Origin of the sequence: Longispora albida DSM 44784, from assembly GCF_000379825.1 — a bacterium.
GTDB lineage: Bacteria > Actinomycetota > Actinomycetes > Mycobacteriales > Micromonosporaceae > Longispora > Longispora albida.
Genome location: NZ_KB903815.1, coordinates 1 through 55,734, shown reverse-complemented (window position 1 = coordinate 55,734; position 55,734 = coordinate 1). Strand labels below are relative to the sequence as shown.

Genomic DNA, 55,734 nt, shown 5'->3' with positions numbered 1-55,734 from the left:
AGCGCCGCAGGGCGTTCGTGAAGTCCTGTGTGGACACGTTCATCAAGGGTGACCTGCCGACCGGCGGCTGGCCGGAGAACGCGGGCGGACCCGGCGCGGCCAGGGGCGTGTTTGACGGAATCGACATCGACTGGGAGTACCCGACGGCGGTGGCGGGCGGCAACGTCGACCCGCGCCCGGAGGACCGGCGGAACGCGACGCTGCTCTTCGAGGAGTTCCGCAGGCAGCTCGACACACAGGGCAGGGCCGACAAGAAGCACTACCTGCTGACGGCGGCGCTGCCGGCCACAACCAAGTCCACCAAGTACTTCGAGCTGGCGAAGGTCTCGAAGATCCTGGACTGGGTCAACGTGATGACCTACGACTACACGGTCGGCGGCGACACGATCACCGGCCCGTCCTCGCCCTTCGGCTGGGACCCGCGCGACCCGAACTCCTCCGACCTCACATGGAACACGGTCGGCACGGTGGCCCAATACCTCACGCACGGCGTGCGGCCCGACAAGCTCGTCGTCGGCGTCCCGTTCTACGGCGTGCAGTTCCTCCGCACCAACGGCCTGTACCAGCCGCACGACAGCCGGGGCCTCGACCCGAACACGCTGCGCTGGGACTCCACACCGAACCCGGCGTACCGCGACGTCGCCAACGGCATCCCCGGCCTCACCAAGAGCCGCAACCCGCTCACCGGCGAGCCTTCGCTGTACGGGACGGCCGAGCACCAGCTCTGCGGGGCCTTCAATCCGGACGGTACGTGCAAGTCGCCCTACACCGAGGCGACCACCACGCTGATCACGTATACCGATCCGGAGTCGATCCGGTTGCGGGCCGGGCTGGTCCGGGCACTGGGCCTGCGCGGCCTGATGGCGTGGGAGCTGAGCCAGGACTCACCGGACTCCGCCCTGCTCAGCGAGATGGCGAAGATTCTCTGAACCCGGGAAGGACAGCGGCGCGCGGCCGGGAAACCGGTCGCGCGCCCTTTGTCAACGGCCGCTCACCAATTGCGCAATGGGTTCGGATAAGCGCTGGGCGGAACCCGCGAGGGTGCTCTGCTGGCGGTCAGGGCCTACGCTGGGTGTCTAGCCGCGAATGAGGAGGACACGGGTGGCCAGGGCGTTCAGGGTGGACCCGCGTGGGATCCTTGGCGCGCGCTATGCCGATCCGAGTTCCTTTTTGCCGGCCTTGCTGACGTTTGCGCTGTCCAGAAGCGCGTACCATATCCGGATTCTGCCCGCTGATCTGAATCGCGGCCGGTTCCTGTTCACGTTCAACGGCGAGACCGGCGTGCCGGACGGCACCATCACGGGCAGCGACGACGGCCCGCTCGCCGGGTTCCTGGTCAGCGACACCGTGACCGTCATCTCCGGCGCCACGCGCTGGGTCGGCCGGGTCTCGGGCATGCACAGCTCGAACGAGCACGAGGACTGCGGCGACGCGACCACGATCATGCTGCGCCGCCGGATGGACGAGAAGTTCCTCGACACCGACAGCGTGCTCAGCCTCACCCGGCGCTACGCCGAGATGATGGGCGTCACGGTCGAGGTGGTCACCAAGACCGGGGTCGAGACGGTCAACCGCACGCCGGTCTGGCAGTCGGAGGACGCGATCGAGGTCGCGGAGTTCGGCCTGGACCTGCTGGGTGCCGAGCCGCTCGACCTGCTCCCGCTCAAGGACGCCGAGGGCGAGACCTACGGCGTGGCCTACATCCTGCCCACCTCACCGCCACCCCGCGACAAGCCAGCCCACATCCTGTACCGGGAGGGGCTGCGCCTCGACGACACCGGCGAGGACCTGCTCCCCGGCTGGGCGTTCTTCGCCCGGTGCGTGCTCGACGTGGCGCGCATGCCCTCGCCGGAGGCCGTCGCGGCCAGCCTGCGGAGCTGGCTGCTCCTGCTGTCCTCCCGGCAGCCGCGCAGGCTCAACCAGTTCGTGGCGGCGCACCACCTCGCGCTGAAGGTGCAGGCTGCCCACGATCCCGAGCTGGCCCGGATCATCGTGCGCTGGCTGCCGCTGGAGACCACGGCCGGCCGCCTGACGCTGACCGAGCTGCTGAGCCGGACGCGGCACGTGCGCTACGCGGCCTCCCGCGACGTGTACCGGCAGCTGGCCCCGATCGCCGGCCGCAACGTCCCGTTCGTCAACGGCGGCCACCTGCACGACGTGAAGCTGCTGGAGATGGTCCCCTCGCTCTACGAGGGCGTGACCGTGGAGCGGGTCGATCCGGCCGACGTGCTGGACGATCTCGACGACCCGCCGCTGTCGAGCCGCGCCGCCCACGCCCGGCTGCTCGGGGTGGCCGATCTCGCGCTGGCTCCTACCGGATCCGTGACCGTGATGAAATCCTACGAACCGGCGAGTCTGCCCGTGATTTATCTGGGCGATTCAGGGACACTCTGCCTGAATTACCGCAGTCCGATCGTGCAGCATCTGGCGCGACTGACGGATCAGACCGTACTGTCACGTACTGTGCAGCTCCTCCACGCGCAGGCCCGCCTCCTCGGCCACTATCCGCTGCGCGGTGTCGACTCCGACCTGCTGAGCGGGGCCATGCTCGACCTCGTCCAGCTCGCGTCCCTCGAAGAGGATCTGTCCGGGATGGATCATGGCTGAGTGCGCGGCGTGTGCCGAGGGCACCGGCAGTGACGCCGAGCTGCTGGCCCGGTTCGCCGGCCGGGAGGACGACCCGCACGCGCTCGCCTTCCTGCTCCTGCCGTACCTGAGGGCCGGGCGGTTCGCCGAGGCCCGGCGGGCGCACCTGCGCGGGTACAAGATGCTCCGCAAGGATCCGCACCCGCCGCTCGTGGCGCAGCACCTGCTGTTCTGTGCCCTGACCGGCAACCTGGACCGCGCAGTGTCCCTTGTGGAGAAACACCTCGCCGACATGTCGGAGGAGCTGGACGCCGTCGGCGTCGTGCTGGGCCGGGCCGTGGACGCCGGGCACACCGACCGGCCGCTGCGCCTGCCCGTCGACCTCGCGCTCCAGCTCGGCGTGACCGGGCAGCCGCTGCTGTCCCGCGTCTCGGCCGCGATCGGCCACACCCGCAGCGAGCTGCGCGCCGTCCACTATGACGTGCCGCTGTCGACGCTGCCCGCGGCCCGCCCGGCCGAGCGCCCGCTGCACTTCGGCCTGCCGGTCACCGCCGACGGCTGGCTGGAGCGGTGCGACGAGCTGTCGGAGCTGCACGAGTACGAGGCCGCGTACCAGGCTGCTGGGCACGCACTGGCCCTCGACCCCGACCCGGAACTGAAAGCCGAACTGCTCGGCTACCGCGTCCGCCTGCTCAGCGAGATGGAGCGGCGCGACGAGATCCCGCCGCTGATCGCCGAGCGGGTCGCCCTGCTGCGCGACCTGGGCGAGGAGGCGTACGCTGGCTGGCTCGAACGCAGCGCGCAGCTGGCCGTGCAGCCCCTGACCGGCGACGAGGTCGCGCTGGCCGAGACGCTGGTGACGGAGTACGACCGCCCGGAGAATCCGCTGCGCGTGCGGGCCATGCCCCGCCTGCTGCTCGGCCAGGTCCTCCTGTACGCCCTGCGGGCCGAGGAGGCCGTCGCGGAGCTCAAGGCCGGCGTGGAGCACGCCCGCGCCGCCGGGGCCCACCGCGTGGCCGACAGCGCCGTCTACGCACTGGCGCACGCGCTGACCATCACCGGTGAGTACTCGGCTGCCGAGCAGGTCCTCCAGTCCACACTGGCCCGCCCGGACCTGCGCAAGGCGACCCGGCCGCGCCTCCAGCTCCTGCTCTCCCAGATCCTCGCGGTCTCCGGCAAGCTGGCCCCGGCAGCGGAGCTCGCCGCCGAGGCCACCCACAACTTCGCCGAGCTGCCCGGCTCGGCCGGCTGGGTCGGGCACGCGTCCACTCTGGAGGTCACGTACCTCGCGGAGATGGGCGACCCCGTCTCGGCTGCCGAGCGGCTCCGCTGGACGATCGACCGCACGCACCGCGCCGAGTGGGACCGCGTCGCGCACTGGTCGCTGCGGTGCAAGCTGGGCTCGCTGCTGATCGCCGCGTACCGGACGGACGAGGCCTGCGACGTGCTCCGGATGCTCACCGAGGAGCTGGGGGACGCCTTCGGCGGCTCCGACGGCGAGAGCATCGAGATCGCCGAGATCCACGGCGAGGCGTGGTACTGGCTCGGGGTGGCCATCCGCCAGCGCGGCGACCGGCGCACGGCACTGTCCTGCTGGGGCAAGGCCCTGGAGGTACTGGGCGACGCTCCGGACGCGCACGCCGAGGCCGCCAGGGTGCACTTCACGATCGCCGAGCTGTGGCACCAGGACGAGAAGTTCGAGCCGGCCATCGCCGCATACCTCGAGTCCCTGGCCCAGATCGAGCTGTCCCGCGACCCGGTCGCCACCGCCCAGGTCCGCCGCTCGCTCGGCCTGGCCCGGTGCGAGAGCGGCGACCCGGCGGGCCTGAGCGACCTGGCGGAGGCCCGCGAGGAGGCCGAGCGGGCCGGCGAGCCGATGCTGCTCGCCGAGCTGGCCGACGTGACCTCCCGGTCCCTGGCCGCCCTGCGCCGCTACTCCGACGCCGTCGCTCCGGCCTTCCAGGCCGCCGACCTGTACCGGGAGGCCGGCGACCCCGTCCGGGCCGGCCTGGCCGAGCTGCTCGCCGCCCGGATCGTCGCCAAGCAGGGCCAGACCGCCGAGGCCATCGCCCTGCTCCGCGCGGCCATCGAGACCACGATCGCCGCCGGTGCCGGAGCGCACACAGTGGACTCGTTCCTGCTGCTGGCGGAGCTGCTCGACGGCGAGGGCGAGCACGCCGAAGCCGCTGCCCTCCGCCTCGAAGCCGAAACCCGCGCGATCTAGCCGCGCTACTCCTCCACTTCGCCTTCCAGCCTGTCCGGGAACGTGAGGCTGACCTCGCGGGTCAGGTCGTGGACGAAGGGGCCGGTGCCGCCCCGCGCCACCAGCGACCTGATCAGACGGCGGGTACCCACCTCGTACTTGACGAGCTGCGGGGCGACCCGGTGCACCTCGGTGAGCTGGAGCACGGCCTGCGGATCGTTGCGCCGGGTCGCGTGCGCCCACGCCAGGGTCAGGTGCAGGTCAGCGCGGCGGCGGCGCAGCTCGGGTGCCAGCGACTGCACCCGGACCTGGTCAGCAGCGTGCGTGGCCTCGGAGAGATCCTGCAGCTCGGCCGCGACCCGGACCCGGTGCAGCGCCACCCGGGTCGGGCCGAACTCCGTCCACGCCAGGTTCAGGTCCTGGCCGACGACGTCCGCCATCCGGCTGGCCAGCCGGAGCCGCTGGTACGCGGCGCCGCGGTCGCCGCGCTTGGCCGCCATCAGCGCACCCGAGATCCACAGGCAGCCGATGACCGAGGCGAGCGAGCGGATCTGGTGGTACGGGCGGCGTTGCAGCTCCTCCGCCGTGCCGACGGCGAGCTGCTCGCCGTCCTCGATCCGGCCGAGGCGGGACAGTGCCTGCGCCACCTCGTACGTGGCGAGGCCTCGGGCGTTGTCTGACGGGATGCGGGAGGCAGCGACGGCGCACCGGTCGGCGGCGACGTAGGAGGTGTTCGTGTCGCCCAGCTTCGCGAGCATCTTGGCGGCCAGCGCGTACGCCGGGATGTAGCCGGGGCCCTGGATCCGGTCGGCCAGCCGGAGGATGCCCGGCAGCGCCGCGCACAGCTCCTCGTACTCGGCCGCCTGGTACGCCTGGTACGCGGCCCAGACGTCCTGGCGGAGCTGGAAGTAGTCCTCGTCGGTCCCCGGATACGTCTCCTGGGCGACCGCGACGCTCGTGAAGTGCTCGCGCACCCCGGCGATCGGCAGCTCGTCGTCCTCGACCAGTGCCGGGAGCATCGGCCCGTCGACGAGCTGGTCCGGCTTCACCTCCAGCTCCTTGGCGAGCGCGGTGAGCACCGTGACCTTGTCCACTGTGAACACTCCCCGCTCGACCTGGGAAACCCAGGACTCAGAGCGGCCGATCCTGGCTGCGAGGCCTGCCTGGCTGTAGCCGCGGGTGCGGCGAAGGTGCCGGACGTGGTCCCCGAACTCCTTTGCGTCCATAGTCAGAACAAGTACACAAAACAATAGAGATCAGCAAACGACCGGCGGAGTGGCCACACGGCGATCTAGCCTGAGATGGAGCTGATGGGTCCAGACAGGGGTCCCGGACATGACTGGACGGTTCTCGGGTCGACTCGCGCTGAGCGCGGCATGCGCGGCCGTCGTCCTCGGGTGGGGCTGGCAGGCAGCAGCGGAACCCAGCCCGGACCCCCTCGACCCCGTCCCCAGCGGCAGCCCGCTGACCCCGGCCGCCGTCTCCCCGGCGGAACCAGGCGAGCTGGCGCCGTCCCCGTCGCTGTCCCCGCCCGTGTCCCCGCCGACTTCCCCGTCACCCGCGGTGAGCCAGCCGTCCGAACCGGCGGATCCGGCGACGCCGTCAGCCGCGCCTTCGCCGGCACACGAGCAGGCGTCCGGCGTACCGGGGCCGCAGCCCATCGCGCCACGGCGGGCCGACGAGCCGGAGCCCGCGCCGAGGATGGACGAGCCCGTCCCGCAGGTACCGGATGAGGCTCTTGCCACCGTGGCACCAGCGGAAGGTGGCGGCGGCCTGGAGCCGGCAGACGCTGTCCAGGGCGAGACGGCGGTCGCCGACGACGAGGACCGCCTGCCCAGCCCGAGGTTGCTGATCGTGGCTGGAGCAGGCGGCCTGTTGTTCTCTAGCGTCGGCGTGATCGTGGTCTGGCACCGCCGGCGCGGCTTCTGAAACCTCTCAGGACCTCTTCGCGGTACCAGCGACGAGAGCGACGCCGATCATCGCGAGGCCGATCTGGAGCGCCCACTGGATCCAGTCGATGCCCTTGGTCTCGTCGACTCCGAAGATCCACGCGAGCAGGCTGCCGACGAACGCCGCGGCGATGCCCACCCCGATCGTCTTGGCGATCGAGATGCTCTGCTTGCCGGGCAGGAGCAGCCGGCCGAGCGCGCCGATGATGGCCCCGAAGAAGATCGCACTGACCACAATCTCCAGGAAGCGTCCCATCCTCTGTCCCCTTCCTTGCAGCATGTACCGCCATCATCGCTGATCGTTAGGCCGTAAAGGCCCGATTGCGAAGATCAAGCGAAATTGGCTGTCAGATACCCACCGCAACCGTGGACGAGAGCCGACAGCGGGCTGAATATCTTCTGGTACTACAGCGCGTGCACGAAGCACCGCCGTCACCGCACCGCACAGCACCGCCAGCACAGCACCGCCGGACGGGAGGTACAGCGTTGCCCGACCTTGCCCCCGACCGCGACCGCACCGTCTCGCTCACCCACACCGAGGCCTGCTACCTGCTGGAGATCGGCCGGATGGACGAGGCGGTCGCGATCGGCAGGCAGCTGCGCGACTGGGGCTGGCGCAGCAGGTACCCGGCCGGGCGCGGCTACGGCCTCCACATCGAAGCCCTCGCCGCCGCGGCACAGGGCCGGGCCCGCCGCGCGGCCGAGCTGCTGGACGCCGCCGTCGCCCTCACCCGTGGCCAGGACCCGTGCGGCATGCTCTCCTGGCAGCTCGCCGAGCTCGCCGCGGCCAAGGCCTCCCTCGGCGGCCACGCCGTCGACCGGCTCCTCGCCGAGTCCGAAGCCACCGAGGACCCGGTCCGCCACCCGCGCCGCGCCTCCCGCCTGCTGGCCGTCGCCTACGCGATGGCCTGCCAGGGCAAGCTGGCCGAGGCCCGCGCCCGGCTCGCAGCCCTCGCCGACGAGTGCGTGGCCAACGACGCGCCCGTCCAGCGGATCGACGCGCTGACCCTGCTCGCCCGGCTCGGCGTCTTCCCCGAGATACCGGTGGCGGCCCCCGAGCACTCACCCGTCGCCGCGGTTCGCGTCGGCCACATCCAGGCCCTGACCCGCCGCAACCCGGCTGAGCTCATGTCCGTCAGCGACCAGTACGCGGACCTGCGGCACTGGCACCTCGCGGCGGAGCTCGCCGACGCGGCGGCCGACGCGGGCTTCCGGCGCGGCGACACCGGCGGCCAGCGCGCCGCCGCCCGCCGCAACGAGCTGATGGTCGAATGCGACGCCGGCCCGCTGCCGTGGTGGTCGATCGGGAAGCCCGGCGCGGCCGGCTGCTGACGTCCATCGATCAATCGGGGCCATTTTCCGACGTTTTCCCAGCTCAGATGAACCCGCAACTTTTTGCGGGTTCGCCGGGAGCCCCCGGCACACAATCTGCGCCGTGAACCTTCCCGCATACGAACCAGACCAGCCGTCCAGCCAGCCCACCGAGCAGGAAGTCCTCGAAGGCCGGATCCAGGACCTCCGGCCCTTCGAACCCCTCAAGATCGGCATCACAGATACCCACCGGCGCGGGGGCAAGCACCGTATCGTCGGCGTCACACTGCTGGACGACCTGTCCGGCTCACACTTCGACTACTGGATGACGACCGGCGAGATCTACTACCTCGCCCACGACGGCACCGGCTGGACAGCCTCCGGTGGACCGTGGGTCGTCCCCGGCCACTCCTACTACCTCCACTATGGCGAGCGGCTGCTCCAGGCCCTCCCGACCCTGCACGGCGACGAACTCCTGCACCCGGCCTCCTCCTACCAGCTCCACGCCGATATCTCCGGCAACTGGCAGTTCTGGCAGGTCCGGCCGCTCGTGGAGACCTCGGCGCCTCCGGAGAGCATCCGGCAGGCCCTCACCGCGCTGTCGGCCCGCGACATCCCGGAGCCGGACGTGGAGGACACTGGGCAGCAACCACGACACGCCGGCTGACCACGACACGCCAGACTTTCTTCTGTCCACAGGGTGTGGACTGAGATTTGCGCAGGTCAGAGCGCCGAAATCGAGTTATCCACTGGCCAGTTCGGGCGTTGTCCACAGGCCTGTCCACAGGTTATGCACCGGAACTGGCCAGTTATCCACAGGTTATCCACAGGTTTATCCACAGGCAGATTTGGCGGCTCGGGGCTCGAATCCTAGGGTCAAGGTTTGTTCTCTTGCGGCGCGCCGGCGGGGTTCCAGGCTGCGGCAGGCGAACACTTCGGTCACGGAGCCGCAGGTGAGGGGGACGACGTGGCGATCTCGGACAATGTACGGCCGGCGGAAGCACCGCCAGCCGCTGTCAGCGAGCCGTCCGGCTTCGACCGGACGCCACCGCAGGACGTGGCAGCGGAGCAGTGCGTCCTCGGCGGCATGATGCTGAGCAAGGACGCGATCGCCGACGTCGTCGAGATCCTCCGCGTGGCCGACTTCTACAAGCCGGTACACGCGACGATCTTCGACACCATTCTCGACCTGTACGGCCGCGGCGAACCCGCCGACCCGATCACCGTCGCCGCGGCCCTCACCGACGCCGGCGAGATCGCCAGGGTCGGCGGCGTCCCGTACCTGCACACCCTCGTCAACACCGTCCCGACCGCCGCCAACGCCGGCTACTACGCCCGCATCGTCGGCGAGCGCGCCATCATGCGCCGGCTCGTCGAGGCAGGCACCCGGGTCGTCCAGCTCGGCTACGGCGCGGGCGCCGGTGCCGGGCGGGACGTGGACGACGTGGTGGACCTGGCCCAGCAGGCCATCTACGACGTGACGGAGAAGCGCGTCAGCGAGGACTACGCCGTCCTCAACGACCTCCTCCAGCCGACCCTCGACGAGATCGAGGCGATCGGCGCGGCCGGCGGGACGATGACCGGCGTCCCCACCGGCTTCACCGACCTCGACCGCCTCCTGGGCGGCCTCCACCCCGGCCAGCTGGTGATCGTGGCAGGCCGTCCTGGTCTCGGCAAGGCACTGGCGCTCGACACCCCGCTGCCCACGCCCGGCGGGTGGACGACGATGGGCGAGGTCTCGGTCGGCGACCAGCTGCTCGGCGCCGACGGCCGCCCGACCACCGTGGTGGCGGCGACCGAGGTCATGCAGGACCGGCCGTGCTACGAGGTCGAGTTCTCCGACGGCACGGTAATCGTGGCCGACGGCGAGCACCTGTGGCAGACGACCACGCGGGCAGCCCGCCGCCAGCAGCTCAAGCACGCCCTGTACTGGGACGAGCCAGCTCTCGAGTCGGCCCGCCGGGCAGCGGCCCGCGCGCTGTCCGAGCCGGACCGGCTGGTCACCTTCGCCGGGGCACTCGGCCAGGTCGGCGACCAGTTCCGGAACGTGCTGCACACGGTCGGCCGCCAGGTCGGCATCTCGGGTCGCGTGGCCGAAGGCCCGAGGCAGGTACCGGCGTACTCACAGCGGAAGCTGCTCACGGGCCTGCTCCTGCGCGCCGAGCGGCCGGTGAACGCCCACGGTGCCGCCTCCCACAGTGGGATCCACACGACGGCCGAAATCGCCCGTACCCTGCGCGTGGGCTCCGACAGCCGCCTCAACCACGCGGTCGTCAACGCCGCCCCGCTCTGCCTGCCAGAGCAGGACCTTCCGATCCCTCCGTACACGCTCGGCGCCTGGCTGGGCGACGGCCACTCGGCCGCGTCGCAGTTCACGACGGCCGACCCGGAGATGGCCGGCCACATCGAGAGCGACGGCTTCCTCCGCGAGGCCGGGGTCCTGAACAACAAGCACATCCCGGCCGGCTACCTGCGGGCATCCGAGGCGCAGCGGCGCGCTCTGCTGGCCGGTCTGCTCGACACCGACGGCGCGGTCGGCGCCACGGGGAACGTGCAGTTCACGTCCACGTCGGAGCGGCTGGCTCTGGACGTCTACGAGCTGGTCGTCAGCCTCGGCTACCGGTGCACGATCAGCGAGAAGGCGGTGCAGGGCCGGACTGCGGCCTCTTCCACCGCGTACACCCTGAACTTCACCACGGCTGACCAGGTCTTCCGGCTCGAACGCAAGTGTGCAGCCCACCGCGAACGCTGCCGTGCCACAACCTCGGCACGGACCGGGTCCCGGTACATCGTGGACGTGCGGCCTGTGGCCAGCGTGCCGGTCCGGTGTGTGCAGGTGGACAACCAGAGCCATCTCTACCTGGCTGGCCGGTCGATGGTCCCCACGCACAACTCGACCATCGCGATGGACTTCGCCCGGTCGGCCGCGCTCAAGCACAGCCTGGCGAGTGCGATCTTCAGCCTGGAAATGAGCAAGATCGAGATCGTCATGCGTCTGCTGTCGGCCGAGGCGCGGGTGCCGCTGCACGTCCTGCGGTCCGGGCAGCTGTCCGATGACGACTGGACGAAGCTGGCTCGCCGGATGGGTGAGATCAGCGAGGCTCCGCTGTTCGTGGATGACACGCCGAACATGACGCTGATGGAGGTCCGGGCCAAGGCCCGGCGGCTCAAGCAGCGGCACGACCTCAAGCTGGTCTGCGTCGACTATCTCCAGCTCATGAGCTCACCGAAGAAGACGGAGAGCCGCCAGCAGGAGGTCGCCGAGCTGTCGCGTGGCCTGAAGCTGCTAGCGAAGGAGATCCAGGCCCCGGTGATCGCGGCCTGCCAGCTGAACCGTGGCCCGGAACAACGAACAGACAAGCGGCCCCAATTGTCCGACTTGCGTGAATCTGGGTCTATTGAGCAGGATGCCGACGTTGTTATTCTTTTGCACCGTGATGACTACTACGACAAGGAGTCACCGCGCGCCGGAGAGGCCGATTTCATAGTCGCGAAGCACCGAAATGGCCCGACCGACACGATCACCGTGGCGGCGCAGCTGCACCTGTCGCAGTTCGTGGACATGGCGATCGTCTGACAGCTGGCCCGCCCCGTGAGCGGGCCAGCCGGGACGGCGGTCTACAGCCGGACGATCATCTTGCCGGTGTTGGCGCCGCTGAGCATGTCGAGGAACGCGTCGACGATCCCGTCGAAGCCGTCCACAATGGTCTGTGCCGAGTGGACGGCTCCGCTGCGCAGGTGCGGGACGAGGAAGTCCTCCAGCTCGGGCTGGGCGTCCATGTGCTCGCGGACGAGGAAGCCTTCCAGCCGCAGGGTCTTGTAGACCACCTCGTAGAGGTTGGCGGGCCCCGACCACGTGCCCGTGTTGTTGTACTGCGACACGGCCCCGCACCACACGATCCGCCCGCCCGGCTTGAGCACGTCGATCGCGGCTTCCATGTGCTCGCCGCCGACGTTGTCGAAGTAGAGGTCGATGCCGTCGGGTGCCGCCTGGGCGAGCTGGTCGCGCAGGTTGCCTGCCCGGTAGTTGATCGCGGCGTCGAAGCCGAGCCTGCTGGTGAGGTACTCGGCCTTGGTGTCGGAGCCGGCGCTGCCGATGATCCGCTTCGCGCCGAGCAGCCGGGCGATCTGGCCGGCCGCGCTGCCGACGCCGCCCGCCGCTGCCGAGATGAAGACTGTCTCGCCGGCTTCGATCCGCCCGATCCTGGTCAGGCCGACGTACGCGCTCAGGCCGGTGCCGCCGAGCAGGCCGAGGAAGGTGTCGAGCGGGACGCCGTCGTGGTGGCGGAGTTTCCGGTACTGGCCGGCGCCGACCACAGCGTGTGTCCGCCACCCGTCGCGGTGCAGGATGAGGTCGCCCTCGCTGAGCCCGGGTTCGTCGGAGCTGAGTACGCGGCCGAGGGCCCGGCCCTCCATCGGGGCGTCGAGGTCGCCATCGTTCATGACCTCACGCATGTAGGGGTCGACGGACAGGTACAGGTTCTCGACGAGTGCCTGGCCGGGGCCGGGTACCGGGTCGGGAGCGTCGACGAAGCGGAACTGGTCGGCGGTGGGCCGCCCGTGCGGCCGGGCGATCTGGTGTACGTAGCGAGCCATGCGCCCAGGCTGGGTTCCACGCTCGGAAACCAGTACAGATTAAGCTGGGCACTAAATGATCAGTTACCGCTTCCGGGCCGCAGACCTCGCGGACATGCACTTCGCGATCTCCCCGCTGACCGAGACCGTGACCAGCCTGTGGGCGCTGCGCTGGCCGGAGCGGTACGTGCTGCACCTGCCCTGGATCCGCGAGACGCGGGCCCTGCCGATCGACTGGGACCGGCTGCAGGCGCTGCTCGCTCCGTCGAACGGCTGGCTGCCGGACTTCGTCGCGCCCCGGCCCGTGTCCCCGCTGCCCGACATCGCCGACGAGCTGCGGCGGGTACGGAACACGCCGCCGGAGAAGATGGCTGCCGACTTCCGGGCGGTCGGGGCCGAGCCGGTCGATGGGGTCGCTGACCTGCTGGAGGAGTACTGGCACCTGGCCATCGAGCCGCACTGGTACCGGATGCGCGCCGTCCTGGAGTCCGACATGGTGTACCGGGCCCGGGTCCTCGCCCGCGACGGGGCCGCCGCGCTGTTCACCGGCCTCGACCCGCGGGTGGAGTGGTCGGCCGACGGCGTGCTGACGCTCTACACGGGAGCGGGGCTCGACTATCACCGTGAGGTGGCCGGGCGGGGGTTCTGGCTGGTACCGGCGCTGTTCGTCCCGCAGACCATCTCGCCGGTCGGGCCGGACGAGCCGCCGTTGATCGCCTACCGGGCCCGTGGCATCGGTACTCTCTGGGAGACCTGCCAGCCCTGCCCGCCCGGTGCTCTCGCCGAGCTGATCGGCTACCCGCGCGCCACGCTCCTGGCCGCGCTCGACGGCCCGGCGTCCACCACGGAACTCGCCCGGCGGCTCGGCGTCACCCCGAGCGCGATCTCGCAGCACCTGGCGGTTCTCCGGCGTAACGGACTGGTCAGCAAGGCTCGCTCCGGCCGCGTCGTGTTGTACGCGCGGACGCCGCTCGCGGATACCCTCATCTCATGATCGAGCTGCTGCCGGGTACCAGCCGGGCTCTTCTGCACCGGGTCGCGACTGCCCAGCGTGAGGGCCGTGCCCCGTCCGTCGTGGCTGGTGTCGTCCGCGAGGGCGCGCTGGTGTGGGCCAACGGGTGGGGTGACGTGCCGGGGCCGGTGACGGAGACCCGGTACAGGATCGGTTCTCTGACCAAGACCTTCGTCGCCGTGCTGGTCATGCGCCTGCGCAACGAGGGCCTGCTGGGTCTGGACGATCCGTGCAGCAAGCACCTGCCCGGCACCACCGACGCGTCGATCGCCGAGCTGCTCGCGCACACGGCTGGCCTGCCTGCCGAGTCCCCCGGCCCCTGGTGGGAGCGCACGCCCGGCCGCACAGGCCTGGACCAGGTCGTCTCCGAGCCGCTGCACCCGGCTGGCCGCGTCTTCCACTACTCGAATCCTGGGTACACCCTGCTCGGCGCCCTCGTGGAGAAGCTGCGCGGCGAGCCGTGGGGCGAAGCCCTTCGCAAGGAGATCCTCGAACCACTCGGCATGACCCGCACGAGCCTGCTCCCGGCCGCGCCACACGCCCAGGGCTGGGCCGTCCACCCGCACGCCGACGTGCTCCTGCCGGAAGCCGTCCAGGACGTCGGCATCATGGCTCCCGCCGGGCAGCTGTGGTCCACGGTCGGCGATCTTGGGGCCTTCGGCGCGTTCCTGCTGCGCGGTGACGACCGGGTGCTCCCGCTCGGCACGATCGCCGAGATGCGCGAGCCTGCCGCTCCCGGCGAGATCTACGGTCTCGGCTTCCAGCTGGCCCGGGTCGGCGGCCGTCTCCTGATCGGCCACACCGGCTCGATGCCAGGCTTCCTCTGCACGCTGTGGACCAGCCCTGGAGAGGACCTCGCGGCCGTGATCCTGGCCAACTGCACTTCAGGTGTACTGGTGGGAGGCACAGCAGCCGACCTCATCCGCATCGTGGCCGACGCCGAGCCGGCCATCCCGGCCCCGTGGCGACCGGCTCCGGCCACAGATCCGGCCCTCGTCGCCCTCACCGGCACCTGGTACTGGGGCACGTCGCCCTTCACCGTCCACCTGCACGCGAACTCCACACTGGATCTCGTCCCGGCGTACGGCAACGGCCGCGCCACCCAGTTCCGCAGGCAGCCCGACGGTACGTGGCTCGGCCTCAACGGCTACTACCACGGCGAGACGCTCCGGGTGGCCGCAGACCACTTCGACCTCGGTACCTTCGTCTTCACCCGCCAGCCGTACGACCCGGCGGCCCCCATCCCTGGCGGCGTCGACCCGGCCGGCTGGCGCGGTGTACAGAAAGCCGCTGATGGGGCCTGAGCGGTGCATATCCTGACCGCATGACGCTGCGCCGCCTCCTGCCGGTACTCGTTCTGCTCGCGGCCCTGGCCGTCCCGGGCTGCTCCAGCAACGGCAACGGCGGCCGCTTCGTCCCCGAGTACGGCGAGGCGAAGACCCCGGCCACCCAGGCCGAGCGGGACCTGATCCGGTCCCGCAAGCTCCTCGAGGACTTCGCCGAGGGCATGACCAGCGCGTTCCGCTTCCCGCGTGACGTCACAGTCGTCGCGGAGGAGTGCGGCGAGGCGAACGCCTTCTACGTGCCCGACGAGCACAAGATCCAGCTCTGTTACGAGCTGCTGGCCGCCGAACGCGCCCTCTTCGCCAAGACCGGCGTCCAGGGCGCGGAGCTCGACACCGAGGTCTTCAACAGCGCCGTCGGCACCCTGTACCACGAGGCGGGCCACGCCCTGATCGGCGAGCTGAGCCTCACGTTCACCGGCCGCGAGGAGGACGTGGCCGACCAGCTCGCCGCCTACGTCCTCACGAACTCCGAAGAGGACAAGGCCACCCTGCTGAGCGTCGCCAACGCCTACGCCCTGTCAGCCGAGGAAACCAAGAGCCTGGACGAGCTGCCGTTCTACGACACCCACTCGCTCGACCAGCAACGCTCGGTGAACTTCCTCTGCTACCTCTACGGCTCCGACAAGACCACCTTCGACCACCTGGTCACCGACGGCTACCTCAACCGCGACCGCGCCGACGGCTGCCAGAACGAATACCAGCAGCTGGTCAACGGCTGGAGCACGCTCCTGGCCCCCCACTGGAAATAGCACATGTCTGGCTTTTGCTTTTGATCTAACGCGAGGTGGCCCGGCGAGCGGAAATCTGACAAGCGGAAAAAGCTCCCTAGTACTGGTGTACTTGGGAGCTTTTTCCGCGCAGCTCAGATTTTCGCTCGCCGGGTCGGCACTACCTAGTCGAAGAGTTCGCCGAGGAAGCCCTTGCGGCGGTAGCGGCCGCCGTGGCGGTAGCCGTGCCCACCGTGCCCGTGCCGGTACCCGTGGCCGTGCCCGTACGCCGGCTGGCCGTAGCCGGGCTGCGGGGGCGGCGGGGGCGGGTAGCCGTAGCCGGGCTGCGGGGCGTGCGCAGGCGGGTACGCGGCCGGCGGCGGGGGCGGCGGGGGTACCGCGCCGGGCTGCGGCTGCTGCGGGCGGGCACCGGCCGGGCCCTCGTGCTGGATGATCTTCTCCAGCTCACCGCGGTCGAGGAACACGCCACGGCACTCGGTGCACTGGTCGATGACGATGCCGCTGCGCTCGTACTGCCGCATCTCGGCGTGGCATTTCGGACAGGTGATCTGCATTCCTCTACGGTACCTGGCGATCGCACGCCGCCGCTGTACGAAGGTCACTGGCGGGTACCTGATTGAGGTGGCACGAACCCGGGAGCTAAAACTTGTTCCTGCTTCGTATCGTGGTTAGCACAAGCCACCCCGACAAGGAGAGCAAGCGATGAGCGAGTTCGACACCACCGACGACCACACCATCACCGCCGACTACAGCGACGGTCACAGCGAGTCCTTCACGGACACGAACAACGACGGTTACGCCGATGTGGCCAGCTACGACCACGACGGTGACGGCAACTCCGAGGTCCAGTACACCCACCAGTACGGTGGCGGCCACGACCTCGACACCGCGACCGTGGACCGCGACGACGACGGCGACGCCGACTCGCAGTACGGCGACCGCAACCACGACGGCCGCTTCGACACCGCCTCGTTCGACCGGAACGACGACCAGCGGGTCGACGCCGTCTACGCCGACGAGAACTACGACGGCCGGGTGGACCACACCACCTTCGACCGCAACTACGATGGCGCTGCCGACTTCGACGCGAAGGACTACGACCAGGACGGTCAGGCCAACGTGACGACGACGGACTCGAACTTCGACGGCACCTACGACACGGTGCACTACGGCGACGCGGAGACCAACCCGCTGGCCGGCAAGTCCCCGAACCCGTTCGCCAGCAACTAACTCCTCACTCCTCCTAGTCAGATACAGGACACCCCATCATGAGCGAGTACGACACCAATGTTGACGCCGACGGCGACGGCACCTGGGATGAGCACACCATCGAGTCGGATGGCTCTGGTGGGTACAACATCCTGGTTGACCAGAACAACGACGGGCAGACCGACTTCATCGGCAACGACGAGGACGGCGACGGCCTGATCGACTCCGCGCAGTACGACAACGACTTCGACGGCCGGTTCGAGACCCAGACGGGTGACACGAACGGCAACGGCTGGCAGGACGTCGAGGCAGCCGACCGTAACGACGATGGCCGCACCGACCTCGCCGGGGTGGACACCAACGAGGACGGCACGTTCGACCACGTCGTGGCGGACAACAACTACAACGGCAAGGTGGACACGGTCTACGACGACCGCAACCTTGACGAGCAGTACGACTCGGTGAAGACGGACTCCGACGAGGACCGGCAGTGGAACACCACCACTGACTCGAACTACGACGGCACGTTCGACACCGTGAACTACGGCGACTCGGACCAGAACCCGTACGCCGCCGCGTAACTGCTAGTTGGCTAGCTGCCAGCAGGGCTGCTTTCCCGGAGACGGGGAGGCAGCCCTGTTTCGTTGCCGCTGCCGGCCAGGGCCTTCAGATACGGGATCCACAGGGCGTAGGCGGCCGGGTAGAGCAGGTAGCCGAAGCGGGTGGCCGGCATCAGCATCATGGCCGTGAACAGCCCGACGGCGCTGATCAGCGCGACGTCGGCCGCTGTGGACGGACGGCGCTTCCAGATCCAGGCCGCGATGCACAGCCCGGCCAGGAGGAGCAGGCCGAGGGCGAGTTCGCGGGAGACGTTCTCGGCGATCAGGTGACCGGGCAGCGGGCTGGCGGCCGGGCTCTTGACCAGGCCGTGGCCGAGCGGGAACTTGACGACGTTCTCAGCGAAGGCGTGCGGGTCGATGATCAGGGCCGGGAGCGCGGTGAGGATCGGGATACCGGCGACGGGCAGCCACTGGCGCGGGCGGGCGATCAGGAAGACGAGCGCGACGGGCCAGGCGAAGAGCTTGAGGGCCGCCGCGATGCCGATCGCGACTCCGGCCACGGTGTCGCGGCCCTGGGCCAGGAGTGACAGGCCGAGCAGGGTCAGTGCCAGTACGGGGAGGTCGTCGCCGCCGGTCGCGAGGGTGAGTGCCGCGACGGGGAGGACTGTGACGGCCTGGATGGCGAGGACGCGTCCGCGATCGGCGGCGACTCTCGCCGACAGGTACAAAACAATGATTGTGGCCAGGGCGAACCAGATGCGGGCATCGGTGAGCCAGTGGGCACCCAGCAGGCCCCTCGGAATGCCGAAGACCGCCATGCCGGGCTGGTAGGGCGTGTAGCCGAGCAGGGGGTCTGGCAGGGCTGCGATCTCTGAACGGCCGAGGAAGGGCGTGCCGGTTTCCAGCATGCGGACGCCGGAGTTCTCGACGACCAGGACTTCCTCCTGTGCACGCCCGGAATGTCCGGCTGCGCGCTGCACGGCCTCGAAAAGCAGCGGGAGCAGGCAGACGGCCCCCCAGGTCGCCAGCGTGATCGGCAGGCGGCCCTTGCCCCTGGTCAGCAGGACGGCGACGGCCGCTGTCGCGTATCCGACGGCGGCGAAGGCACCCCAGGGCCGGTGGCTCGCCAGATTCGACCCGATGGTGAGGGCTGCGAAGATCGCGGAGCCCGCGTACAGCAAGAAGTCGATGATCAGCGCCCGGTTCTTCACCTGATCACCGTAGCGGCAGAATAAAAGCATGGAGCTCACGCACGTCGACAGCACGGGTGCGGCCCGGATGGTGGATGTCTCGGCCAAGGAGGTCACGGCGCGCAGCGCTACGGCAGCCGGGCACGTGCTCACCACCCCGGAGGTCCTCGCGCTGCTGCGCCAGGACGCACTGCCGAAGGGTGACGCGCTGGCCGTCGCGCGGCTCGCCGGCATCATGGGGGCGAAGAAAACCCCTGATCTCGTACCGCTGTGCCACCCGATCGCGCTGCACGGCGTGACCGTGGACCTGACCCTGCTCGACGACCGGGTGACCATCGAGGTCACGGCGCGGACCGCCGACCGGACGGGCGTGGAGATGGAGGCGCTGACCGCTGTGGCGGCGGCTGGCCTCGCGCTCATCGACATGATCAAGGCAGTCGACCCGGCCGCTGTGCTGGATGGCGTACGTGTGCTGCGCAAGCTCGGCGGCAAGACCGGCGACTGGGTGCGCCCGTGAGGGCGGTCGTCATCGTCGCCTCGAACCGGGCCGCCTCCGGGGTGTACGCCGACCGGTCCGGCCCGCTGCTGGTCGCTGGGCTGCGCGGCTTCGGGTTCGAGGTCGGCGAGCCGGTCGTGGTGCCCGATGGCGAGCCGGTCGGGCTCGCACTGCGCGAGGCGCTGGATTCCGGTGCGGACGTCGTGCTCACGTCTGGCGGCACGGGCATCTCCCCGACCGACCGGACGCCGGAGGTCACCCGGCCGCTGCTGGACTTCGAGGTACCGGGCATCGCCGAAGCCCTCCGCTCCCGCGCAGCCGTCCCGACCGCCGCGCTGTCCCGTGGCCTGGCCGGCGTCACCGGACGCACGCTGATCGTCAACCTGCCCGGCTCGACGGGCGGAGCCAAGGACGGGCTCGCGGTACTGGAGCCGCTGCTCGGGCACGCCGTCTCGCAGCTGCGCGGCGGGGACCATGAGGGGAACACGGATGCTTAGCTGGCACGAGGCGCGCGCGGCGTGTGCCGCCGTACCGGCGCTGCCCGCCGAGGACGTCCCGCTGGCCGGAGCCGACGGCCGCGTACTCGCGGAACCGCTGGTCACACTGACCGACCTGCCGGCCTTCCCGACGTCCAGCGTGGACGGCTGGGCCGGGCGCGGCGAGCAGCCGTGGCGGATCACGGGCCGCGTGCTCGCCGGGTACGACCCGGAGCCGCTGGCCGAGGACGGCACGTGCGTCGAGATCGCGACCGGGGCGAGCGTGCCCGACGGAGTCGAAGCCATCGTGCGGGTCGAGGACTCCACTGTGGCCGACGGTCACGTGACCGGCTCACCCCGGCCCGCGCGCGACTGGCGGGACGTGGGCGAGGAGGCGGCCAAGGGCGAGGTACTGATCCCCGCCGGGAGCGTGGTCACGCCGGGTGTGATCGGGCTGGCCGCGCACTGCGGGTACACGACGCTGTCAGTCCGGGCGCGGGTACGGGTCGCCGTGCTCGTGTTCGGGGACGAGCTGCTGACCGACGGGCTGCCGGGCGCCGGGCGCGTACGGGACGCGCTGGGGCCGCAGGTGCCGGCCTGGCTGGACCGGCTGGGCGCGAGCGTCGAGTACATACACGGTCCCGTTGAGGACACCCTTGAGGCGCACGTCAGCGCGCTGGCCGCAGCCCTCGAACGGGCCGACGTCGTGTGCACGACCGGCGGCACCATGCACGGGCCCGTCGACCACCTGCACCCCGCGCTCGCGGAGCTGGGCGGGTCGTACGTGGTCAACACGGTGAAGGTCCGGCCAGGGTTCCCGATGCTCGTGGCGGCGATGCCGGGCGGGAAGTACGTCGCCGGGCTGCCCGGCAACCCGCAGTCGGCGATCGTCGCGCTGATGTCGCTCGTGCAGCCACTCCTGGCCGGGCTCAGCGGCAGGCCAGTCAGCCTGCCCAGAGTCGTGCTGGGGGCACCCGTACCGGGACGCGGCGACTACACCCACCTGGCGCTCGCCCGGCTCGGCGAGGGCGGCGCGGTCCCGCTCAGGCACGCGGGCTCCGCCATGCTGCGCGGGCTGGCCCAGGCGGACGGGTTCGCGGTCATCCCTGGCGGCGAGACGGGTACGCCCGGGCACGAAGTCGAGTTCCTGCCGTTCCCGCTGCTGCCGGGCGAAAGTACTGGGGGTCCGTCGTCATGATCTTCACGGAAGTCACCACCGAGCCGCTGGACCTGGCCGCGCACGAGAAGTTCGTGACCAACCCGGCCTCCGGGGCCGTCGTCACCTTCTGCGGTGTCGTCCGCGACCACGACCACGGGCGCGCCGTCGTCTCCCTCGACTACGAGGGCCACCCCTCGGCGGCCGAGATCCTGGCCAAGGTTGCCGCGGAGATCGCCGCCGACCCGGCCGTGTACTCCGTCGCCGTCAGCCACCGGATCGGCCCGCTGGCCATCGGGGACGTGGCCCTGGCCGCAGCCGTCTCCACGGCACACCGGGGCGCGGCGTTCGCGGCGTGCGCCCGGCTCGTGGACGAGGTCAAGGCGCAGCTGCCGATCTGGAAGCGGCAGGTGTTCGCCGACGGCACCGAGGAATGGGTCAACTGCCCGTAACCACGTGACCGCGCTCACGCCTGGCGTATGTTCGAGCCGGGTTCGGCTACCGGGAAAAGCCGGCGGGAAAAGGAATTGCGGCCCGCCACCCGATTCCCCTCGGGCTCCGGATAAGGCACAATGCAACGTCGTGGACAACAGCATCGGCGCATGGACCGGCCCGCGTCATCGGCACCCTCTCGTCGAAGCGGACCCGCAGCGCCGGCTCCTCCCCGCACTGGTCGCCACCTTCGGCTGGTACATGCTCCCGGCGTTCCTGCTGCTGCTGTGGAAGCTCTTCTTCTCCCGCGCGGCCTCCGCAGCCGTCCCGAGCCTCTCGGTCGGCCTGACCCTGCTCGCGATCGTGCTGGGCCTGCTGCTGACAGTGCCGCTGCGCCGGGTCACCTACGGCTGGCAGCCCCTGACCGTCGGCTTCGCCGCCGCCGTGATCAGCGCGGGCGCCACCTCGGTCGTCTTCGGTAGCTGACCGACCGTCCGGGTACACGACAGGTCCACAACCTTCAGGCACACGGAAAGAGCCGCCGCCCGCGAACGGGAGGCGGCTCTTTCGCCGTCTGGCAGTACTACTTGGCGGCGACCACGTTCACGGAGAACTTGGCCGTGACCTCCGAGTGCAGGCGGACCTGCACCTGGTAGTTGCCGAGCGACTTGATGGCGCTCTTCAGCTCGACCCGGCGACGGTCCAGCGACGGACCGCCGGCGGCCTTGACCGCGTCGACGATCTCGGCGGCCGTGATCGAGCCGAACAGGCGGCCGGCGTTGCCCGAGCGGGCGGCCAGGGTGTAGGAGCGGGACTCCAGGGCACCCTTGACCTCGTTGGCCTGGCCGAGGTCGCGGATCTCACGGGCGGCACGCGCCCGCTTGATGTCGACGACCTGCTTCTCGGCGCCCTTGGTCCACGCGATGGCGTAGCCCTGGGGCAGCAGGAAGTTCCGGCCGTAGCCGTCCTTCACCTCGACGACGTCGCCGGGGGCACCGAGCTTGGATACTTCCTGAGTCAGGATGATCTTCATGTCGGACCTCCTTAGCGGGTCTGGCTGGTGTAGGGCAGCAGGGCCATCTCGCGGGCGTTCTTGATCGCCCGGGCCACCTGCCGCTGCTGCTGCGAGCTCACCCCGGTGACCCGGCGGGCACGGATCTTGCCCCGGTCGGAGATGAACTTGCGCAGGAGCGCGGTGTCCTTGTAGTCGATGTAGGTGATCCCCTCCTTGTCGAGCGGGTTCACCTTCTTCTTGGGCTTGCGGGTGGACGGCGGCTTGGCCATGTCCTTAACTCCTCTTAGAACGGGGGCTCATCGCTGAACGAAGATCCCGATCCCTGCCCCTGGCCGCCACCGGAAGGAGTGGCCGACGCCCACGGGTCGTCAGCGGCAAAGCCGCCGCCACCCTGGCCGCCCTGGCCGCCACCGCCGAAGCCGCCGCCACCGGAACCACGGGACATCTTCTGGACCTTGGCCGTCGCGTACTTCAGCGACGGGCCGACCTCCTCGACGTCCAGCTCGAAGACGGTGCGCTTCTCACCCTCGCGGGTCTCGTAGGAGCGCTGCTTGAGCCGGCCCTGCACGATCACCCTCGTGCCGCGGGTCAGCGTCTCCGCGACGTTCTCCGCTGCCTGCCGCCAGATCACGCAGGAAAGGAACAGCGCTTCGCCGTCCTTCCACTGGTTGGTCTCACGGTCCAGCGTCCGCGGCGTCGAGGCGATGCGGAACTTGGCGACCGCTGCGCCCGACGGGGTGAATCGAAGCTCCGGGTCGTCGACCATGTTGCCGACGACGGTGATGACGGTTTCTCCTGCCATGGCTACTCCTCGTGTTTGGAGGCCAGCGTCGCACCTGGGTACGACAGGAATCGGGGGCCACGCCCTGTCGGCTGCACGACAATCGCCGTGAGCACGGGCATGGCTGAAGGGAGGGCCTAGCGGGTCTCCGGCCGGATCACCTTGGTGCGCAGGATGGCCTCGTTGAGGTTGAGCTGGCGGTCAAGCTCCAGCACAGCCTCCGGGGTCGCCTGCACGTCGATGACGGCGTAGATGCCCTCGGTCTTCTTCTTCATCTCGAACGCGAGCCGCCGGCGGCCCCACACGTCGACCTTCTCCACGGAACCGCCAGAAGTGCGGATCACGTTCAGGTACGTGTCGAGCGACGGAGCGACGGTGCGCTCCTCGAGCTCCGAGTCGAGGATCACCATGATCTCGTAATGACGCAAGACGTACTCACCCCCTATGGACTAGGCGGCCACAGACTTTCTGTGGCAGGGGTCTGCGTCGTTCACACACGTGAACCGCGGGCATGCTCCCGCAGCTACGTAGGGTGAACTCGGTAACGATACAGCCGCGGGGCACCCGGTCCACTTCCGGGGTGGGACCTGGGGAGGAACGACCACACCAACAAGGTGGGACACGGACGCCCCGCGGAGCCTCTTCTATTCCATTGTTACGAGCCGGCTGGCCGGATGACCCGGCCAGAGCGCTGTGCGGCTATGGCGCGGATCGCAGCGGCTGCGACCCCGATCACGAAGACCACGGCGACCAGGGCCAGCAGGCTCGAAGCCCTCTCTGGTACCTGACCGGCGGCCACCGGCTCGACGGTGATCGGCTCTGCCGGGGCCGCCTGGCTGGCTGGCGGCTTCGCGACCGCCGCCGGCGGCTGAGCCGGGGCAGCGGCGGCCGGTGGCTGGGCCGGTGCGGGGGGCGGCGCGCTGGCGTGCGGTACCGCGGCTGACGGCACCGTGGCCGCCGGAGCCTGCGACTGCGCTGGCCTGGCGGCCGGGGAGGCGGGGGGAGCAGGGGTACCGGCGGGGGCCGGAGCCGTGGCGGACGTTTCCGGGGGCGATGGGGCCGGCTCAGCTGGCGGCGCCTCGACCTGGATCGTCACCTTCTGGTACGTCGGCAGCAGGCCGAGCCCGCAGGCCGGCTCCAGCAGCGCCTCGGCTGGGCCACTGGCGATCGGGACGTCGAGGTACGTACGGGGCTGGAGGGTGTAGCGCACCCCGCCCGGCAGCACCAGGTCACCTTGGACCGTCATCCCGTTCACGAACCGGACGGCGCTCATGGTCGTCACGGTCAGGGCCGTCACGTCGGGGCGCGAGTGCGCACCGACCCCGAGGAGACCGCAGCCGCCGGAGAAGGTGACCCCGGTCGTCTCGGCCAGCGCCGGACTGCCCGCCAGCAGCACCCCGGACAGGCCGAGAGCACCGGCGAGAGCGATAACGGGCACGCGACGCATGATGATCTCCTTCCATACCCAGGGTCTGTTTCTACTTGAAGTCAACGACGCGCATTGTCGGGGGTTACGACTACGCTCCCGGTATGCGTATCGGGGCTCACGTCGATTCCACAGACCCGCTCGCCGAGGCCGAGGCCCGGGGTGCGGAGGTCATCCAGTTCTTCCTCGCCGACCCGCAGGGCTGGAAGGCCCCGCAGCCGCGCGAGGACGCCGACGACCTGGTCAAGAGCGAGGTGGACATCTTCGTCCACGCGCCATACGTGATCAACGTGGCGACAGGGAACAACCGGATCCGGATCCCGAGCCGCAAGCTGCTGCTCGCCCACGCGAAGGCCGCCGCCGCGATCGGAGCCAAGGGCCTGATCGTGCACGGCGGGCACGTCAACGCCGGCGAGGACATCGCGAGCGGCTTCGACAACTGGCGCAAGGCCTTCGCGTACGCCGAGAGCGAGGGCGGCTTCCCGCTCCCGATCCTGATCGAGAACACGGCAGGCGGGGACAACGCCTGCGCCCGCCGGTTCGACGCGCTCGGCCGGCTGTGGGAGGCGCTGGACGGGTACGAGGTCGGGTTGTGCCTGGACACCTGCCACGCACACGCTGGCGGCGAGGATCTGACCGGGATCGTCGACCGGGTGAAGGGCATCACCGGGCGGATCGACCTGGTGCACGCCAACGGCTCGAAGGACGGCTTCGACTCCGGCCGCGACCGCCACGAGAACTTCCAGAGTGGACAGATCGACGCCGCGCTCATCGCGGAGATCGTGCGCTCGGCCGGCGCTCCGGCAGTGTGCGAGACGCCGGGCGGGGTGACCGAGCACCTGGCCGACATCGCCTACCTGCGGGAGAACGCGGCATGACCGCCCAGGCTGAAGACGAGACCGAGGACACCGAGGACAAGACCGGGGAGAAGTGGGAGGCGTTCGCACCGGAACACAGGGACCGCCGGTCCAGCCGGATCTGGCACGTCCTCGGTCACGAGTGGACACTCGCGGCGCTCGCCAGCGTCCTGCTCGCCGTGCTGTTCACCTGGCCGACCGCCAGGCACCTGAGCACCACCATCCCGCAGGACGTCTGGGATCCGACGCTGCAGGCCTGGCAGATCGCCTGGTCGGGGCACGCCCTGCTCACCGACCCCGCCAACCTGTGGAACGCCAATCCGTTCTACCCGGAGAGCACCAGCCTCGCCTTCACCGACGCGATCCCCGGCTACGCGCCGTTCGGCTTCTTCGGTACCGGGTTCGCGGCGGCCGTGATCCGCTACAACCTGGTCTTCATCTTCCTGCACGCGCTCGCGTTCTTCGGCGGGTACGTGCTGCTGCGCCAGCTGGGCGCGCGGATCCCCGGTGCCGTGATCGCCGGGCTGGCCTGGGCGTACGCGCCGTGGCGGCTCGCGCACGGCGGCCACATGAACGTGATCTCCACCGGCGGCATCCTGCTCGCGCTCGCGCTGCTGGCCCGGGGTCACGGGTTCTCGCTCCGCGAGGGGTACCGGGCGGAGAAGGTCAAGCTCGGCTGGGTGATCGCCGGCTGGGCGGTGGCCGCCTGGCAGATGACCCTCGGGTTCGCGGTGGGCATCCCCTTCGGCTGGGTGCTGTTCACGGTGTGCGTGGCCGCGCTGGTCTCCTGGTTCGTCAAGAAGCGGCCCTCGATCCCGCGGAAAATCGTGCTGGGTGACGTGATCGGCGGGGTGCTGTTCGGGGCGTTCACGCTGTGGATGACCACGCCGTACCTGGCGGTGCGGGAGGCCCATCCCAACGCCACCCGGACCGAGGCCGACGTCGCCCTCTTCTCCCCGCCGCCGTCCGGGCTGCTGACCGCCCCCGCGGAGAACTGGCTGTGGGGTGCCGCGCACGAGCAGGCCCGGTCGCAGATGGTCGCGATGGCCGAGATGCCGCTGCTACCGGGGTTCGCGCTGATCGGGCTCGCGATCGGCGGGCTGTTCTTCTCCTGCTGGAAGCTCAGCACGCGGCTGTGGCTGGCCGGCGGGACGGCGCTGATGGCCTGGTTCGCCCTCGGCACGCAGTCGGCGGGCGGCGGGGAGTACGGCTTCCTGCTGCTCTACCGGTACCTGCCGGGGCTGGAAGTGATGCGCACGCCCGGCAGGCTGATCCTGTGGGTGACGCTCGGGCTCGCGGTGCTCGCCGCCGGGCTGGTGTCGGCGTTCGCCGAGCAGGCCCAGGCCGTGGCCAGGACCCGGCCGCTGAGCCGGATCGGGCTGCCGCTGCGGCTGGCGATCCTCATCCCGGTGCTCGCCGTCGGCGTCGAGGGGCTGAACAACACCCCGCACCCGGAGGTCCCCCGGCCGCCGGCCGCGCTGCACGGCGCACAGGGGCCGCTGATGATCCTGCCCAGCGACCACTTCACCGATGAGAACGCGATGCTCTGGTCGACGGACGGTTTCCCGAAGATGGTGAACGGCGGGAGTGCCTTCCCGCCGGCGCTCCAGGAGCAGATCCGTCAGGCCACGTACAGCTTCCCGGACGCGTCCAGCGTGGACCAGCTGCGGCGGCTCGGCGTGAAGACCGTGATCGTCCTGCCGGAACGCCTGCCCGGTACCCACTGGGAGGGCGCGGACAAGCGGCCGGCCGAGGGTGTCGACCTGCGGGAAGGGCCGGACGGGGCACTGATCTTCACCCTGTGAGTACCCGTCAGGAAGAGATCTTTTCCAGCAACGGCGCCGCGGGCTCGGCAGTCTCGCGGCGCCGGAAGCGGTCGAGCAGGCGCGGAATCCAGTCCGCGTCTGGCGCCCGGTCGAGCACGCCGCCGTCCGGGTCGTCGCCGTAGGTCTGCCGGACCACGTCGCGCTCCGGCCGGAGGATGTCGCGGACGACCAGTCCACACAGGACGGCCACGGTGATCCACCGGGCAGAGGACGACAGCACGAACACCCATTCGGGGAAGATCGGCTTCGCGCCGCTCGCCATCAGCATTTCGCCGTAGAAGGCGATGAAGTAACAGAACTCCGCTGCCTGCCAGGCCAGGAATGCCCCCCAGCGCGGCCGGGCGAGGACGGCCAGCGGCAGCAGCCACAGCACGTACTGCTGCGACCAGACCTTGCCCGTCAGCAGGAAAGCCGCCACCACCAGGAACGCCACCTGGGCCAGCCGTGGCCGGCGCCGCGCGAGGAAGATCAGCGCGGCGATGGCGGCGCAGCACAGCACGAAGAAGACGCCGTACGCCATGTTCAGGGCCGGGATGTCCGCGCCGAGCCTCTGGAACCAGGGCAGCCCGTACTGGTCGCCGCCGCGCGGGAAGTGCGCGCCGATGTACCAGAAGGTGCCCCAGTCGATCGGCCTGGTCTGGTTGAGGTCGAAGAACCGCTGCCAGGACTCCGGCCACAGGATCGCGACCGGCAGGTTGATCGCGAGCCACACGCCGAGCGCTGTGCCCGCCGTGACCAGCACCGGCCCGAGCCGCCTGGCCCGGATCGCCAGCAGGATCAGCGGGCCGAGGATCAGCATCGGATAGAACTTGGCCGCGACGGCCAGGCCGAGCAGGACCCCGGCGGCGACCGGCTGCCTGCGGCCCCAGTAGTACAGCGCGCCGGCCGTCAGGCAGATGACGAACAGGTCCCAGTTGACGGTGGCTGTGACCAGCATGGCCGGGGCGACGGCGATCATCGCGATGTCCCACGGCCGTCGTTTGCGCATCGCCAGCATGATCGCGATGGCGGCGACCCCGAAACAGCCCAGCACGATCGCGTTGAGGTTGTAGAAGGCCATGCCCTGGTTCAGGGCCGGATTGGCCACACCCCACGCGTGTACCGGCAGGCCCAGCGCCCCCATGAACACCCCGGTCAGCACCGGGTACTCGACGGGGTGGTCCTTGTACGGCACCGCGCCGTCACTGAGCCGCTCGGCGTAGTAGAGCGCGAGCACATCGGTGTAACAAGCCTGCTTGTACTGCTTGTGGTTGACCCACGTGCCGCTGTCCATGCAGGGCGCCTTCTGCACCCAGTTGAGGGCGATCACGAGGCAGGCGAGGGCGAGCACGACCCGGACCGGCGTCCAGAACCGGTCCGGGCGGGGCGCGGCGGCATGCTCGCCGCGCGGCCCGCCCAGCAGCTGGCTCAGGCCCCGGATGAACCCGTCAGTCCGGGCCGGGCTGACCGTATCGTGATCCTCGTCGCGCATGAGGGCATCCTGCCGCATGACGGCGCCCGATGGTGAGAGGTCAGCCGCTCGTGCGCCGGAAATCCAGCAGCGGCCCGACCGCGCCCTCCACCCGCGCTGGCGGTGGCGTGGCCGGCCCGGTCGGCCGGGGTACCGGCGTCGGGTTCACCACCTCCTGACCACCGGTCTCGCACGTGATGCCGGGGATGCAGAAGCCACCACCGTTGCCGTTCCCGTGACCATTGCCGTTGCCGTTGGCGCCGGGGATGGCGGGTGTGGCGGGCGGCGAGGACTTCGGTACACCGTTGCCCTTCTTGTCCTCGTCACCGATGTTCTTCGGCGGGTTGAACTTGGCAGCCTTGTCCGTAGCCTTGATCGCTTTGTAGGCCGGGTTGACCTCGTAGGCCTTGTCCATGAAGGCCTTGAAGATCGAGCCGGGGACCGCAGAGCCGTACATCTGCGCGCCAAGGCCAGGGAAGCCCTTCTCTCCAGGGTTCTTGCCGTCCTTGTTGCCCTTGACTAGGGCAACGCGCTCCTTCTTCGAGCCCACCCACACCGACGTCGCGATCTGCGGCGTGTACCCGGCGATCCACACGTCACCGTTGTATTCGGCCTTGTCACCGCCGCCGAGCTCCCACGTACCGGTCTTGGCGGCGTACGGGCGGTTGCCGGCCAGGTTGCCGCCGGCCTGGTCGAACTTCACGCCGGTCAGGATGTTGGTCAGCACGTCGGCCTGGGCCGGTTCCATGAGCTTCTTGGACGGCGGGATGTTGGTGGCCTTGTCGTCGTAGATGGTCTTCTTCTTGTCGTCGAGCACCTTGGTCACGAAGTGCTGCTTGACGGCAACGCCGTGGTTGGCGAACGTCGCGAAGCCCGCCGAGTGCTGGAGCACCGTGACCGGGTACTGGCCGATGCCCACCTCGTAGTAGAAGCTGCTCGGCGCGAGATCCGCCGCCTGGTACTGCATCATGTCGATGATCGCGTTGCCGTCCCTGGGCTGCGGCGGCTGCATGTACCTGATGCCGGCGTCACGCATCACCCCGACCACCTTGTCCGGCTTCAGTTCCTCCACCAGCGCGTAGAACGGCGTGTTCAGCGACTGCACGGTCGAATCCTTCAGGGTGCACGCCGTGCCGCAGCCGGGCGTTCCACCCGCGTTGCGGACTGGGTTGCCCCTGGCCTTGGTCCGCTGAGTAGCGGGGAAGTCCTTCGGTGACGTGCCGTCCCAGATCGAGTCGGGCCGGTAGTTGTTCTTGATCGCCTCGGCGAGCACGAAGACCTTGGCCGTCGAGCCCGGTGAGTGGAAGCCCTCGCCCTCGATCTGGCCCTTCGAGTTGCGGCGGTAGCCGGCGTAGTCGCTGCCAGCGCCCTCCGGGCCGCCGTAGTAGGCCAGCACACGCCCGGAACTCGGCTCTGTGGCGACCATCGCGGCCTGGATCCGGGGGTCCTGCCCGTTGAGCGGCATGCCCTTCTCGGTGCTCGACGCCGCCTTCTCGGCCTCGGCTTGCAGCCCGGTGTCGATCGAGGTGTAGATCGAGTAGCCGCCGGTCGACAGGTCCGACTTCGCGATGCCCTGCCGCTTGAGCTCGGCCATCTCTTCCTTGACGTACTTCACGACCTGGTAGACCGGCTTCTTCCAGAACTCGCCGACCAGCTTCGGCGGGCCGATCTTCTTGAAGGTGTCCTCCCACTTGTAGGCCGCGCGCTTCTCCGGGGTGATGGCCTTGGTCTCCACCAGGGAGTCCATGACGTACACCCAGCGGTCGCGGACCCGCTCCGGATTCTCGGTGGGCTCGTAGTAACCGCCGGGGCTCTTCACCTGGAGGGCGATCACGGCGGCCTCGTCGTACTCCAGCTTCGCGGCGTCCTTGCCGAAGTAGGCCTGGGCTGCCGACTGGACACCGCTGGCGCCCCGGCCGAAGTCCACAGTGTTCAGGTAGAAGCCGAGGATCTGGTCCTTGCTGTACTGCTGGTCCAGCTTCATCGCGATCGCGGCCTCTTTGGCCTTACGCGTGTACGAGGAGTCCTGGCTCAGGTTGGCCGCGATCCGCGCGTACTGCTGGGTGATGGTCGAGGCGCCCTGCTGGTCGCCGCCCGTCACGTTGTTCCAGAAGGCGCGGAGCATGCCCTTGAAGTCGACGCCGGAGTTCTTGTAGAACGACCGGTCCTCGGCGGCGATCATCGCGTCCTTCATCGGCTGCGAGATGGCCGCGAAGTCGACGACGGTCCGGTTCTCCTCGCCGATCTGGCCGATCATCGTCTTGCCGTCGGAGGCGAAGATCCGGGTGATCTGGGCGAGCGCCACCTGGTCGGGCAGCGGGACGGTCGTGAAGTAGTACGTGCCGCCGATCGAGCCGAGGCCGAGCAGCATCAGGATCACCACGATCAGGGCGACCAGGCGTTTACGGCGCTTGCGCTTCTTCAGCTTCTTCGGGTCGATCGGGCGCTTGCCCTTGACGGCCTTGACCTCGTCGAGGTTCACCGGGGCCGCGCCGGCCACGGAGGCGCGGCCTGCCACGGGCGCAGGCTGCCCGGCGTTGCCGGAGTCCATCACGTCCCACGCGGCATCCTGCGGCGGGGGCGGGGACACGGAGGCGCGGCCGACGGTCGCGCGGCCGCTCGCTGCCGGTGGCGGCGGTGGCTGCTGGCCGTAGCCGGGGGGGTCCTCGTCCGGCCGGGACGGTCGAAGGCCGGGCACCGAGGCCCGGCCAGTGGGACGTTCCGGGGGATAGTCAGACATTCCTCACACCAACTCGGTCTCGAGCCCGGCCTTGCCGAGCAGATACTGCTCCACCAGGTGATTCCAGCCGCATCCCTGGCACACCTCGACCACGTACACCGTGAACTCGCGGTACGTCTTCGCCAGGATGGCCAGCTCGCTCAGCCGCCGGGCCTGCCCCGCCGACTGCTTGAGCTCGTCACCGTAGATGTAGTGCACGTTGGTCAGCTTTTCCCGCCGGCACACCGGGCATCGGACTTCGGTGGCCTCGCCGTGGAAGCGCGCGGCGGTCTTCAGGTACGGCGAGGCGTCACAGACCTCCCACGTGCCGACCCTGGTCGCGTACAGCTCACGCAGGAGTGCTCGCCGCTGGAGCGAGTAGTCCACCACCTGACGCTGGGTACGCATGGAACCGAGGGTAGCGGCCGGATCTGGCAGGGGCGAGGGGCCGCTTGCCCTCAGCTATCGGCGAGAGCTACCGTTACGATGTATCGAGCCGATACATCGGAGCTGTCCGATCTTGTTGGACGGCACGCCGGATCAGTGGACGAGCGGAGCGAAGGAGGCGGCGAATGCTCGAACTCGCCATCCTCGGCCTGCTGCACGAGTCGGCGATGCACGGCTATGAGCTGCGCAAACAGCTCGCCCTGAAGGTCGGGGCCTTCCGTGCGGCGATCAGCTACGGCTCGCTGTATCCGACGCTGCGCCGCCTCCAGGCGGCCGGCTGGATCACCGAGGAAACCGACCCGGAAGAAAAAGCGGCACTCGTCGGCCGGCGCAGCCGCGTGGTCTACAAGATCACGGCGGAGGGCAAGGAGAGGTTCCAGGACCTGCTCGCCGGGGCCGGCCCCGACACGTATGACGACGAGGGGTTCGGCGTCCACTTCGCGTTCTTCGCGCGGACCGACCCGGCGACCCGGCTCCGGATCCTCGAGGGCCGCCGCCGCAGGGTCGAGGAGCGCCGCGAGGGGCTCCGCGAGACCCTCCACCGGGCCGCCGAGCGGCTCGACGCCTACACGGAGGAGCTCCAGCGGCACGGCCTCGACTCGGCTGAGCGCGAGGTCCGCTGGCTGGAGGAGCTGATCGCCCACGAGCGGGCCGGGCGGGGGCCGTCCGTGACCGTGGCTGACCACGTCCAGCAGGCAGAAGAACAGACCAAAGAAGAGAACCAATGATTGAAGGAGGCAGCGCGATGGGCTCCGTACGTGTAGCCATCGTCGGTGTCGGCAACTGCGCGTCGTCCCTGGTGCAGGGCGTCGAGTACTACCGCAGCGCCGACCCCGCTGAACGAGTACCTGGCCTGATGCACGTGAAGTTCGGCGACTACCACGTCGCGGACGTGGAGTTCGTGGCCGCGTTCGACGTGGACGCCAAGAAGGTCGGGCGTGACCTGGCCGAGGCGATCGTCGCCAGCGAGAACAACACCATCAAGCTGTGCGACGTGCCGCCGACCGGCGTGAGCGTGCTCCGTGGCCCGACGCACGACGGCCTGGGCGAGTACTACCAGGAGATGATCGAGGAGTCTGACGAGGCGCCGGTCGACGTGGCCGCCGCCCTGCGTGAGGCTCGCGCCGACGTCGTCGTGGCGTACCTGCCGGTGGGTTCCGAGGTCGCGGCGAAGTTCTACGCCCAGGCCGCGATCGACGCGGGCTGTGCCTTCGTCAACGCCCTGCCGGTCTTCATCGCCTCCGACCCCGAGTGGGCGCAGAAGTTCACCGACGCCGGCCTCCCGATCGTCGGCGACGACATCAAGTCGCAGGTCGGCGCGACCATCGTGCACCGCGCGCTGGCGAAGCTGTTCGAGGACCGCGGTGTGGAGCTGCTGCGCACGTACCAGCTCAACTTCGGCGGCAACATGGACTTCATGAACATGCTGGAGCGCAAGCGGCTCCAGTCGAAGAAGATCTCGAAGACCCAGTCGGTCACCTCGCAGATCCCGCACGAGATGCGCGGCTCCGACGTCCACATCGGACCGTCGGACCACGTGCCGTGGCTGGACGACCGCAAGTGGGCCTACATCCGGCTCGAGGGCCGCTCGTTCGGCGACACCCCGCTGAACGCCGAGCTCAAGCTGGAGGTCTGGGACTCGCCGAACTCGGCCGGTGTCATCATCGACGCCGTCCGGGCCGCGAAGATCGCCAAGGACCGTGGCATCGGCGGCCCGATCCTGTCGGCGTCGAGCTACTTCATGAAGTCCCCGCCGGTCCAGTACAGCGACCACGACGCGCACCAGTCGGTCGAGGACTTCATCAACGGCAAGATCGAGCGTTAGCCAGTACTGACGCATCGTCTGCAAGGGCCGTACCCGCCACGGGTGCGGCCCTTTGCCATACCGTGATCCTCCGCCGGTGCAAGGTTCCTGTGGCCTCCGCGCGTACTGAACCGTGAGGAGGTGGACGTGGAGCCGAGTGCTGAGGCCGAGTTCACGCGGTTCGTGACCGAGCGGGGGGCGTCGCTGCTGCGGATCGGGTACGCGCTGACCGGCAGCCGGGCCGCCGCTGAGGATCTGGTGCAGACCGCGCTGGCCAAGACGGCGCTGAAATGGCGCAGGCTGGACCGCCGGGGCGTGGACGCCTACGTGCGGCAGGTCATGTACCACGAGCACGTGTCCTGGTGGCGCCGGCTGCGCAACCGGCGGGAGACCACGGTGCCGGAGCTGCCGGAGACGGCGCTGCCGGACGGTACGGACGCGACGGCGCTGCGGCTCGTGCTGACCGAGGCGCTGCGGAGACTGCCGCCACGGCAGCGCGCGGTGATCGTGCTGCGGTACCTCGAAGATCTCAGCGAGCATCAGGTGGCCGAGCGGCTGGGCTGCTCGACGGGCACCGTGGCGAGCCAGGCCTCGCGGGCGCTGACGAAGCTGCGGACGGCGATGGAGGGTGTGGCATGAGCCGGGACAACGACCGCGAGTTCGAGATCGTGCTGCGGGAGACGCTGGAGGGCTTCGACGGCACGCAGCCGCCGGTGGAGCTGGCCAGCCGGGCGCTCGGGCAGAGCAGGCGGATCCGGCGGGCCAGGCGGCTGGCGACGGGCGCGGCGCTGCTGGCGGCCGTCGCGGCGTGCGTCGTGCCGTACAAACTGATGCAGGAGATGAAGGCCCCACAGCAGCGGCCGGCCGCGACGAGCCAGGCCACGTCGCTTCCTGGGCCTGCTCTTTCGCCCGGCACCGGCCCGCAGCTGGACCGCTTCCAGATCGAGGACGGGGCGTGGGAGATCGGTGGCTGGCGCGCCGCCGGCTGGTCCAGCGACGATCCGGCACAAAACTCCATTGTGTACCTTCCGGCGGAGAAGTCCTACCTTCGCGTGCCCTACATGGGTGCCCGCCGTTCGCCAGCTGGCTCCGAGATCGCCGTGTACGGCTCGGGTGCGCGGCCGGGTGAGCTCAGTGGGTTCCTCGACCCGGCGACCAGCCAGGTCCGGTGGATGTCGAGCACTGCGCTGATGGACGCCACCTGGTCGCCCGACGGCAAGCGCCTGCTGGTCAGCTCCCTCCGGGGGCCGACGGGAACGTTCTCGATCGTCGACCCGGTGACACTGGAGTCGCGGCAGTTCAAGGTGACCGTCCCCTGCGCCCGGCTGTGCCGTTTCTTCTGGCACCCGAACGGCAGGGACGTGGTGGTCACTGCGACCACGCCGAGCCGCGAGCCGCTCGGCATCGACGTGTTCCCGACCGACCAGGGCCCCGAGCCGAAGGCGAAGACCCGGCTGCCGGTGAAGGCCTACGTCGAGGACGGCACGGCGTGGTCACCCGACGGGAAGTACGTCGTCGCCAACTCCGAACCGGACGGGAAGCCGATGGTGTACGAGGTGGCGACCGGCAGTCCCGTCGCGGCGGTACCAGGGCAGAAAGCCCTGACGACGTACTGGATCGACAACGCCACGTACCTGACCTTCAGCCGCAACGACGACGGCCACGGCCGCTACACCGCCCACCGCGTCGACGGCACCCCGACCGGCCTGTCGAAGGTGCTGCCCGCCGAGTTCGCGTGGCTCAGTCCCGTACCGCTGGAGAAGGCCGGGTGACCTGGGTCATCGGCTGCGGGACAGCGGGATCTTGCACCGGTGCCTTACCTTGGTGGATGTGGGTTTAGCGACGCTGATCTTCCTCATCATCGGAGGGTTCAGCGTGCTTTTCCTGCTCGTGGCTCTTCTGGGCAGTGAGGTACACCTCGGGCACAGCGACTTCGGCGGCTGGTTCAGCCTGCCGGCGCTGGCCGGGTTCACCGGGGCCTTCGGTTTCGGCGGCGCCATCGCCGCCGAGCTGACCCCCGGGCAGGGCATGGACGGACTGATCGGCGCTGTGGCAGGTGTGGCCGTGGCGATCCCGGTCGGCTGGCTGGCCGGGCGTCTCGTCCGGGCCGCCAAAGACATGAAAACCGACTCGACCCTGACCACCGGGCACCTGATCGGCTCGACCGGCACGGTGCTCACCCCTCTCGCCCACGGGCGGTACGGGGAGGTCAGGCTGGAGATCGGTGGACAGGTCATGCGGCTCAACGCCCGATCGGACCAGCCGCTGCCCCGCGGCGCGTCGATCCTCGTGATCGACACCGTCAGCCCGACCTGCGTGCAGGTCGAACCCACCCCGCAGTACTTCTCCAAGGAAGGTCAATGACTCCCCTCGTTTTCGCGATTTCCGGCGCCGCCGTCCTGCTGATCCTGGTCGTCCTGTTCATCCTGTCCCGGATCAAGGTGGCAGGCCCCAACGAGGCCTTCATCGTCACCGGGCGCAAGGGCAAGGCCACCACGGCCGCCGACGGCACCACCGTCACCGACATGTCCGGCCAGAAGGTCGTCATGGGCGCGTCCGTGTTCGTGATGCCGGTCGTCCAGCAGCTCTACGTGCTGGACCTGTCCTCCCGCGAGATCCCGGTGTCGATCACCGCCGCGGTGAGCAAGCAGGGCATCCGGTGTGACGCCGACGCCGTCGCCATCGTCAAGGTCGGCGGTACTGCCGACGCGATCCGCCCGGCCGCCCAGCGGTTCCTGCACCAGCAGGACAAGATCGCCGACTTCACGGCGCAGGTGCTGGCCGGTGCGCTCCGCTCGATCGTCGGCCGGCTGACCGTCGAGGAGATCATCCGTGACCGGGCGGCCTTCGCTGCCGAGGTCGCGGAGGAGGTCGAGAACACGCTGTCCCACCAGGGTCTCGTGCTCGACGCCTTCCAGCTGGAGGACATCCGCACCGCCGGCTCGTACCTGGAGGACCTGGGCAGGCCCGAGGCCGCCCGCGTGCTCCAGACCGCGGCCATCGCCGAGGCGCAGGCCCGGCAGACCGCCGAGCAGGAGCGGATGAAGGCCGAGGAGGCCATCGCCGAGGCCCAGCGGAACCTGGCGCTCAAGCAGGCCGAGGTCCAGGCCGAGATCGACGCGGCGAAGGCCAAGTCGGCCGCGGCGGGCCCGCTGGCCGAGGCCGAGCGGCAGCAGGCGATCCTCACGGAGCAGCAGAAGGTCGCCGAGCGCAACGCCGAGCTCAAGGAACGCGAGCTCAACACCGAGGTCCGCAAGCCTGCCGACGCCGCGCGGTACAAGCTGGAGCAGGAAGCGGAAGCGGCCAAGAACGCCAAGATCATGGAGGCGGACGCCGAGCGGCAGGCCGCCATCGCCCGCGCCCAGGCCGAGGCGGAGACCGCCCGGCTGACCGGTGAGGGTGAGAAGTCCCGCAGGGCCGCGCTCGCCGAGGCCAACGCGATCGAGGGCGCCAAGGAGGGTGAGGCCGAGAAGTTCCGCCGGCAGGCCATCGCCGACGCCGTCGAGCGCGAGGGTGCCGCCGAGGCCTCGGCGATCCTCGCCAAGGGCCAGGCTGAGGCGGCCGCGATGGAGCAGAAGGCCGAGGCGTTCGCCCGATACGGCCAGGCTGCCGTCCTCGACCTGCTGGTCAAGGTGCTGCCGGAGGTCGTCAAGGAAGCCTCGGCCCCGATGGGCTCGATCGACAAGCTGACCGTGATCTCCACGGACGGCGCGTCCGCGCTGACCAAGACCGTCGCGTCGAACGTCGCGCAGGGCCTCCAGCTCGGCACGGACCTGACCGGCATCGACCTGGCTGGCCTCCTGGGCAGGCTGGGCGGCGCCGCCGAGCTGCTCGGCGGGTCCTCGCAGCCGGAGCTGGCCGAGACCGACAAGAAGTAGCGACACGCCGAAGCGCCCGGTACCTGTCCAGGTGCCGGGCGCTTCCGCGTCGACACGACCGGCGGGGCACGGCCTACACTCGGCGGGTGGTTGCCAGGCATGAGCTACGCGCTGTTATGTCCCGACGGGGCTTCCGGCGGCTGCTCGGTGTCCGGCTGAGCAGTCAGGTCTCCGACGGGATCTTCCAGGCCGCGATCGGCGGGGCCGTGCTGTTCAACCCGCAGCAGGCGGCCAGCCCGTTGGAGATGGCCACCGGCTTCGCGATCCTGCTCCTGCCGTACTCGTTCATCGGCCCGTTCGTCGGCGTCTTCCTCGACCGGTGGAGCCGCCGCAACATCATGGTCGTGGCGAACCTGACCAGGGCACTGCTGATCATCCCGATCGCCGGGCTGGTGTGGGCGGGGGACACGAAGAGCGCGGCGGCCGGGCTGCTGGCCTTCGGGGTGATCGCGATCAACAGGTTCTTCCTGGCCTGCCTGTCGGCGTCCCTCCCGCACGTCGTCGAGGACGAACGCCTCGCGACTGCCAACGCCGTCGCCAACACGCTCGGCACGGTCGCCTACACGTCGGGCCTGGCCACGGCCGTGGCGCTGATCGGCGTGGTGGGGGCGAAGGACCACGGGTACGGCGTCATCGCCCTGACGGCGCTGATCGGCTACGGGACGTCCTCGTTGCTCGCCCGGCTGTACTACACGAAGCCCGAGCTGGGGCCGGACGACGCCGAGCGGCCCTCGTCCACTGTGGCCGCTGCTGCCGCCGACACGGTACGGGGCATGGTGCGCGGGGCCAAGCACCTGTTCGCCCGGCGGCCGGCCTTCTACGCCCTCCTCGCGCAGGGCGGGGCCCGTGGCATCTACGGGCTGCTCACGATCGCCATGCTGCTGTTCGCCAAGACGCTCAGCCACGACAAGCAGTTCCTCGCTGGCGTGTTCATCTCGGGCATGATCGGGGCGCTGGTCGCCGCCGCGATCACCCCGGCGGCCAGCCGGAAGATCGGCGGGGCACGCTGGCTGGCCGCGCTGCTGGCCGCCAACGCGGTGATCGTGCCGATCCTCGCCTGGGGGTTCCAGGAGGCGCCGCTGCTGATGGCGGTGTTCCTGCTGAACGTGGGCTCGATGGGCGCGAAGATCGTTGTCGACACGGCGCTCCAGCACGAGTGCGCCGACGAGTACCGGGGCCGGGTGTTCAGTGTCAACGACACCGCGTTCAACGTGCTCTACGTCGGCGGGCTGTTCGTCGGGGCGTACACGCTGCCGGTGAGCGGGAAGTCGACCGGGATGGTGCTGGCCGTGGCCGCCGGGTACGCGCTGCTGGCCTGCTGGTACACGCTGGTGTCGCGGAAGACGACCGTCAGGGTTTGACGGCGAGCCGCTCGAAGACGGCCTTGTGGCCCGGCTCGGACAGCGTCAGGGTGGTCCGCTGGCAGTCGGCTTCGAGGGGTGCGCTCGACGCGCCGATCGGGCCGGAGCTGACCTGCTGGCCGTCCACTGTGATCTTCTCGGTGGCGTCGGCGGTCAGTCCGGTGAAGTGGAGCTTGCCGCCTTCGAGGCGGACGGAGTAGATGACCTTGCCCGTCCGGTACACACTGATCTGGTGTTTTGTGGTTTTCCCGGTGTAGGTGACGCCCTGGCCGTAGTCCATGATTTCCCGGCCGGAGCTGAAACGTAGCGTGCGACCCGCACCACTGAGGGTGACTGGACCGTCGCCGGCCACGGCGCTCTGGGCGGTGTAGGAGACCTCGCGCCACTGGCCACGCAGGCAGTTGTCGATCTGGGCGTTCAGCACCTCTGGCTCGTCGCGGCTCGCGGCCAGGCTCAGCCCCGTGACGGCGAACAAGGCCGAGGCTGCGAGCAGGATCAGGGCACGGCGCATGTCCCGACGGTAGCTGGCTGCCCAGTCAGGGCTCGCGCGCCACCCCGGGACAGTGAAGAATCTGGGCCATGCAGCCGTATGCCCCTCCGCCGCCGCCCCGGAAAAACCTGGCCGTGCCGCTCGCCTTCACGTTCGCCGCGGGTGTGGTGTGCACGCTGGTGCTGGTCGTCGCGGTCGTTTTCGTGTGGAACGCACGAGATGGCCTGCCCAAGACCACCGGCAACGGACAGCAGATCTCGTCAGCGCCCACCGGAAACGGTGGCTGCGAATGGCGGACAGTCGTCACCCAGTCCGGCAGGAAGGCAACCCAGCCCCAGGCCGTTGAGGCGCGGGTGATGACCGCTTCCATCGGCACGAATCTGGGCACCATCACCATTTCTTTGTACGGGGACCGCGCACCGTGCACAGTGGCCTCGTTCCGCAGCCTGTCGCAGCAGGGTTACTACAACGGGGTGGCCTGCCACCGGGTCACCACCGACGCGACGATGGCGATGGTCCAGTGTGGTGACCCGGCCGGCGACGGCAGGGGCGGCCCCGGCTACGAGTACAACGACGAGAACCTGCCCTCCGGCACCGACCGGCCGTACCCGCGCGGAATCCTCGCGATGGCCAACAGCGGGCCGAACACCAACGGCTCGCAGTTCTTCATCCTCCAGGCCGACGCGACAGCACTCGGGCCGAACTACACCGTCTTCGGCGAGGTCACCAACGGGATGTCCATCGTGGACAAGGTGATCGAGGGCGGGCACGACAACAGCAGCGCGGGCGGGGGCGGCAAGCCGAAGGAACAGCTGGCCTTCACGACCGTGGTGGTCCCCTAAGCGGAGAGGCCCTGGTCCTTGGCCCAGGCGCGCAGCTCGGCCTCCGCCTCGTCCCGGTCCAGCGGGCCGCGTTCGAGGCGGAGTTCCTTGAGGTGACGCCAGGCCCGCCCGACCAGCGGGCCGGGCGGCAGCCCGAGCAGCTCCATGATCGCGTTGCCGTCGAGGTCCGGCCGCACCCGGGCCAGGTCCTCCTCGGCGGCGATCCGGGCGATCCGCTCCTCGAGCATGTCGTAGGTCGACGACAGCTGCGCCGCCTTCCGCCTGTTCCGGGTCGTGCAGTCCGAGCGGACGAGCTTGTGCAGGCGGGGCAGCAGCTCGCCGGCGTCGGTCACGTACCGGCGGACCGCCGAGTCCGTCCACTCGCCCCGGCCGTAGCCGTAGAACCGCAGGTGCAGGAAGACGAGCTGGTTGACGGCCGCGATGACGTCCTTCGGGTACTTCATCGCCTTCAGCCGGGAGCGGGTCATCCGGGCGCCGACCACCTCGTGGTGGTGGAAGGACACCCGCCCGTCGCCCTCGATGGCCTTGGTGTCGGGCTTGCCGATGTCGTGCAGCAGCGCGGCGAGCCGCAGGATCAGGTCCGGCCCGTCCTCTTCGAGCGCGACGGCGTTGCTGACGACGGTCAGCGTGTGCTCGTAGACGTCCTTGTGCTGGGCGTGCTCGTCGATCGCCATCCGCAGCCCCGGCAGCTCCGGCATGAACCGCTCGGCCAGGCCGGTGCCGACCAGCAGCCGCAGCCCGGCGATCGGGTCGGCCCCGCAGAGCAGCTTGCTGAACTCGTCACGGATCCGCTCGGCGGTGATCCGGTCGAGGTCGGTGGCCATCCGGGTCATCGCGTCCCTGACCTCCGGCGCCACCGCGAACCGCAGCTGCGCGGCGAACCGGGCGGCGCGCAGCATCCGCAGCGGGTCGTCGCCGAAGGACAGCTCCGGCGCGCCCGGCGTCCGGATCACCTTCGCCGCCAGGTCACCGAGCCCGTCGAACAGGTCGGTGAACTCGTGGCCGGGCACGGACACGGCCATCGCGTTGATCGTGAAGTCCCGGCGCATCAGGTCGTCGGCGAGCGTGGTGCCGTACTGGACCTGCGGGTTACGGCTGACCCCGTCGTACGATTCGGCACGGTATGTCGTGATCTCCACGCGGAAGCCGTGCTTGCTCGCGCCGATCGTCCCGAACTCGCGGCCCGTCTCCCATATCGACTCGGCCCAGCCCCTGAGCAGGCCGATCGTCTGCTCCGGGTGCGCGTCGGTCGCGAAGTCGAGGTCATCGCCGAGCCTGCCGAGCAGCGCGTCACGCACCGACCCGCCCACCAGGTGCAGCTCGTGCCCTGCGCCGGCGAATCTGCGGCCCAGGTCGTCGGCCACAGGTGAGATCCGCAGCAGCTCGGCTACTGCGGACTTCTGCGCCTCGGTGAGCTGCTGGGCCTCGGCGTTCTTCTGGGCTTCCGTGAACTCCTGGGCCCGGGTGAACTCCTGGGTCCCGGTGAGCTCGCGGTCGCCGGCGCGGTTCTCAGACATGGTTGGTCCAGGGTAGTCCGGGTGATCCTGGTACCGGGCCCCTGGGTGCGGCTGCTCTCCCGGCTGGGCGGACGTCCACCGGACGCCGCAACGGGCTAGGGTCGGTGACATGAGGCAGCCGGACCCCGACGCTACTGTGATCCTGCCGGTGGTACCGGAGGCCGACCCCGACGCGACGCAGCTCCTGCCGACCGTCCCCGCCGCACCCAGGGCGCAGGAGAAGAGCATCGGCCGGTCGAGTGCCGCGATGGCGCTGGGCAGCCTCGTCAGCCGGGCGACCGGGTTCCTCCGCACCATGCTGATCACGGCGGCGCTCGGTAGCGCCGTCGGTAACGCGTACACGAACGCGACCCTCTTCCCCGGCATGGTCTACGAGCTGCTGCTCGGCGGCGTGCTGTCCAGCGTGCTCGTGCCACTGATCATCCGGGCCCGCGACTCCGACGACGACCGGGGCGAGGCGTACACGCAGCGGCTGCTGACCGGCTCTGTCCTGTTCCTGGCCGCCGCGACCGTGCTGGCCGTCGCGTGTGCCCCGCTGCTGGCCCGGGCGGTCGCCGACCCGGCCAACGTGGAGCTGACGACCCGCTGGGCGTACCTGATCCTGCCCACGATCTTCTTCTACGGCCTGGCCGCCCTGTTCGCCGCCGTGCTGAACACGCGCGGCAGCTTCGCGGCGCCGATGTGGGCGCCGATCCTGAACAACCTGGTCATCTGCCTGGCTGCCACCCTGGTGATCGTCCTGCTGAACAGCAAGCCGACCCTCATCGACGTACCGGACTGGGTCGTCCTGGTGCTCGGCCTCGGCACCGCGCTCGGCATCGTCGTCCAGGCCGTCTCGCTGATCCCCGCGCTGCGCAAGGTCGGGTTCAGGTGGCGCTGGCGGTTCGACCTGCGGGCGCTCCGGCTGCGCGAGATCGGCAGGCTGGGCGGCTGGATGGTCTGCTACGTGCTGGTCAGCCAGATCGGCGTGATCGTGGTCAACAAGCTGGCCAACTTCTCCGGTGCGCAGGGTGAGGCCGGCAGCCTGATCTACAACAACGTGTACCTGCTGATGATGATGGCCCACGGGATCATCGCGGTGTCGATCCTGACCGCCCTCATGCCCCGGATGAGCACCTCTGCAGCCGCCGGCCGGTACGCGGACGTGGCCGCCGACCTCTCCCGGGGCACCCGCCTCGTGATCGTCATGCTCGCCCCGGTCTCCGTCCTGTACCTCGTGCTGAACGTGCCGATCGCCATCACGCTGTTCAAGCTGAACAACTTCACCACCTCCGACGCTCTCGCGACCGGCGTGGTGATGGCCGGCGCGGCGTTCGCGCTGATCCCGTTCGCGGTCAGCCAGCTCCAGACCTTCGCCTTCTACGCCATGCCGGACACCCGGACGCCCGCCCTGATCAACATCCCGGTCGTGGCGGTGCGCTGCCTGGTCAGCATCGGTTTCAAGGTGCTGCTGCCGGTCGGCATCCTCGGTTTCGGCCTCATGATCGGCAACGCGGTGTCGTTCCTGCTCGCTGCGGCGCTGTGCGGCTGGCTGCTGCGCAAGCGCCTCGGCCCGCTCGGCTCCCGCGACATCGCCATCACCTCCGGCAAGGTCCTCGCCGCCGCCGTCGCCGCAGCGATCCCCGGGTTCCTGCTGGTCTTCCTCATGGACCCGGCCGACGGCGGCAAGCTCTACAACATCCTGGTCCTGGCCCTGGGTGGTGCGGTGATCGGCGGCGTGTACCTGGCAGTCGCCCACGTCCTGCGCATCACGGAGGTCACCGAGGCGATCGGCATGGTCCGCCGCAAGCTGGGCCGCTGAGCAACCGGTACTCGTACCTGTTCCTCAGCGGCGGCGCTTGGCCGTGCCGAAGATCGAGCGGGTGATCTCCCTGCCGATCGTCGACGCCGCCGAGCGCAGGAAGCTCTTCACCGCGCTCGATCCCATCACCTGCTCGACCATGCCCGGCTCTGGCTTCGGCTCACGCTTTGGCTTGTCCTCAGTGGAGGGTGCCGGGGTCGTGACGCGGGCGGCGAGCTTCTCGTAGGCGGACTCGCGGTCGATCGGCTCCGCGTACTTCGGGTACAGCGGCGAACCCTTCACTGTGGACTCCAGCGTCTCGGCCGGGGCCGGGGCCATCAGCGACTGCGGAGCGCGGAGTTTCGTCCACGCGACCGGGGTCGGCGCGCCCTTCTCGGAGAGGACGGTGACGACGGCCTCCCCGGTACCGAGAGTGGTCAGCACCTCCGCCAGGTCGTACTCCGACTTGGGGAACGTCGACACGGTGGCCTTGAGCGCCTTGGCGTCCTCGGGCGTGTAGGCGCGCAGCGCGTGCTGGACGCGGTTGCCGAGCTGGGCGAGGACGTCGGCCGGTACATCCTTGGGAGTCTGGGTCACGAAGAAGATCCCGACACCCTTGGAGCGGATCAGCCGGACGGTCTGCGTGATCGACTCCAGGAAGGCCTTCGAGGCGTCCTTGAACAGCAGGTGCGCCTCGTCGAAGAAGAACACCAGCTTGGGCTTTTCCGGGTCCCCGACCTCGGGCAGCGTCTCGAACAGGTCGGCGACCAGCCACATCAGGAACGTCGAGAACAGCGCGGGCTGCGTGATCACGCCGGGCAGTTCGAGGATCGACACCAGGCCACGGCCGTCGGGCGCGGTGCGCAGCAGGTCGGCCGTCTCGAACTCCGGTTCGCCGAAGAACTGGTCAGCGCCCTTGTCCGCGAAGCCGATCAGCTCGCGGAGCAGCACACCGGCGGTCTGCTTGGACAGGCCACCGAGTTCCTTGAGCGCCGCGCCGCCCTCCTCGCCGGTCAGGTACTGGATGACGGCCCTCAGGTCCTTGAGATCGAGGAGCGGCAGGCCGTTCTTGTCGGCGAAATGAAAGATCAGATTCAGGCTGGATTCCTGTACCTCGCTGAGCCCCAGCACCTTCGCCAGCAGCGTCGGCCCGAAAGCCGTGAGCGTGGCCCGCACCGGGATGCCGGTGCCCTGCCCGCCGAGCGCGTAGAACTCGCACGGGTACCCGGCCGGCTGCCAGTCCTGCCCGATCTCGGCCGCCCGCGCGGTGAGTTTGTCGTTCGTCTCCCCGGGTACAGCCATACCGGAGACGTCTCCCTTGATGTCGGCCAGGAAGACGGGCACACCGGCAGCCGAGAGCTGTTCGGCGATCAGCTGGAGGGTTTTCGTCTTGCCCGTACCGGTCGCCCCGGCCACCAGCCCGTGCCGGTTCAGGACGGCCAGCGGGATCCTGACCTGCGCTGTCGGAACCCCGACTCCGCCGTCCACCAGGGCACCCAGGTCCAGAGTGGGGGTACCGAAGGTGTAGCCGGCGGTGACTTTGTCCACGAGTTCCCCAGTCATGGCCTAAATCCTAGTGATTTGCACCGAATGTCATGGGAGTTAGCGGACATCGATCAACGTCTAAGAACAGATTGCGGCAGACAGGTAAGGTCTGTTTGCTGGCGACCGCATAGGCTGTTGTTGTCCAGCTGGCTGACATCGGAGGGAGCGACGGGTGGCCAAGGTTGACGAGGGTCACGAGAGCCCGGCCGGCGAGAACGCCGGCCCGCTCACGGCCGATCCTTCCGAGGCCCTGGTGGACTCGGCTCCCGAGGCCACGGCCGGTGACCCCGAGGGCGCCGGCGAGCCGGTGAGCGACCTGGGCGCCGAGCTGGTCGCCGGGCTCGACGAGATCACCGCGCCCGGGGAAGAGGCCACCGCCGTCGCGGGGCAGAGCGTGGTCGGCGAGGTGCTCGCCGACCGGTACAAGCTCGAAGAGCACATCAACGACGATCCCGCAGGCCGCCAGATCTGGCGGGGGACGGACATCGTGCTGCGCAGGGCCGTCGCGATGGTCCTGCGGCACCCGGGTGGCGACGCCGCCCTGGAGATGCTCTCCGCCGCCGTGACCGCCAGCCGGGTCGTGCACCCCAACCTCGCCGGCGTCTACGACGCCGTGGACGAGGGCGACCGGGCCTACGTGGTCCGGGAGTGGGTCGACGGCCAGTCGCTCCGCCAGCTCCTCGCTGACACGCCACTGGAGCCGCGCCGGGCCGCGATGGTCACGCACGCCATCGCCGACGCCTGCGCGGCGATCCACGAGACCGGTGTCGCCCACGGCAACCTCCACCCCGGCACGGTCCTGATCGGCGACGAGGGCCGGGTCGTGCTCGCCGACGCCCGGGTCACCGACGCCACCTCCCAGGAGCAGGACGTCCGCGCGCTGGGCGCCATCCTCTACTCCGCTCTGACCGGGCACTGGCCGCACGAGTTCGAGGGCGCGAAGCTGCTGCCGGACGCGCTGCGGGTCGACGGCGGCAAGGTCGCCTCCCCGCGCCAGATCCGGGCAGGCGTGCCCGCAGACCTCGACGAGCTGTGCATGCGGCTGCTCGACGACGCCGCCGACGAGAAGCTCCCGGCCGCGGCCGACGTCGCGGCGGAGCTCAGCCGGTTCGGCCCCGCCCCGCTCGACTCGCTGCTCGGCCCGGACAACCCGGTCCGCTTCCCCCGGGTCTCCCCGGCTGCGGTCCGCTCCCGCCGGATCAAGGCCCGCTGGGGCCTGGCCCTGGCAGGCCTGCTGGTCCTCGGCCTGACCGCGTCCCTGGTCGCGATCGCCTGGCCGTCGGCCAAGGAGGAGCCGGTCCAGCCGCAGGCCCAGGCGACCACGCCGAAGACCGCGCCCAGCACCGCACCCACCGTGCTGAAGCTGACTGCGAACCAGGTCAGGATCGTCGACCCGCCCAACGGCGCCCGCGACGAGCTGGAAGGCTCGGAGAAGACCGTCGACGGCAAGCTGGAGACCGGCTGGAAGTCCAGCTGGTATTCGCCGCCGGCCGAGTTCGGCAACATCAAGAAGGGCATGGGCCTGCTGATCAACCTCGGCAAGCCGACGAATGTCAGCTCGGTCGAGGTGCAGTTCGACGCGCCGGGCGCGACGGTCTCGCTCCGGGGCGGCACCGAGGACCCGGGCAGCACCACCGAGGGCGACAGCAAGATCGCCACCGGGTATGCCGACATCGACGGGCCGAAGACGAACGTGCCGGCCCGGGTGCTGTTCAACGGCAAGGAACAGGTGCAGTACCTGCTGATCTGGGTCACCACGCTGCCGTCCATCCCCGGCGGCAAGTACCAGATCGGTGTCCAGGAAGTCACCGTCCGGGTCACGTGACCCGGTTCACGGTATCGGCGGAGTAGGGTGACGCTCGTTCAGCCCAGGCCCATGCCAATGTCTCGGCCTGACCTCCGGGAGGTGAGCGGATCGTGCGCAGCGACGCCGAGCTGCTGACCGCCCACGCGGACGGCGACAAGGGTGCCTTCGCCGAGCTGGTCCGCAGGCACCAGAGCCGCCTGTGGGCCGTGGCGCTGCGGACCCTGGGGGACAGGGAAGAAGCCGCCGACGCGCTCCAGGACGCGCTGCTGTCGGCGTACCGCAACGCGGACAAGTTCCGTGGCGAGGCAGCCGTGACCACGTGGCTGCACCGGATCGTGGTGAACGCGTGCCTCGACCGCGTACGCCGCAAACAGGCCCGCCCGACCGTCCCCCTGCCCGAGTCCGGCCCCGGCGAGCCGGCCGTCGACACCGACCGGGACACCCCGATGCTGGTCAGAGCCGCGTTGCAGGAGCTGCCGGCCGAGCAGCGTGCCGCACTGATCCTGATCGACGTGCAAGGCTTCAGTGTGGCTGACGCGGCGGAAGTGCTCGGTGTGGCGGAGGGGACCGTGAAGAGCCGGTGTGCCCGTGGCCGGGCGAAACTCGCCGTGCTCCTCGGTCACCTGCGGAACCCATCGCTGCTGGACGACGTCTCATGAACATGTACGACTCGCTGGCCGACTACGCGGGCGGAGCCCTCGACGGCACCCCGGAGGGTGCTGCCGTCGCCGCCCGGATCGCGTCGGACCCGGCCTGGCGGGCGGCGTACGAGGAGCTGACCGGCGCTCTGACCCTGGTCCAGGCGGATCTGGCCGTGCTGGCCGCGCAGCCGGACGAGCCGCCACGAGACTTCGCCGCACCGTTCGAGCCGCCTGCGCTGCCTCAGACGCGCAGGAAGTCGCAGTGGGCACTGGCCGGCGGGTCACTGGCTGTGGTCCTGCTCGCGCTGGCCGGCGGTACGTTCCTGCTGACCGGCAGCGACTCGTCCTCGACGACGCGCGGCATGTCCGCGGACAACGGCGACGCCCCGGCTGGCGCGGCCCCGCAGTCCTACGCCGAACGGATCCGGGTCACCGCCAGCGGCAAGGACTACCAGCGCGGCCCGGCCCTCGGCGCGGCGAAGAGCACGGACACGCCCAAGAGCACCAGCCGGGGTGAGGCCGAGGAGCAGAGCGCGGTGGCGGAGCTGAGCAGGCTGCGCGACAAGCCGGCGCTCGACCGGTGCCTGGCCCAGGTGCAGCGCAGGCACGGCGTCGTACCGGAGGCCGCTGACTACGCCCGGTTCGAGGGCCGTCCGGCCGTGATCCTCACGTTCAGTGGTTCCACCGGCATCGTCGTGGTCGGGCCGTCCTGCGGGCTGTCGGGCCCCGATGAGATATACAGCTCACGCTGAGCGGTTTCGGGAATCCAGACTCCGTACGATGGCGTTGCGCCGTAGGGCTTTCCCAAGCACCCGGCCGTGCACGCTGACCGAGGAGACTGTGACGTGGAAGTACGCAAGCTGATCATCGTCGGCTCCGGCCCGGCCGGCTACACGGCCGCGGTGTACGCGAGCCGGGCCAGCCTGAACCCGCTGGTCATCGAGGGCGCCCAGTCGGGTGGCGCGCTGATGACCACCACCGAGGTGGAGAACTTCCCCGGGTTCCCCGAGGGCATCATGGGCCCGGACCTGATGGACAACATGCGTAAGCAGGCCGAGCGCTTCGGCGCGGAGTTCATCACCGACGACGCCACCCGGGTCTCGCTGGACGGCCCGGTGAAGAGCGTCTGGATCGGTGAGAAGGAGTACCGCGCCCACGCCGTGATCATCTCGACCGGTTCCGCCTGGCGCCCGCTGGGCGTGCCTGGTGAGCAGGAGCTGCTCGGGCATGGCGTGTCGAGCTGCGCGACCTGTGACGGCTTCTTCTTCCGTGGTCAGAACATCGCGGTCGTCGGCGGCGGCGACACGGCGATGGAGGAGGCGACCTTCCTCACCAAGTTCGCCGACACGGTCACGATCGTGCACCGCCGGGGCGAGTTCCGGGCGAGCAAGGTGATGGCCGAGCGTGCCCTGGCCAACCCGAAGATCAAGGTCCTGTGGAACACGGTGGTCACCGAGGTCACCGGCGAGGGCAAGGTGTCCGGGCTGAAGCTCGCCGACACCGTGACCGGCGCCGAGAGCACCCTCGACGTGACGGGCCTGTTCATCGCGATCGGCCACGACCCGCGGACCGAGCTGGTCAAGGGACAGCTGGAGCTCGACGAGGAGGGCTACGTGAAGGTGGCCGCCCCGAGCACCCGGACCAACCTGGAGGGCGTCTTCGCCGCTGGCGACGTCGTCGACCACACCTACCGCCAGGCCATCACCGCAGCCGGTACCGGCTGTGCAGCTGCGCTCGACGCCGAGCGCTTCCTCGCTCACGTGACAGGAGAGTAAGAATATGAAGGCTGTGACCGACGCGAGCTTCGCTGAGGACGTCCTGCTGTCGAAGAAGCCCGTGCTGGTGGACTTCTGGGCCGAGTGGTGCGCGCCGTGCAAGAAGGTGTCGCCCGTGCTGGCCGAGCTGGCCCAGGAGCTCGGTGACAAGATCGAGATCGTGAAGCTGGACATCGACGCCAACCCGGCGATCGCGCGCGACTACAAGATCATGTCTGCGCCGACGCTGACCATCTTCAAGGGTGGCCAGGCTGTGCAGTCGATGATCGGCGCGCACCCGAAGAGCAAGATCGCCGCGTTCATCGAGAGCTCGATCTAGGTTTCTTCCTTCTGTGAAAAGGCCCGCCCGGTGCGGGCCTTTTCGCTTTCTCCTGCCCGGGCCGGGTCCGGTGTTGGACGGCGGGCACAAAATGGGTCCACTAGCATCGGGGGATGCGGGCAATTCGGGTTGGAGCGCACGGCCCTGCGGTGGCTGAGATCCGGGCGATCCTGGAGCAGCTCGCGCTGCACGTTCCGGGTGAGGTCTTCGACTCCGGTACGGAGCTCGCCGTCCGCGCCTTCCAGCAGTCCCGCGGCCTGACGGCCGACGGCGCCGTGGGCGACGAGACGTGGCGAGCGCTGGTCGCGGCCAGGTGGAAGCTCGGCGACCGCCTGCTGTACCTGACGTTCCCCGAGCCGCTCGCCGGTGACGACGTCCGGCAGTTGCAGGAGCGGCTGCTGGAGATGGGGTACGACCCGGGCCGGCCGGACGGGCTGTTCGGCCAGCGGTCGTCGCGGGCCCTCGCCCAGTTCCAGCGGGAGGTCGGCCTGTCGCCCGACGGCTCGTGTGGTCCGTCCACGATGGCCGCTCTGCGGCGCCTGGGCCGGAAGGTGGTGGGCGGGCGGCCGCAGTTCCTCCGGGAGTCGGCGACGTTGTACACGGCTGGCCCGGCGCTGGTCGGCAAGCGGATCATCATCGACCCGGGGCACGGCGGGACCGACCGTGGTGTCACAGTGGACGGTACGGACGAGGCGGCTCTCGTCTTCGATATCGCCAGCCGCCTGGAGGGCCGCCTGGCAGCCGCCGGCGTGGCCGTGCACCTGACGCGCGGCCCGGACAACGGGTTCTCCGACGCCGAGCGGGCAGCCCTCGCCAACGATCTCAACGGGGACCTGCTGGTCTCCCTGCACCTCGACGGCAACCCGAATCCGGAAGCGCAGGGCGTCGCCGCCTACCACTACGGCGGCGAGAACGCGGTGACCTCCACGGCCGGCGAGCGCTTCGCCGGGCTGGTGCAGCGGGAGCTCGTGGTGCGGACGGGGCTGGCCGACTGCCGGGTACACGCGAAGACCTGGGAGTTGCTGCGCAGGACCCGGATGCCGGCTGTCCGGGTCGAGACGGGCTATCTGACCTCGCCGGACGACCGGGCGAAGCTGGTCGATCCGGCTTTCCGTGACCGCATGGTCGACGCGCTCCTCGCCGCGATCCAGCGGATGTACTTCTCCGTCGAGTCCGACGTCGCCACCGGCACCTTCGACGTGTCGACCCTGCGCGCGGCCCTGGCGGCCCGGTGAGGATCCTGCTGCCGCCGAGCGAGACGAAGGCTCCCGGCGGGTCCGGCGAGCCGCTCGGCCCGTTGTCCTTCCCCGAGCTGGCCCCGGTCCGCCAGCGCCTGGTCGAAGCGCTGACCGCCCTGCCGCCCGAGGAGGCGCGCGCGGCCCTGGGCCTGAGCGACAAACAAGATCAGGAACTCAAGCACAATCTGGTACTCCGCTCAGCCGCCACCACCCCGGCCATCGACCGCTACACCGGCGTCCTCTACGACGCCCTGGAGGCCGCGACGCTGCCCGTGGAGGCCCGAGGGTGCCTGCTGGTCGGTTCGGCGCTGTTCGGGCTGCTGGGGGCCGAGGACATGATCCCGCCGTACCGGCTGTCCGGCGGCTCCCGCCTCCCCGGCGTCGGCGGCCTCGCCCCGCTCTGGAAACCGGTACTCGGCCCGGTGCTCCGCGCACTGCCCGGCCTGGTGATCGACATGCGCTCGGGTGCCTACTCGGCACTGGCCCCGCTGCCGGGCGCGGTCACCGTCCGCGTCGTCACGGCCGAGGGCAAGGTCGTCTCCCACTTCAACAAGGCCACCAAGGGCCGCCTCGCCCGCGTACTCGCGCTGGAGCCGGCCGAGGACCTCGCCGGAGTGCTCGCCGTCGCCGAGGCCGCCGGCTTCACAGCCCGCCAGACCGGCCCGGCCGCCCTTGAGGTCGTACACACCTAGAAGCAGCGATCCCGGCGTCTTCTACACTCTGTCGAAGACGTTAGCCCCGCCCTGTGGAGGATCGCCGTGCTCGCACCCGGCAAGCTGTTCCGGATCGCCGCCATCGCCGAGGCCTGCTCCTGGGCCGGCCTGCTCGTCGGCATGTTCTTCAAGTACGTCGTCGTGCACAACGAGCTCGGCGTGAAGATCTTCGGGCCGATCCACGGCGTGCTGTTCGTCGTCTACGGCGTCTCGGTCATCCTCGCCGCCCGCGCCTACCGCTGGGATCCGCGCACCATCGCCCTGGGCCTGGCCGCGTCGATCCCGCCCCTGGCCACCATCTGGTTCGAACGCCGGGTCACCCGGGCCCTGGCCACGGCCTGATCCAGCCAACGACAACGGGAAGGGCCTGGGGCCTGTCCGGTAGATCTTGTAGTGCCGGGAAGAAGATGCGTACCGCCGCGCGCGGGCAAGCTCAGGTGTAGCTGGCCGGCTTGAGCACCTGATCCGGGCTCATCGTGCCGAGCAGCTTCTCCAGCGCGTACTCCACGTCGGACTTCCAGCCCAGCGCGGTCCGCAGCTCCAGCCGCAGCCGGGGCCACCTCGGGTGCGGCCGGACAGTCTTGAAGCCGACCGACAGGTAGAAGTCCACCGGGGCCACGCAGGCCGGCTCCTCCCACTTGGCGTCGGCGAAGGCCTCGATCGCCTTCACCCCGCGCTTGGTCAGCTCGCGCGCCACGCCCTGCACCAGCATCCGGCCCAGCCCGGTCTGGCTGAACGACGGCACGACGTGCGCGGTCATCAGCAGCACGGCGTCCGGGGACACCGGCGAGGTCGGGAAGGCCATCGAACGCGGCACGTAGGCCGGCGGCGCGTACGTCACGAAGCCTGCGGGCATGCCGTCCACGTAGGCGAGCTTGCCGCACGAGCCCCACTCCAGCAGGGTCTGCGAGATCCAGGCTTCCTTGGCCAGCTCAGCCGTGCCGTTCGCACAGGCCCGCTCGCCGGCCACCGGATCGAGTTCCCAGTGCACGCAGGCACGACACCTCCGAGGGAGTTCCTCGAGGGTGTCGAGAGTCAGGCTGACCAGTCTGCGAGACACAGGTACAAGCTTAGGCCGCGGTGAGCCGAACAGCCGATAGTTGACACGATTCGGCCGACCCCCGCCTCCGCCGATCTCCTACCGGGGTACGGATCACACCCGTCAGTAGACTGAGGCGATCCAGGCGCGCCAAGCTGGGTCGACGCAGCCCCAGCCGGGACGCTCAGCGCTCTCACGGTTCGGAGGCTCCGTGTGACCGGTACGACGCTCGACGACTACACCGATCGGTATGCCCAGCGAGTACGCGGCATGACCGCCTCCGAGATCCGGGCACTCTTCGCCGTCGCCAGCCGCCCCGAGGTCGTGAGCCTGGCCGGCGGCTCCCCGTTCGTGTCGGCCCTGCCGCTGGACGCGGTCGGCGAGATGCTGGGCGAGCTGATCGCAAAGCAGGGCGCCTCGGCTCTCCAGTACTGCGTGGGCCAGGGCGACCCGGCACTGCGCGAGATCATCTGCCAGATCATGGCGCTGGAGGGCATCGACGCCCAGTGCGGCGCCTCCCCGGACGACGTCGTGGTGACCACCGGCGCGCAGCAGGCCCTCGACCTCGTCGCCAGGGTGTTCCTCGATCCCGGTGACGTGGTGCTCGCCGAAGGCCCGTCCTACGTCGGCGCGCTCGGTGTCTTCCAGGCCGCGCAGGCCGACGTCGTGCACGTGCCGATGGACGAGGACGGCCTGATCCCCGAGGCCCTCGAACAGGCGATCGCCGACATGGCCAAGGCCGGCCGCCGGGTCAAGTTCCTCTACACCGTGCCGACCTACCACAACCCGGGTGGCGTGACCCTGCCGGAGAGCCGCCGCGAGCGGATCATCGAGATCTGCGCCGAAGCCGGCTTGTTGATCTTGGAAGACAACCCGTACGGCCTGCTCGGCTTCGACGCCGAGCCGCTGCCTGCCCTGCGGTCGCGGGTGCGCGAGGGCATCATCTACCTCGGTACCTTCTCCAAGACCTTCGCCGCCGGCGTCCGGGTCGGCTGGATCCTCGCCCCGCACGCCGTCCGCGACAAGCTGGTCATGGCCTCCGAGGCGCAGATCCTCTGCCCGAGCATGCTCGCCCAGTCGGCCGTCACCGCGTACTTCACCACCATGCCGTGGCGCGAGCAGCTCAAGAAGTTCCAGGGCGTCTACGCCGAACGCCGCGACGCCGTCCTCACCGCGCTCGACGACTTCATGCCCACCGGCGCGACGTGGACCCGCCCGGCCGGCGGGTTCTACGTCTGGCTGACCCTCCCGGACGGGCTCGACTCCAAGGCCATGGTGCCGCGGGCCATCGCCAACCGCGTCGCCTACGTCCCCGGTAACGGATTCTTCGCCGACGGCACCGGCCGCCAGCACCTCCGCCTGTCCTACTGCTTCCCGCCGCCGGAGCGGATCAGGGAAGGTGTCCGCCGCCTGGCTGGCACGATCGAGGAAGAGCAGGCCCTGCGCGCCACGTTCGGCGTCAGTTCGTGACGCCAGCACATCAGGAGATCACCAGCATGAGTTTCGCCCACGTCCTCGTCCTGGCCGGCGGCCTGTCCTTCGAGCGGGAGGTGTCGCTGCGCTCGGGCCGCCGGGTGCTCGACGCGCTCAAGCTCGCCGGGCTCGACGCCGAGCAGCGGGACGCAGACACCACCCTCCTGCCGCTGCTGCTGGCCACCCCGCCGGACGCCGTGCTCATCTCCCTGCACGGCGCGACCGGCGAGGACGGCGCGCTCCGTGGCGTGCTGGAGCTGGCCGGAGTGCCCTACGTCGGCCCCGACGCCCGGGCCGCCCGCCGCGCCTGGGACAAGCCGACCGCGAAGGCCATCCTCCGCGACGCCGGCCAGCCCACCCCGGACTGGATCACCCTGCCGCAGGAAACCTTCTCCGAACTCGGCGCCTCGGCGCTGATGACGCAGATCGTCGAGGAGATGGGCCTGCCGCTGATGGTCAAGCCGGCCCAGGGCGGCTCCGGCCTCGGCGCGCACGTCGTCCGCACGGCCGCCGAGCTGCCGGCCGCGATGGTCGGCTGCTTCGCCTACGGCGGCACGGCGCTCATCGAGCGCTTCGTCACCGGCATCGACGTGGCGGTCACCGTGCTCGACCTCGGCGAGGGGCCGGTCGCGCTGCCCGCCGTCGAGATCGTCCCGGCCGACGGGGTCTACGACTACCAGGCCCGCTACACGGCTGGTGTCACCACGTGGCACGCCCCGGCCCGGCTCAGCCCCGAGGTCAGCGAGCGCGTGGCAGCCCTGGCCGTCGAGGCCCACAAGGCGCTCGGCCTGCGTGACCTGTCCCGGGTCGACCTGATCGTCGACGCTGGCGGGGACGTGCACTTCCTGGAGGCCAATGTCTCCCCCGGCCTGACCGAGACCTCGCTGGTCCCGATGGCGATCGAGGCGGCCGGGCTCGACGTCGGCAAGGTGCTGGGCGACCTGGTCCAGCTCGCGATCGCCCGCAAGAACTAAAACCCTTTTCTGCTCGTACCTCCGGCGGCCATGTTTCACGTGAAACATGGCCGCCGGTGTCATGTGGACTCCACATGGGGCACTCGTCAGGTAGCCGATCATCCACTTCCGCCCGGCCCGCCCGAGTGTCACTGTCGGGCCATGACAGGCACTCGGCACCGGCACAGCACACGGCACCGGTTGATCCGGTGGGCTTTCTGGCTGCTGGCCGCCCTCGTGGTCGGCACCCTGTTGTTCCCGGCCGTGGTCCCCAAAGAAGTGGGCCTGACGGCACTGCTGCTCCTGCTCTCCACCGCTACGGTGAGCTACGGGTACGCGGCATGGAAGGAGTGGCGGCTCCGGCTCTTCGGCTCCTGGGCCGAGGGGCAGATCCTCAGCGTCCGCCGGTCGATCGGCCGGTACGGCCCGGTCTATCGCGGACGGGTCGGCTTCCGTACCAAGAACGGGGAGACCGGCTACGCCGACGGGTACCTCGATCCGGGCGCCCAGGTCGGCGAGCCCTGCCGGGTGCTCTACGACCCCCGGCATCCCGAACGGGCCACCCTGCCCGAGGGCTGGTTCATGCTGTTGTTCAGCACGAGCGTGGTCATCGTCCTGACCACCGTCGTGGTCATCCTCCTCGCCCAGGCCTGAGCTAGCCGGGGTTGGGTGGGCTGACCGCTTCAGCAGGTTCCCTTTGCACTCCGGCCTGGGGGTCGGAGCACAAAGCGAACCGCGGCCAGCCCGCCCAACCCGCGCCCAGGCGCCGTTACTCTCGCGACGCCTGCCGGCGCTTCACGGTCAGCCCG

56 protein-coding genes (1 of these 56 only partly in view) are annotated in these 55,734 nt (G+C 70.0%); 39 read left to right on the top strand and 17 right to left on the bottom strand.

The features are described from left to right. From A3G1_RS33890 to A3G1_RS0108450, 3 genes are all read left to right on the top strand, one after another. Positions 1-929, top strand: partial view of a glycoside hydrolase family 18 protein gene (locus tag A3G1_RS33890; protein ID WP_018349043.1) — the 3' portion only. It extends 481 nt beyond the left edge of the window; 929 of the gene's 1,410 nt are visible here — the last part of the coding sequence; its start codon lies off the left edge, out of view; its stop codon occupies positions 927-929. Positions 930-1,179: 250 nt separating this feature from the next. Then, on the top strand, positions 1,180-2,607 hold the full coding sequence (locus tag A3G1_RS0108455) for an HSP90 family protein (RefSeq protein WP_157641010.1): 1,428 nt from the start codon (positions 1,180-1,182) through the stop codon (positions 2,605-2,607). Then, positions 2,600-4,810 (top strand): hypothetical protein, encoded by a 2,211-nt coding sequence (locus A3G1_RS0108450; protein ID WP_018349041.1) that lies wholly within the window; start codon positions 2,600-2,602, stop codon positions 4,808-4,810. Before A3G1_RS0108455 ends, A3G1_RS0108450 begins: the two co-directional genes overlap by 8 nt. A gap of 5 nt (positions 4,811-4,815) precedes the next feature. Here A3G1_RS0108450 and A3G1_RS0108445 read toward each other — a convergent pair whose 3' ends face one another. After that, positions 4,816-6,015, bottom strand: a complete 1,200-nt coding sequence (locus A3G1_RS0108445; RefSeq protein WP_018349040.1) for a helix-turn-helix domain-containing protein — start codon at positions 6,013-6,015, stop codon at positions 4,816-4,818. A gap of 109 nt (positions 6,016-6,124) precedes the next feature. Between A3G1_RS0108445 and A3G1_RS40410 the strand changes: the two genes are divergently transcribed. Further along, entirely contained in the window at positions 6,125-6,718 is a 594-nt protein-coding gene (locus A3G1_RS40410) for a hypothetical protein (RefSeq protein WP_157641009.1), read from the top strand. Positions 6,719-6,724: 6 nt separating this feature from the next. On the opposite strand, the gene A3G1_RS0108435 is transcribed toward A3G1_RS40410, so the two are convergent. Next, positions 6,725-6,994, bottom strand: coding sequence for a GlsB/YeaQ/YmgE family stress response membrane protein (locus A3G1_RS0108435; protein WP_018349039.1), 270 nt, complete (start codon positions 6,992-6,994; stop codon positions 6,725-6,727). A 230-nt stretch (positions 6,995-7,224) separates the two neighbouring features. On the opposite strand from A3G1_RS0108435, the gene A3G1_RS0108430 reads away from it, so the two are divergent. The 3 genes from A3G1_RS0108430 to dnaB all read left to right on the top strand — a co-directional run bounded on the left by A3G1_RS0108430 (position 7,225) and on the right by dnaB (position 11,626). Next, a complete protein-coding gene (locus tag A3G1_RS0108430; RefSeq protein WP_018349038.1) occupies positions 7,225-8,070 on the top strand; it encodes a hypothetical protein in 846 nt (281 codons plus the stop codon). A gap of 103 nt (positions 8,071-8,173) precedes the next feature. Next, on the top strand, positions 8,174-8,716 hold the full coding sequence (locus A3G1_RS0108425) for a hypothetical protein (RefSeq protein ID WP_018349037.1): 543 nt from the start codon (positions 8,174-8,176) through the stop codon (positions 8,714-8,716). Positions 8,717-9,022: 306 nt separating this feature from the next. Continuing rightward, on the top strand, positions 9,023-11,626 hold the full coding sequence (gene dnaB, locus A3G1_RS0108420; RefSeq protein WP_342664491.1) for a replicative DNA helicase: 2,604 nt from the start codon (positions 9,023-9,025) through the stop codon (positions 11,624-11,626). Between the two features lie 41 nt (positions 11,627-11,667). Here the strand turns inward: dnaB and A3G1_RS0108415 are convergent, their stop codons facing one another. Further along, positions 11,668-12,645, bottom strand: coding sequence for an NADP-dependent oxidoreductase (locus A3G1_RS0108415; RefSeq protein ID WP_018349036.1), 978 nt, complete (start codon positions 12,643-12,645; stop codon positions 11,668-11,670). A 55-nt stretch (positions 12,646-12,700) separates the two neighbouring features. On the opposite strand from A3G1_RS0108415, the gene A3G1_RS0108410 reads away from it, so the two are divergent. From A3G1_RS0108410 to A3G1_RS0108400, 3 genes are read left to right on the top strand one after another with little or no spacing between them, the layout of a single operon-like run. Next, positions 12,701-13,618 (top strand): ArsR/SmtB family transcription factor, encoded by a 918-nt coding sequence (locus A3G1_RS0108410; protein ID WP_018349035.1) that lies wholly within the window; start codon positions 12,701-12,703, stop codon positions 13,616-13,618. Beyond that, positions 13,615-14,940: a serine hydrolase domain-containing protein gene (locus tag A3G1_RS0108405; RefSeq protein ID WP_018349034.1), complete on the top strand. Its 1,326-nt coding sequence runs from the start codon at positions 13,615-13,617 to the stop codon at positions 14,938-14,940. The genes A3G1_RS0108410 and A3G1_RS0108405 overlap by 4 nt, the downstream gene beginning before the upstream one ends. Positions 14,941-14,960: 20 nt before the next feature. After that, the gene (locus A3G1_RS0108400) at positions 14,961-15,731 is read left to right on the top strand and encodes a DUF4344 domain-containing metallopeptidase (RefSeq protein WP_018349033.1); all 771 of its coding nucleotides are present in this window, start codon (positions 14,961-14,963) and stop codon (positions 15,729-15,731) included. Positions 15,732-15,874: 143 nt separating this feature from the next. Here A3G1_RS0108400 and A3G1_RS0108395 read toward each other — a convergent pair whose 3' ends face one another. Further along, positions 15,875-16,264 carry a TFIIB-type zinc ribbon-containing protein gene (locus A3G1_RS0108395; RefSeq protein WP_018349032.1) on the bottom strand — a complete coding sequence of 130 codons (390 nt, stop codon included), beginning with the start codon at positions 16,262-16,264 and terminating at the stop codon, positions 15,875-15,877. Positions 16,265-16,412: 148 nt separating this feature from the next. Between A3G1_RS0108395 and A3G1_RS38305 the strand changes: the two genes are divergently transcribed. Then, positions 16,413-16,940 carry a hypothetical protein gene (locus tag A3G1_RS38305; RefSeq protein WP_018349031.1) on the top strand — a complete coding sequence of 176 codons (528 nt, stop codon included), beginning with the start codon at positions 16,413-16,415 and terminating at the stop codon, positions 16,938-16,940. A gap of 38 nt (positions 16,941-16,978) precedes the next feature. Further along, positions 16,979-17,500, top strand: coding sequence for a hypothetical protein (locus A3G1_RS33880; protein WP_018349030.1), 522 nt, complete (start codon positions 16,979-16,981; stop codon positions 17,498-17,500). Positions 17,501-17,511: 11 nt separating this feature from the next. Here A3G1_RS33880 and A3G1_RS0108380 read toward each other — a convergent pair whose 3' ends face one another. Beyond that, positions 17,512-18,690 (bottom strand): glycosyltransferase 87 family protein, encoded by a 1,179-nt coding sequence (locus tag A3G1_RS0108380; protein WP_018349029.1) that lies wholly within the window; start codon positions 18,688-18,690, stop codon positions 17,512-17,514. A gap of 67 nt (positions 18,691-18,757) precedes the next feature. On the opposite strand from A3G1_RS0108380, the gene moaC reads away from it, so the two are divergent. The 5 genes from moaC to A3G1_RS0108355 all read left to right on the top strand — a co-directional run bounded on the left by moaC (position 18,758) and on the right by A3G1_RS0108355 (position 21,715). Beyond that, entirely contained in the window at positions 18,758-19,186 is a 429-nt protein-coding gene (moaC, locus tag A3G1_RS0108375; protein ID WP_245563463.1) for a cyclic pyranopterin monophosphate synthase MoaC, read from the top strand. Further along, positions 19,183-19,662 carry a MogA/MoaB family molybdenum cofactor biosynthesis protein gene (locus tag A3G1_RS0108370; RefSeq protein ID WP_018349027.1) on the top strand — a complete coding sequence of 160 codons (480 nt, stop codon included), beginning with the start codon at positions 19,183-19,185 and terminating at the stop codon, positions 19,660-19,662. The genes moaC and A3G1_RS0108370 overlap by 4 nt, the downstream gene beginning before the upstream one ends. Then, a complete protein-coding gene (locus A3G1_RS0108365) occupies positions 19,655-20,839 on the top strand; it encodes a molybdopterin molybdotransferase MoeA (RefSeq protein ID WP_018349026.1) in 1,185 nt (394 codons plus the stop codon). Before A3G1_RS0108370 ends, A3G1_RS0108365 begins: the two co-directional genes overlap by 8 nt. Beyond that, positions 20,836-21,249, top strand: coding sequence for a molybdenum cofactor biosynthesis protein MoaE (locus A3G1_RS0108360; protein WP_018349025.1), 414 nt, complete (start codon positions 20,836-20,838; stop codon positions 21,247-21,249). The genes A3G1_RS0108365 and A3G1_RS0108360 overlap by 4 nt, the downstream gene beginning before the upstream one ends. Positions 21,250-21,379: 130 nt before the next feature. Further along, on the top strand, positions 21,380-21,715 hold the full coding sequence (locus A3G1_RS0108355) for a hypothetical protein (RefSeq protein WP_018349024.1): 336 nt from the start codon (positions 21,380-21,382) through the stop codon (positions 21,713-21,715). 97 nt (positions 21,716-21,812) lie between these two features. Here A3G1_RS0108355 and rplI read toward each other — a convergent pair whose 3' ends face one another. The 5 genes from rplI to A3G1_RS0108330 all read right to left on the bottom strand — a co-directional run bounded on the left by rplI (position 21,813) and on the right by A3G1_RS0108330 (position 24,472). Then, positions 21,813-22,262 carry a 50S ribosomal protein L9 gene (gene rplI / locus A3G1_RS0108350; protein ID WP_018349023.1) on the bottom strand — a complete coding sequence of 150 codons (450 nt, stop codon included), beginning with the start codon at positions 22,260-22,262 and terminating at the stop codon, positions 21,813-21,815. Between the two features lie 11 nt (positions 22,263-22,273). Further along, on the bottom strand, positions 22,274-22,513 hold the full coding sequence (gene rpsR, locus A3G1_RS0108345) for a 30S ribosomal protein S18 (protein WP_018349022.1): 240 nt from the start codon (positions 22,511-22,513) through the stop codon (positions 22,274-22,276). 14 nt (positions 22,514-22,527) lie between these two features. Next, entirely contained in the window at positions 22,528-23,046 is a 519-nt protein-coding gene (locus A3G1_RS0108340; protein WP_018349021.1) for a single-stranded DNA-binding protein, read from the bottom strand. A gap of 116 nt (positions 23,047-23,162) precedes the next feature. Continuing rightward, positions 23,163-23,453: a 30S ribosomal protein S6 gene (rpsF, locus tag A3G1_RS0108335; RefSeq protein WP_026211930.1), complete on the bottom strand. Its 291-nt coding sequence runs from the start codon at positions 23,451-23,453 to the stop codon at positions 23,163-23,165. Between the two features lie 227 nt (positions 23,454-23,680). Then, positions 23,681-24,472: a hypothetical protein gene (locus A3G1_RS0108330; protein WP_157641007.1), complete on the bottom strand. Its 792-nt coding sequence runs from the start codon at positions 24,470-24,472 to the stop codon at positions 23,681-23,683. An 83-nt stretch (positions 24,473-24,555) separates the two neighbouring features. Between A3G1_RS0108330 and A3G1_RS0108325 the strand changes: the two genes are divergently transcribed. Continuing rightward, complete coding sequence (locus A3G1_RS0108325) at positions 24,556-25,329, top strand: deoxyribonuclease IV (protein WP_018349018.1); 774 nt, start codon at positions 24,556-24,558, stop codon at positions 25,327-25,329. After that, positions 25,326-27,113, top strand: a complete 1,788-nt coding sequence (locus A3G1_RS0108320) for a hypothetical protein (protein WP_018349017.1) — start codon at positions 25,326-25,328, stop codon at positions 27,111-27,113. The genes A3G1_RS0108325 and A3G1_RS0108320 overlap by 4 nt, the downstream gene beginning before the upstream one ends. Before the next feature lie 7 nt (positions 27,114-27,120). Here A3G1_RS0108320 and A3G1_RS0108315 read toward each other — a convergent pair whose 3' ends face one another. From A3G1_RS0108315 to A3G1_RS33870, 3 genes are read right to left on the bottom strand one after another with little or no spacing between them, the layout of a single operon-like run. Further along, positions 27,121-28,605 carry a glycosyltransferase family 87 protein gene (locus tag A3G1_RS0108315; RefSeq protein WP_018349016.1) on the bottom strand — a complete coding sequence of 495 codons (1,485 nt, stop codon included), beginning with the start codon at positions 28,603-28,605 and terminating at the stop codon, positions 27,121-27,123. A gap of 40 nt (positions 28,606-28,645) precedes the next feature. Continuing rightward, positions 28,646-31,324, bottom strand: coding sequence for a transglycosylase domain-containing protein (locus tag A3G1_RS33875; protein WP_085985684.1), 2,679 nt, complete (start codon positions 31,322-31,324; stop codon positions 28,646-28,648). Between the two features lie 3 nt (positions 31,325-31,327). Then, positions 31,328-31,711: a DUF5318 family protein gene (locus A3G1_RS33870; protein WP_040477879.1), complete on the bottom strand. Its 384-nt coding sequence runs from the start codon at positions 31,709-31,711 to the stop codon at positions 31,328-31,330. A 164-nt stretch (positions 31,712-31,875) separates the two neighbouring features. Between A3G1_RS33870 and A3G1_RS0108300 the strand changes: the two genes are divergently transcribed. From A3G1_RS0108300 to A3G1_RS33865, 7 genes are all read left to right on the top strand, one after another. Next, entirely contained in the window at positions 31,876-32,478 is a 603-nt protein-coding gene (locus A3G1_RS0108300) for a helix-turn-helix transcriptional regulator (protein ID WP_018349014.1), read from the top strand. Positions 32,479-32,495: 17 nt separating this feature from the next. Then, positions 32,496-33,575, top strand: coding sequence for an inositol-3-phosphate synthase (locus tag A3G1_RS0108295; protein WP_018349013.1), 1,080 nt, complete (start codon positions 32,496-32,498; stop codon positions 33,573-33,575). A 126-nt stretch (positions 33,576-33,701) separates the two neighbouring features. Then, positions 33,702-34,193: a SigE family RNA polymerase sigma factor gene (locus A3G1_RS0108290; protein ID WP_018349012.1), complete on the top strand. Its 492-nt coding sequence runs from the start codon at positions 33,702-33,704 to the stop codon at positions 34,191-34,193. Then, positions 34,190-35,326 carry a TolB family protein gene (locus A3G1_RS0108285; protein WP_018349011.1) on the top strand — a complete coding sequence of 379 codons (1,137 nt, stop codon included), beginning with the start codon at positions 34,190-34,192 and terminating at the stop codon, positions 35,324-35,326. Before A3G1_RS0108290 ends, A3G1_RS0108285 begins: the two co-directional genes overlap by 4 nt. Before the next feature lie 58 nt (positions 35,327-35,384). Next, positions 35,385-35,918: an NfeD family protein gene (locus tag A3G1_RS0108280; RefSeq protein ID WP_018349010.1), complete on the top strand. Its 534-nt coding sequence runs from the start codon at positions 35,385-35,387 to the stop codon at positions 35,916-35,918. Continuing rightward, entirely contained in the window at positions 35,915-37,432 is a 1,518-nt protein-coding gene (locus tag A3G1_RS0108275) for a flotillin family protein (RefSeq protein WP_018349009.1), read from the top strand. The genes A3G1_RS0108280 and A3G1_RS0108275 overlap by 4 nt, the downstream gene beginning before the upstream one ends. Before the next feature lie 116 nt (positions 37,433-37,548). Further along, positions 37,549-38,793 carry an MFS transporter gene (locus A3G1_RS33865; RefSeq protein ID WP_018349008.1) on the top strand — a complete coding sequence of 415 codons (1,245 nt, stop codon included), beginning with the start codon at positions 37,549-37,551 and terminating at the stop codon, positions 38,791-38,793. On the opposite strand, the gene A3G1_RS0108265 is transcribed toward A3G1_RS33865, so the two are convergent. Further along, positions 38,783-39,304 carry a hypothetical protein gene (locus tag A3G1_RS0108265; RefSeq protein WP_018349007.1) on the bottom strand — a complete coding sequence of 174 codons (522 nt, stop codon included), beginning with the start codon at positions 39,302-39,304 and terminating at the stop codon, positions 38,783-38,785. The genes A3G1_RS33865 and A3G1_RS0108265 overlap by 11 nt on opposite strands. A 68-nt stretch (positions 39,305-39,372) precedes the next feature. Here A3G1_RS0108265 and A3G1_RS33860 point away from each other — a divergent pair, with 68 nt between their 5' ends. Continuing rightward, positions 39,373-40,125: a peptidylprolyl isomerase gene (locus tag A3G1_RS33860; protein ID WP_083936817.1), complete on the top strand. Its 753-nt coding sequence runs from the start codon at positions 39,373-39,375 to the stop codon at positions 40,123-40,125. Here the strand turns inward: A3G1_RS33860 and A3G1_RS0108255 are convergent. Continuing rightward, positions 40,122-41,642: a CCA tRNA nucleotidyltransferase gene (locus A3G1_RS0108255; RefSeq protein WP_018349005.1), complete on the bottom strand. Its 1,521-nt coding sequence runs from the start codon at positions 41,640-41,642 to the stop codon at positions 40,122-40,124. The genes A3G1_RS33860 and A3G1_RS0108255 overlap by 4 nt on opposite strands. Before the next feature lie 109 nt (positions 41,643-41,751). On the opposite strand from A3G1_RS0108255, the gene murJ reads away from it, so the two are divergent. Then, complete coding sequence (murJ, locus tag A3G1_RS33855; RefSeq protein ID WP_051110477.1) at positions 41,752-43,443, top strand: murein biosynthesis integral membrane protein MurJ; 1,692 nt, start codon at positions 41,752-41,754, stop codon at positions 43,441-43,443. A 24-nt stretch (positions 43,444-43,467) separates the two neighbouring features. On the opposite strand, the gene A3G1_RS0108245 is transcribed toward murJ, so the two are convergent. Next, on the bottom strand, positions 43,468-44,985 hold the full coding sequence (locus A3G1_RS0108245) for a helicase HerA-like domain-containing protein (protein WP_018349003.1): 1,518 nt from the start codon (positions 44,983-44,985) through the stop codon (positions 43,468-43,470). A gap of 154 nt (positions 44,986-45,139) precedes the next feature. Between A3G1_RS0108245 and A3G1_RS33850 the strand changes: the two genes are divergently transcribed. From A3G1_RS33850 to A3G1_RS0108205, 8 genes are all read left to right on the top strand, one after another. After that, on the top strand, positions 45,140-46,792 hold the full coding sequence (locus A3G1_RS33850) for a protein kinase family protein (RefSeq protein WP_018349002.1): 1,653 nt from the start codon (positions 45,140-45,142) through the stop codon (positions 46,790-46,792). A 92-nt stretch (positions 46,793-46,884) separates the two neighbouring features. Then, the gene (gene sigM / locus A3G1_RS0108235) at positions 46,885-47,433 is read left to right on the top strand and encodes an RNA polymerase sigma factor SigM (RefSeq protein ID WP_018349001.1); all 549 of its coding nucleotides are present in this window, start codon (positions 46,885-46,887) and stop codon (positions 47,431-47,433) included. Further along, positions 47,430-48,167 (top strand): hypothetical protein, encoded by a 738-nt coding sequence (locus A3G1_RS0108230; protein ID WP_018349000.1) that lies wholly within the window; start codon positions 47,430-47,432, stop codon positions 48,165-48,167. The genes sigM and A3G1_RS0108230 overlap by 4 nt, the downstream gene beginning before the upstream one ends. A 93-nt stretch (positions 48,168-48,260) precedes the next feature. Beyond that, complete coding sequence (trxB, locus tag A3G1_RS0108225) at positions 48,261-49,190, top strand: thioredoxin-disulfide reductase (RefSeq protein ID WP_018348999.1); 930 nt, start codon at positions 48,261-48,263, stop codon at positions 49,188-49,190. A 4-nt stretch (positions 49,191-49,194) separates the two neighbouring features. Next, a complete protein-coding gene (gene trxA, locus A3G1_RS0108220) occupies positions 49,195-49,509 on the top strand; it encodes a thioredoxin (RefSeq protein ID WP_018348998.1) in 315 nt (104 codons plus the stop codon). 113 nt (positions 49,510-49,622) lie between these two features. Next, the gene (locus A3G1_RS0108215) at positions 49,623-50,744 is read left to right on the top strand and encodes an N-acetylmuramoyl-L-alanine amidase (RefSeq protein ID WP_026211928.1); all 1,122 of its coding nucleotides are present in this window, start codon (positions 49,623-49,625) and stop codon (positions 50,742-50,744) included. Then, complete coding sequence (locus A3G1_RS0108210; RefSeq protein ID WP_018348996.1) at positions 50,741-51,439, top strand: YaaA family protein; 699 nt, start codon at positions 50,741-50,743, stop codon at positions 51,437-51,439. Before A3G1_RS0108215 ends, A3G1_RS0108210 begins: the two co-directional genes overlap by 4 nt. A gap of 66 nt (positions 51,440-51,505) precedes the next feature. Beyond that, positions 51,506-51,802: a DUF3817 domain-containing protein gene (locus A3G1_RS0108205; RefSeq protein WP_018348995.1), complete on the top strand. Its 297-nt coding sequence runs from the start codon at positions 51,506-51,508 to the stop codon at positions 51,800-51,802. 91 nt (positions 51,803-51,893) lie between these two features. Here the strand turns inward: A3G1_RS0108205 and A3G1_RS0108200 are convergent, their stop codons facing one another. Further along, a complete protein-coding gene (locus A3G1_RS0108200; RefSeq protein WP_026211927.1) occupies positions 51,894-52,520 on the bottom strand; it encodes a GNAT family N-acetyltransferase in 627 nt (208 codons plus the stop codon). Between the two features lie 192 nt (positions 52,521-52,712). Between A3G1_RS0108200 and A3G1_RS33845 the strand changes: the two genes are divergently transcribed. The 3 genes from A3G1_RS33845 (at position 52,713) to A3G1_RS0108185 (ending at position 55,579) form a co-directional block, all read left to right on the top strand. After that, positions 52,713-53,969, top strand: a complete 1,257-nt coding sequence (locus A3G1_RS33845; RefSeq protein WP_018348993.1) for an aminotransferase-like domain-containing protein — start codon at positions 52,713-52,715, stop codon at positions 53,967-53,969. 26 nt (positions 53,970-53,995) lie between these two features. After that, a complete protein-coding gene (locus A3G1_RS0108190; protein WP_018348992.1) occupies positions 53,996-54,946 on the top strand; it encodes a D-alanine--D-alanine ligase family protein in 951 nt (316 codons plus the stop codon). Positions 54,947-55,087: 141 nt separating this feature from the next. Then, on the top strand, positions 55,088-55,579 hold the full coding sequence (locus A3G1_RS0108185) for a DUF3592 domain-containing protein (protein WP_157641006.1): 492 nt from the start codon (positions 55,088-55,090) through the stop codon (positions 55,577-55,579). Positions 55,580-55,734: the final 155 nt, after the last annotated feature.

Coding starts and splice junctions, on each gene's coding strand:
- A3G1_RS0108340 (WP_018349021.1), bottom strand. CDS start 23,046: ATGGCAGGAGAAACCGTCATCACCGTCGTCGGCAACATGGTCGACGAC.
- A3G1_RS33875 (WP_085985684.1), bottom strand. CDS start 31,324: ATGTCTGACTATCCCCCGGAACGTCCCACTGGCCGGGCCTCGGTGCCC.
- A3G1_RS0108445 (WP_018349040.1), bottom strand. CDS start 6,015: ATGGACGCAAAGGAGTTCGGGGACCACGTCCGGCACCTTCGCCGCACC.
- murJ (WP_051110477.1), top strand. CDS start 41,752: ATGAGGCAGCCGGACCCCGACGCTACTGTGATCCTGCCGGTGGTACCG.
- A3G1_RS0108300 (WP_018349014.1), top strand. CDS start 31,876: ATGCTCGAACTCGCCATCCTCGGCCTGCTGCACGAGTCGGCGATGCAC.
- trxA (WP_018348998.1), top strand. CDS start 49,195: ATGAAGGCTGTGACCGACGCGAGCTTCGCTGAGGACGTCCTGCTGTCG.
- A3G1_RS38305 (WP_018349031.1), top strand. CDS start 16,413: ATGAGCGAGTTCGACACCACCGACGACCACACCATCACCGCCGACTAC.
- A3G1_RS0108190 (WP_018348992.1), top strand. CDS start 53,996: ATGAGTTTCGCCCACGTCCTCGTCCTGGCCGGCGGCCTGTCCTTCGAG.
- A3G1_RS0108185 (WP_157641006.1), top strand. CDS start 55,088: ATGACAGGCACTCGGCACCGGCACAGCACACGGCACCGGTTGATCCGG.
- A3G1_RS40410 (WP_157641009.1), top strand. CDS start 6,125: ATGACTGGACGGTTCTCGGGTCGACTCGCGCTGAGCGCGGCATGCGCG.
- A3G1_RS0108320 (WP_018349017.1), top strand. CDS start 25,326: ATGACCGCCCAGGCTGAAGACGAGACCGAGGACACCGAGGACAAGACC.
- A3G1_RS0108400 (WP_018349033.1), top strand. CDS start 14,961: ATGACGCTGCGCCGCCTCCTGCCGGTACTCGTTCTGCTCGCGGCCCTG.
- rpsR (WP_018349022.1), bottom strand. CDS start 22,513: ATGGCCAAGCCGCCGTCCACCCGCAAGCCCAAGAAGAAGGTGAACCCG.
- A3G1_RS0108285 (WP_018349011.1), top strand. CDS start 34,190: ATGAGCCGGGACAACGACCGCGAGTTCGAGATCGTGCTGCGGGAGACG.
- A3G1_RS0108410 (WP_018349035.1), top strand. CDS start 12,701: ATGATCAGTTACCGCTTCCGGGCCGCAGACCTCGCGGACATGCACTTC.
- moaC (WP_245563463.1), top strand. CDS start 18,758: ATGGTGGATGTCTCGGCCAAGGAGGTCACGGCGCGCAGCGCTACGGCA.
- rplI (WP_018349023.1), bottom strand. CDS start 22,262: ATGAAGATCATCCTGACTCAGGAAGTATCCAAGCTCGGTGCCCCCGGC.
- A3G1_RS0108315 (WP_018349016.1), bottom strand. CDS start 28,605: ATGCGCGACGAGGATCACGATACGGTCAGCCCGGCCCGGACTGACGGG.
- A3G1_RS0108395 (WP_018349032.1), bottom strand. CDS start 16,264: ATGCAGATCACCTGTCCGAAATGCCACGCCGAGATGCGGCAGTACGAG.
- A3G1_RS0108450 (WP_018349041.1), top strand. CDS start 2,600: ATGGCTGAGTGCGCGGCGTGTGCCGAGGGCACCGGCAGTGACGCCGAG.
- A3G1_RS0108435 (WP_018349039.1), bottom strand. CDS start 6,994: ATGGGACGCTTCCTGGAGATTGTGGTCAGTGCGATCTTCTTCGGGGCC.
- A3G1_RS0108255 (WP_018349005.1), bottom strand. CDS start 41,642: ATGTCTGAGAACCGCGCCGGCGACCGCGAGCTCACCGGGACCCAGGAG.
- A3G1_RS0108330 (WP_157641007.1), bottom strand. CDS start 24,472: ATGCGTCGCGTGCCCGTTATCGCTCTCGCCGGTGCTCTCGGCCTGTCC.
- A3G1_RS0108415 (WP_018349036.1), bottom strand. CDS start 12,645: ATGGCTCGCTACGTACACCAGATCGCCCGGCCGCACGGGCGGCCCACC.
- A3G1_RS0108245 (WP_018349003.1), bottom strand. CDS start 44,985: ATGACTGGGGAACTCGTGGACAAAGTCACCGCCGGCTACACCTTCGGT.
- A3G1_RS0108360 (WP_018349025.1), top strand. CDS start 20,836: ATGATCTTCACGGAAGTCACCACCGAGCCGCTGGACCTGGCCGCGCAC.
- A3G1_RS0108230 (WP_018349000.1), top strand. CDS start 47,430: ATGAACATGTACGACTCGCTGGCCGACTACGCGGGCGGAGCCCTCGAC.
- A3G1_RS33860 (WP_083936817.1), top strand. CDS start 39,373: ATGCAGCCGTATGCCCCTCCGCCGCCGCCCCGGAAAAACCTGGCCGTG.
- A3G1_RS0108275 (WP_018349009.1), top strand. CDS start 35,915: ATGACTCCCCTCGTTTTCGCGATTTCCGGCGCCGCCGTCCTGCTGATC.
- A3G1_RS33865 (WP_018349008.1), top strand. CDS start 37,549: ATGTCCCGACGGGGCTTCCGGCGGCTGCTCGGTGTCCGGCTGAGCAGT.
- A3G1_RS0108295 (WP_018349013.1), top strand. CDS start 32,496: ATGGGCTCCGTACGTGTAGCCATCGTCGGTGTCGGCAACTGCGCGTCG.
- A3G1_RS33870 (WP_040477879.1), bottom strand. CDS start 31,711: ATGCGTACCCAGCGTCAGGTGGTGGACTACTCGCTCCAGCGGCGAGCA.
- A3G1_RS0108215 (WP_026211928.1), top strand. CDS start 49,623: ATGCGGGCAATTCGGGTTGGAGCGCACGGCCCTGCGGTGGCTGAGATC.
- A3G1_RS0108325 (WP_018349018.1), top strand. CDS start 24,556: ATGCGTATCGGGGCTCACGTCGATTCCACAGACCCGCTCGCCGAGGCC.
- A3G1_RS0108265 (WP_018349007.1), bottom strand. CDS start 39,304: ATGCGCCGTGCCCTGATCCTGCTCGCAGCCTCGGCCTTGTTCGCCGTC.
- A3G1_RS33880 (WP_018349030.1), top strand. CDS start 16,979: ATGAGCGAGTACGACACCAATGTTGACGCCGACGGCGACGGCACCTGG.
- A3G1_RS0108365 (WP_018349026.1), top strand. CDS start 19,655: ATGCTTAGCTGGCACGAGGCGCGCGCGGCGTGTGCCGCCGTACCGGCG.
- A3G1_RS0108405 (WP_018349034.1), top strand. CDS start 13,615: ATGATCGAGCTGCTGCCGGGTACCAGCCGGGCTCTTCTGCACCGGGTC.